Source organism: Microcoleus sp. D2_18a_D3 (assembly GCF_036702455.1).
GTDB lineage: Bacteria > Cyanobacteriota > Cyanobacteriia > Cyanobacteriales > Microcoleaceae > Microcoleus.
The window spans coordinates 1-57671 of the sequence record NZ_JAUBTK010000008.1; the positions used below are offsets into that span (position 1 = coordinate 1).

The following is a 57671-nucleotide window of genomic DNA, read 5'->3' on the forward strand; positions in this document are numbered from 1 at the left end:
AGCCGGATGCAGTGAAAGCTGCACGTCCGCGTTCTGAAGGAGAGGTGTCCTGTGGTAACACAGGCATCGACTCTAATTGTAGGAGAGATGGTAGGGGACACTCTGCCATCGACTCTCTAACTGTATCGGAATGATTTAACCGCAGAGGGCGCAGAGAACGCCGAGGGAGAGAATACAGAGAGGAATAATTCCGATGCTACCGGATTTGATATAAAGCCTCAAGCTAAAGTACCAACTAAACCTAAGTCAATCGATTTTAGATTTTAGATTTTAGATTAAAGAATTGAAGCATTGACCCCACGGATAAATTCGGGGGCTTGTATCCTGGATGCTTTCGGTCACAATAGCCTGCAAAAACTCTTTTGAAATCTAAATTTTGAACCTATGGAGGAATTTTATTGCTCCATAGGTTCAATGGAACTAACCGAATCGATTTCCCTCGACTTGTTCCTCGAACTTTCCAAAACATCAACAGTATTCTTAATAAAACCGGCCATCGGCACAGCAACTAACAAACCTGCTATTCCTGCCACCTTAACCCCCACCAGCAGTGACACTAAAATCCACACAGGATTGAGACCGATAAAACCGCCTAATAACCGAGGAGCAACCCCGCTTTCAATTATTTGCTCAATTACTGTAGCAACAGCTAAAACTGTCACGCCCAGCCAAAAGTTGTTTAATGTGATCAGCAAACTGACAATGCAAATACTGAAAGGTGCCCCGAAGGGAATCATAGTCATTACACCCACACCCAAACCGAACAGAAGTCCGAAGGGAACTCGCATAATTAAAAAAGCAACAGTAATAGACAGTCCCATCAAGCCCGCCAAAGTTGCTTGGCCGACGAAGTAGTTGTGGAAGCTTCGCGCCAGCAACTCTCGCAATTGAAGACTATGCTTGGAAGGAAACCATTTAAACAATCCTTCCCACACGCGATCGCCGTGCAAGAGCAAGTAGAATGTCACGACTATTGTGAGGAGGAAATTCAACAGACTGTCTGCAGCACCCAAGCCAAATTTGAGAATTTCGCCAGTGAGTGACTGCAATTGAGATGAAAGTCGATCGCTCAATTGAGTAGTCAAACCGCTGACATCAATGCGGAGATTGCGATTTTCCGCCCACTTGTTGAACGCTTCAATCTGTTCTGTGCCAGAAACTATCCAAGTCGGCAGTCGGGTGGCAAGTTCAGTAATTTGGTTTAGCAGAATGGGGGCTAGAGTCAGACCTAAAACCACCAATAGCAGTAAAGTCAAAAACAATACCGACAAAACTGCTCGATCGCGCTTCAAGCCGTATCTGTGCAGAAAGCGCACTGGATAATCTAGCAAAAAAGACAGCACTGTAGCCACTACCAAAACAGTAATCAGGGCGCGAAAATATTCAAAGACTAGGAGGGCTAACCAGCAGTTGAGTACCGCTAGGGGAAATACCAGTCCGTAAGTCCACCACTGCTGCAGTTGAGTGAAACGTCTCATCTAAGTTAACCGAGTTAAAATTTGAGATGCAAGATGTGAGATTGGCGCTGCTATTTGCCCTTCTCTGTTAACCATTTTATAGTGCATTTATTTATACCCGACTGCTGAAACTTCTCAGTTGCTCTGCCAGGGTAAATTGGGTTGCTGGCAGGCAGTGCCTGCCACAACTATGTTATATCGTTTCCGCTGGTATGGATATATTACCTGCGAAAATAATTTCTTTTCGGTTGGCACGGCAGCGGTTTGCAGCGCGCGATTCAGCCTTTTTCACCATGCCGTTCGAGAGCTAATTGAATTAAACGGTCTACTAATTCAGGGAAAGAAATGCCGTCCGCTGCCCACATTTGCGGATACATACTGGTAGCTGTAAAGCCAGGAAAAGTGTTGATTTCGTTAATCAAAACTTCTCCGGTTGATTCAATGTAGAAAAAGTCTACTCGCGCTAAACCTGCCGCGTCTACAGCCAAAAATGCTTGCACTGCCATTTCTTGGATTTGCGAGACGATCGCACCGCTGACTTTTGCCGGGATTGAGCAGTCGGCTTGTCCCTGGGTATATTTAGTTTCGTAGTCGTAGAAATCGCTTTGAAAACTAATTTCTCCCACCGTTGAAGCTTTGGGGTTGTCGTTACCTAAAACTGCACATTCTAATTCTCTAGCCACCACACCCGCTTCGACAATTATCCGCCTGTCGTAGCTGGCGGCGCTGTCGAGAGCAGCTTCTAATTCAGCGCGCGATCGAGCTTTAGAAATTCCCACAGACGAACCCAAATTGGCCGGTTTAACAAAGCAAGGATAGCCCAAAGCTGCTTCAATTTTATCACAGAGTTTAGGGAAAACGCAAGGATTAGACCAGATTTCCGAACGGTTAACAGCGATGTATTTTACCTGCGGCAAACCAGCTTGAGCAAAAGCCATTTTCATGGCAATTTTATCCATTCCCAGCGCCGAACCTAAAACCCCGGAACCGACAAAAGGAACTTGCATTAATTTCAGCAACCCTTGCACCGTACCATCTTCACCGTTTGGCCCGTGCAAAACCGGGAACCAAACATCTACAGCATTAAAATTAGGAAATTGTCCAGCCGGAGAGTCGTCTTCTCCTGTTTGTTCCTCTATTTCCAGAGGTTTTCCGGTGGCTAAGACTTGTTGAGGTAATGTTCCCGACAGCCAGCGGCCGTTTTTTTGGATATAAAAGGGCAGAACTTCGTATTTAGACGCATTTTCCTCCGCAGCGAGGGCGCCGGCGATCGCCCGCGCCGAACTAATTGAGACTTCGTGTTCGCCCGATCGCCCCCCGAACAATAGCCCGATCCGCATCATTGTCATTTTTCACTACTCCTAGGACTTTTCGACAAATATACACGCAGAGAGCGCAACTAAGGCACATACGAACCGCTTTAAGACTACTTATCTCCTCCCTTCCACTCTTCCTCTGTGTCCTCTGCGCCCTCGGCGGTAAAAAAAATTACATCTTCTTAGAAAAGTTCACCAGTAAGCCGTCCCCTATCTCATTCCGGTGCTATTTAAAGCATTTCCCCCGTCAAACTAAAAGCGCGAATATCTGTAATTTTAACCCGCACAATTTTACCCGCCAATTCAGCAATATCGCCCTTAAAAAATGTGAGACGATTGCCGCGAGTGCGCCCCATCACCTGAGTTGAATCTTTAAGATTCTGGACTTCCACCAAAACCTCTTCAGTGCGTCCGAAATAGCGCTGCGATCGTTCCATCGCCGTTGTTGTGACTACATGATTGATTCGTTGCAGGCGATCGGCTTTCACCTCCTCACTCAACTGATTTTCCCACAAAGCGGCCGGCGTCCCAGGGCGAGGGGAATAAGCAGCAGTATTCACCAAATCGAAACCAACATCTTCGATTAACTTCAAAGTCTTCTCAAACTGCGCTTCCGTCTCCCCAGGAAAACCGACAATCGCATCTGCAGTAATCGAAGCATCCGGCATATAACGGCGAATTGTATCAATAATCCGGCGATATTTTTCCTGAGTATAACCCCGCGACATCGCCTTCAAAATATCATTATCTCCCGACTGAAAAGGAATGTGAAAATGTTCGCAAACCTGCGGTAATTCCGCACAAGCCTTAATCAATCTTTCCGTAAAATAGCGCGGGTGGCTAGTAGCAAATCTGAGGCGATCGACTCCAGGCACATCCTGCACAAAATAAAGCAAATCCGTCAAAGTATGCTGGTTGCTGCCGTCCGGTTTTGTCCCCGGCAAATCGCGTCCGTAAGCATCAATATTTTGCCCCAACAAAGTTACTTCCTTGTAACCTTGACGGCCCAAATCCTCCATTTCCGCGCGAATTGCCTCCGGCATCCGCGACTGTTCAACCCCGCGAACATTGGGGACAACACAATAAGTGCAGCGTTCATTGCAGCCGTAAATTACATTCACCCAAGCAGTCACCTTGCTGTCGCGGCGCGGCTTAGTAATATCCTCCATAATCTCAACAGCTTCAGTCGCCACAACTTGATTGCCCTCAAAAACTTGTTCCAGCAAATCTTCAAGTCGGTTAGCGTGTTGTGGCCCCATTACTAAGTCTAATTCCGGTACTCTCCGCAGCAGCGCTTCACCTTCCTGCTGCGCCACGCATCCAGCTACAATTAAAGTTAAACCCGGTTCTTGGCGCTTGCGATGAGCTTGCCTTCCCAGGTTAGAATAAACTCTTTGTTCGGCATTATCGCGAATTGTGCAAGTATTGTAGAGAATCAAGCTAGCTTCGTTCGGGTCTTCCGAGAACTCAAAGCCCATATTTTCCAGAATGCCGGCCATCCGTTCCGAGTCGGCTTTATTCATCTGGCATCCGAAAGTAGTGATGTGATAGCGGCGGGGTTTAACGGTCATGGCGAATTGCAGGCAAATAAAAAATATAGGTTTTCAACCTTAACCAACTATTATATAACAAGTCTAAACCCTTTGTGAACTTTTCTTTTTATCAGTGTTTTCTCTTTCTCAGCACCCTCTGCTGTTTATGAGACTTATTGCATAAATCTTTGATGGATAGGGGAAACCGCAGATAAACGCAGATAAACGCAAATGCCTTTCAAGATAGTTTGCAAAGGCATACAATCTTGCCTCTTAAAAAAACCACTTTCACAAATCTGTAGGGTGTGTGAGGCGCGGCGATTAACTTGCGCTACCGACAATCAATCTTAAACCGTGCATCACGCACCAAAATCTAGTTTTGGCGGTGCGTGAGTATTAAAAATATCACAGTTTGAGTTCAAAAACTACTCGCCCTCACGCACCCTACACCCAAAGTCCTGATGCTAAGGAATGAGAATTAAATAACTTACAATGCGTGATGGTTCTTGTGGGATGGGCGTCCCGCCCGTCCAGAAAGGGCGGGCTATAAGCCCAACCCCTACTCCCCACAAACTTGTGTAAATTATTTAATACTAATTTAATGTGAAGTTGCACATATCTCGATCCCCCTAAATCCCCCTGATTGTTGGGGAGTAGGGGTTGACTTTGAGAAGAATCTTGTCCCCCCCTTAGTAGGGGCGGTGCCCCCGTGCCCGCCCTCTTGGCTAGGGGGGATCGGATTCTATGCAACCTCATGAAAAATTGGTATAATTCGCGATCCTAATGTTTATTTGTGCCTATTTCTCTCTTTATTTTGTCTGTAAAAACTGTAAAATTGTTTTGGCAATACCTTGTGCAGCCAAATAAGGAACCCCATTGCCAACAGTTTTAAACATATTAGTCAACGTCATTTGGGCCGGCAGTGCAAAATCTTTTGGCAGTGACTGAATAGCCAGTGTTTCTGCAACAGAAAGCCGGCGAAGTTTGTAAGGGTGCAAATGAACTTCGTTATTGCCGTAACAAGCTGTTGGCGAATAACGCCATCGGTGCAATCGCTTGAAAGATTTTTTTGAATCATCTCCTTCATCAACGGACGCAAACCGCTTAAGACCTGCTTTGGGTTGAAAATAGTGTTCGGCATTGGGATGGTTGAGAACGTCATTTTTTTGGAACCAAAATTCTACCGTTAAATCTTGGGGAATGCCATCAGGACAAGGCACGAAACCATCACCTGCAAAGGCAGTTCTCTCCGGCCAAGGATGAGAAAAAATTTCTGATTTGGGATATAATATCTGACTTTGCCAAGGAAATAAACTTTCGGATAACATTTGGCTTTTTTCCTCTAGGGAAATGCCCAGATTTTTGACAAGGTTTTTTCTAAGCCCAATCAAAATAATTCTATCCCTATCTTGCGGGACACCGTATTCTATCGCATTAATTAAACGTTCGGCAAAAACGTATCCCGAATCAGCCAACTGATTTTTGAGTGCGTCGTAAAAAGCTTTATGTTTTTTGGTTCTCCACAAACCTTTGACATTTTCAAATAAAAAGAAATCTGGCTGCTGCTGGCAAATCAATTCAATGTATGAAGCTGAAAGTTGACCTTTATCTCCTTCCCCACCCCGGTTTTTGCCACCAATAGAAAAGTCAGGACAAGGCGGCCCCGCGATAAATCCCACAATATCGTGATGCTTGCGGGCATCCTGCATCAATTCCCGCAGGCGAAAAGCGGGTTCTCCCCCTACAAGTCGAGTTACATCTGCTTCCTCTCCTTCGCAATATCCGTATTCTGGTAGCGGCAAATTCATGCACTGCCGAGAATAGCGGTATGCTTGCATGAAAGGTGGGAAAATTTCATTGACATACGCTACATTAAAGCCGATCGACTCAAAACCCAGATCGAGCAAGCCAGAACCCGAAAAAAATGAGAATATACAGGGGATGGGGAATTGGGAATTGGGCATGGGGAATTGGGAATGGGGCATGGGGAATTGGGCATGGGGAATGGGGCATGGGGAATTGGTAGAATAGCCGGGGCGGGTTTATTAGATTATGGATTTGAGGCGATTATTGTGGGTAAAAACCGCCGCTACAGATATTCTTACAACCATTGGCCACCTCGGAAACGCCAGTGGGGAAACAAAATTCGCATCAGTGTTTGCGATGCCAGATAAATAGCCAGCCACACTAAACTATAATGCAAAGCAAAAGCTCCCAAGTCAAAATCTTGTGCAGGTATCCCAGGCAAACCGATAATTTTGATTAAAAATAACACAAAAAGTGCTTCCCAAATCCCAGCGAGTAATTGAAACGCGCCGGGCCAATCTCGATCCCAGCGGAACTGCTGGATGTATATATATAAAGCATCCCAGCCGATGCCAAAAATCGCTACATACCCTAAAATCCAGAAAAAGATTGAGCCTGATTGGGAGGTAATTAAACCCAGACAAAAGGGCAGCGTTACTAAAACGCCTACGGTTGCAAATAACAATAACCGAGTTTGCCAACGGCCGAATAAGGTGGGAGTCATGCGATTTTAGATTTTAGATTTTGGATTTTAGATTGAATGGGAAGGTTGTTCGATTTTAGATTTTAGATTTTAGATTTTAGATTGAATGGGAAGGTTGTTCGATTTTAGATTTTAGATTTTAGATTTTAGATTGAATGGGAAAGTTGTTCGATTTTAGATTTTAGATTTTAGATTTTAGATTGAAGGCGAAGTTCGTTTTAATCACTTAAATCTTACATCTTTTACCATTTTCAAGAACAGGCAAGATGCCTGTTCCACAAAGAGTGAGTTTGCTTGTGGGGGGGGCATCCTGCCCGCCCGTAAAAAACCTATTGAAATAGTGCAATATCTCAGTTAAATCCATTAAATCCTGTACATTGCTTGTTGCCGAGCTTCCTCCTTCAAGTTAGCCGGGAGATTTATTTAAAACCCACTTCAACCACTGCACGAACGATCGCCAAACGCTCAATTTCCGCACACCCAGAACTCGGTTGGCGGCCAGACTTTCAACCGATCGCAAGGCGGCGTATTGCAAGCCCAAAAAACTGTCTACCGGCGCGTAAGGCCCCCCCAAAGTAATCGCGCCGGCTGCGTATACCCGGCCTTCTGTGTTGCTAGCAGAAGAATTCCGCAATTCGGGCACTTCAAAATCGTTGTTAACACTCAGCCGGCCCAAACCGTTGAGGGGAAGATTATATTGAGCTACCAAATCGTTTAACAGGGGACTGGTTTTTACCTTAGCGTCCAAACCCGTAGCGTCAATAATAAAATCAGCCTCTAACTTAATTTGCCCTTTAAGTTCCTTCTCCTTAATGTACGTCACCGTGCGGTTTTGACTGTCGCGCTCGACTCGCTCGACTTCCCCGAAGGTAATTTGATACCATCCTTGACTTAAACCTTCTTTGACAATCCGCCGCCAGTCGCTGCGCTGGGCGGTGGTAGTGCCGCCCCAGTCTGTGAGCAACTGCGGCCGCAATTCAGGGGCGACTTTTTCCAAAAGTACGCGGAGTTCCCCGCCCCAGCAAGCTTTCGGCCAGTTGAAAGGTTGAAATTCGTAGTGATTTTCGACTCTTCGCTCAGCGAGTTTAAATTTGTTACCTTGAGGTTTGGGCGATCGCATCAAATGCAATACTTGAATGTTGCGGTTCCGCTGTCGCGCTTCGTAAATTCGCTGCACTACGCGGGAAGCGACAATTCCCCGGCCTCTAATTAACACGCTGCCACCGCTGGCTTCCAATTTTTCGTAAACACTGTCGTGGCTTTCGTAAGCGTTGACAACCGACTCAAAATCCTGGGTTTTTTCGCGGTAAGCTTGCAAGTCGGGCAGAAATTGAATGGCGGGATAGCCGGTGGCTAAGTGTACGTATTTGGCGATTAAAAAAGCGTGCTCGCGGTGATCCGCATTCGATCGAGAATAAGCGATCGCGTACCTGCCGTCATCTGTTTTGCGAATTCCCCGCACTCTACCGTAGCGAAACATCTGATTCCACCCAATTCGATCGACTTCCCTGTCAATAGAATCAAACACATTTCCCGCGCGAGGCGTATAAGTTTCGGCAAAAGTCGGTTCAGCAAACACCTGCCACATCAACTTCAGTGATACTCCCAAACGCCCTTTGAGCAATTCCCGCCAAGCTTCCCGCAAAGCATAGGGAGGCCACCCCCAAATATTGTCTGGACAAGAGTCAGAATTCGATCGTAGGCGTTCCCGCAGCGGAATTTGGGAATTCAGGCATAGACGCAGATAGCGGGCGTAAGGCTGGTTTTCCATGCCCAAAACCGCAATTCGATCGATTTTCACGCCGCAAATTCTCAGCAAATCCACCCAAATAAAACTGCCCAAACCGCCGCCAACGGCAGCCCAATCAACTTCTGTCATAGGGAGTCCCATAGATTGGAGCGATCGCATTGACACTTGAGAAGCTTGCAAAAATGCGATCGGCGGAAATTCTCCCCTACTACCTGTTTGAGGAACCTGCAACATTATTGGCTGCCCCAATGTGGGGTCTGGCCCATTGGTCTGCGGGTTAAAGAAAATGTGAGAATTGACCGATGGCGTTTCTGGGGAATTCACAGCAAAAGAAATGCCGATCGCGTAGGGCCCAACTTGCAGCATATCCCCGTTTGCCAGCACGCAACGGGTTTGGCGAATGCCGTTAACAAAAGTACCGTTACGGCTACCCGTGTCAGTAAGTAAAATACTGTTACCTTCGGTGCCAATCACTGCGTGAAAGCGAGAAACTTGACTGCTGCTGAGGGCAATTCGAGAAACTCGTTTCCCGTTGATAGTGGCGGGCATAGCTTCAAAAATTCGTCCCAAAGCGATGGGTAAGTCGAGTATGGGGGATCGACAATCCCCCGTAGCTGTATCTGTCCAAGTCAGTCGCAGGCGCAAGGGTTGAGAATTCATGATTATTTTTTAAACATCAGCCGTCGGCTTTGAGCTTTCTGCAAAAAAGATTTGTGAATTTGAGAGTGTTTAGCGGATACCCTGATTTTCCGTTTTTCTTAAATCTTGCACCATTGTCAATTAGCCTTTTATGAACAGGCTTTCCGGCCTGTTCCACAAGAAAATTCACTCTTTGTGGAACGGGCCCCAGAGCCCGTTCTTGAGAATGGTGCAACATCTCAGTTTTTCCAACTTTCACGGAGACAGCATCACACTCGCCGCCGCCGCCAAAGAAGTACCGCACCACGGACACCCCGCATTCAACTGTGCGTAAGGCGAAATTCGGCTGCATTTGGGACACTGCAAACCATATTGTGAAGGCCCCGTCGGGTGAAAGTTAGTAGGTGCGGGAGGCCCAGACAGCAAAACAGTCTGGGGCGCGGCTACCTGCACCTGTGTCACATTCACCACCTCAATTTGCACTTGGCCTAAATGGATGTGGCTTCCCGAGTTCAATTTTGCTTCGCCTCGGGCGAGAATTTTTCCGTCTACCAGCGGCGGATTGCTTTCGCGCAAATTCCGCACTGCATACTCCTGCAATTCCTGATTAAAAAATATTTCAACGTGCAGCCCCGATACGCTGGGATGCGAAAATACTATATCGCACTTCGCCGGATCGCGCCCTAGCCTGACGGTTCCCGGATTTTTGCTCGGCTGTCCGTTTTCAATTGTCAGAGTTTGACGAACCCCAGCTTCTGTCCATGCTAAAGTGAGCTGGTTTGTCATGATTGTATAGTGTGCTGCTCAAAAATATAAAAAAATATTAACTGATTTATTTTGAGGACGGACTTCCTCACCAAAAAACTTAATTATAATTATTGACGCCGACTCGATCGCACTTCTAAAAATATTATGTGCAGCACAACAAAAAAGCCCTGACTTCGGGGCTTTTTGTACTCGTATTGGCTTTTTTTTGAGAGACTGACTCGCGTTTACCGAAGAAGAATTCAGAATTCAACAGCCAGAATCCAGAATGGATTGTGTGCGACAGGATGGAAAATTGGGGTTTGAAGCCCCCGCTTTTAATCGTGGAAGATAAAAATTCTTTCCGTGACAGTTACACCTCATATGTTGCACCATTCTCAATAATCCTTTTATGAACAGGCAAGATGCCTGTTCCACAAGAAAATCTACTCTTTGTGGAACAGGCCGGAAAGCCTGTTCTTGAGAATTGTGCAAGATGTGAGTTACACCTCACTTGGGGCATGGGGTATTCTGAATTCTGAATTCTGTCTTCTGACTACTTCTCATCAGCTTTTCTTTCCCGCACAATTATTTAGCGCAGCTTGGTTAAAAAATTGCCGTTCAAGATTGGCCAGCGATTGCTAAAAACTAATTCCTGTGGGATTTTCACCCTTGCGAGGCTTTGGTGCGCTAGTCACGAATTTTGGAGGTTGGACGATCGAACTACCTTGGTAACTTCGATCGCCCCACCTCCTCAAACGTTTACTGTCCTAGTGCTATCTCTCACGCTGCAACTGTGCAATCTTTCATTACAGGGCCAGCCTTCAGAGACTTAAGCTTCGCTCTTGCGGCTTTTCCGACCGCCTTCGCGACCAATTTGAGCCATGTGTTCGCGATTTCTGCTGACAGCTTCGCCGCCTTTTTGACCAGCTTGTCTGGCTTCTTCAGGGGTGAATTCGTGTGCAGTTCCTTTCTCGTGTGCAGCTTTTCCGCCTTTGCTAGCAATTGCGCGCTGTTTTTCTGCATCCATAGAAGCGAATCCGCGTTTGCTTTTCTCAGCCATGACTGTCTCCTTGTTTGTTTCTGATTTTTTAGCTCGATCGCGCCTTCGCCTCCCACTGTCATGGTTACTCCCAGTCAGTGGTGAGATATCCGACGGTAAATTATGAAACCTCATCTGACGAATCTAAGCTTTTGGTTTAACTCGCAGAATGAATCTTTCATCATTTACAAATGTGAACTAAAAATAGTTCACGCCCGGGCACTATAGTTAGAGCCGCCAATGTTTTAAGCTGGTTACTGTCTTTCAATCATTCTATAAACCCCCCCGACTTTTATACCTCTTTCTCAGGTATAGTCATTCTTTAGTTCGCTGGAAGGATGCTTTAGTTCGCAGGAAGGATGGAACCGAAAGCTGATTGGCAGTAGACTCAGAGGATTTTTCGACTCGGGCGGCGCCACCTCAAAAATTAAAAGTCCAAAGACGGATGCTTTTTTGGTCTTTTTACTTTTTTTTTGGGGCATTCCGCGCTTGCCAGTTATCCCGATGTGAGTTGGTCTGCCGATCGAGTTGTTTCTGGTAAGCGATATTTTGGGGCGCAGCGCAGGACGTACTCGATCGCACTGATCAAGTTTACCTTATGACCTATCGACACATACATCGGCTTTACCCCTGTTTGCGTCCTCAGCGCGGCTCCTACCGTTGAGCCCTCCAACAGCAAGGGTTGCCAACTGCCCCGATCGAGTCCGACTTCTGAATGTTCTCCAATAAATCGATTTTTGGCAACTCCGATCGTGGGAATCCCTGTCAAAACCCCCAAATGGCAAGCAAGACCGAATCGGCGGGGGTGGGCTAGTCCTTGACCGTCGCACAATATCAAGTCTGGCGTCAAACTGATATTTTCCAAAGCTTCGAGAACTGCCGGCACTTCTCGAAAAGACAGGAAACCCGGAATATAAGGAAAAGTTGTAGGACTGCGAACCACAGCTTGCTGCTGCAACTGCAAGTCGGGAAAGCTCAGAACTGTTACAGCGGCCCGCGATACATCGTTTGCACTGTCGTAGCCGACATCTACGCCTGCGACGTACCGAACTGTGTCCAGTTGATTTTCGGTAATTACCTCTGACCGAAGCTGTTCTTGAATGGCGATCGCCTCTTCAACTGTCTGCGGCCAAGGGTGTCGCTGCAACATTTTGATTTCTCTTCAACCGTTCTCATCTAAGCTTAACTTATTTTCGGGCATTTTTAAACTCGGATCTTTATCGTTTGTAGCCATAAATTCCCAACTTGCCCAAGGAGTCTTTTTTTCTACTCAGGAGGGTTGAGCAAGGCCGGCCGATGCCAATTCTCCAAATAGAGTCTGTAAGTCGGAGATTGAAATTCTATCTTTCGCTTGTGCTGGAACCAACCCCCAAAGGTTTTATCGGCACACTTCTCCAATTTTCTACTCAAAATTTACAAAAAATACCTATTTGATGCTGATTTTTTAGCTTTCTAGAAAGCTTTGTCTTTCCGATCGCCCTTTTATCGCGGGTCGGAGAGCGATCGAGCTATCTATTTACTTCTGCTTTATCTAAAAAACTCCTGTTTGTCAAGATAATTGAAACATTTATTCATCAATAATCCCACCCAGCTACAAGTGCCATTGTTCATCCCCGCTCATCGAGCTAAGAGGTTCCCAGACCCTCGCAAGTATATGACTTTTATGAAAAAAAATCAATGAATTTATGAGTTGTTGCACCATTAACATGAAGCTATAATCTTAGATAAGATCGAATATAAAACTAACATCAATTAACACAACATAGGTAAATCAACATATGAAAACCATGCAAAGTGTTCAGTACAACCTAGCTCTCTACATCGTCGGTGGCATCGTCTTCATCATCGCCGCCTTAATTTTAAGACCTTTTGCCCTCGTCGGCCCAGGGGAACGCGGCGTTATGATGCGCTTCGGGAAAGTTCAAGACGCGATTTTAGATGAAGGCATTCACCCGATTTTCCCGATCGTCACCTCTGTAAAAACTCTCAGCGTGAGGGTACAAAAAACAGATTTAAAAGCAGATGCAGCATCCAAAGATTTGCAAAGCATTACGACCGATTTGGCAGTTAACTGGAATGTTGACCCCGCAAAAGTAAATCAAATTTACCAACAAATAGGAGACGAAGAACAAATTGTTGCCAGCATTCTGAGTCCGGCTATTTCGGAAGTTCTCAAAGCAGCAACTTCTAAAAAAACCGCCGAAGAAATTATCACTAAGCGCACCGAACTCAAAACAGAAATCGACAACAGCCTTAAAAAGCGCTTGGAACCTTACGGCGTCATTGTCAGAGATGTTTCGTTAATAAATTTTGGGTTTTCTCCAGAATTTAGCAAAGCCATCGAATCGAAACAAATAGCCGAACAAGAAGCTAAACAAGCAGAATTTACTGTTCAAAAAGCAACCCAAGATGCTAAAGCTGAAATTAACCGCGCTAAAGGTAAAGCCGAAGCTCAACGCTTGCAGCGGCAAACATTAACAGCCGAAATTTTGCAGCAGCAAGCAATTGAAAAATGGAACGGCCAGTTTCCGACAGTAATGGGAGGAGGCGGAACTTTGCCATTAATTAATATTGCGCCGCCGAGTTCTCAAGCTGCAACTCCTGCTAAATAAGCTGCTGCGGATCATGATGGCCAGGGCGCGGGGAGAAGGGGGGAGGGGGAGAGAGTCTGAGGGGGGGAAGAATAGAGGGTTTTTCACTGCGGATGTGAAGATGTGCTTTTTTAAATGCCGAACAGCAAGCGTATAAAATACAACTAACAACTAAGGTTGAATCTCAGATGTTGCACCATTGTCAAGAACGGGCAAGATGCCCGTTCCACAAAGAATGAGTTTTCTTGTGGAACAGGCCGAAAAGCCTGTTCCTAAACAAGTAATTGAGAATGGTGCAACATCTGAGTTAAATCCCGCTTACTTAAATACCAAGATACAATTTACGTTGCGCGAGTCCTGAAAAACGTTAGAGTAAGAAACAACTCGGAAATTGTAAAGGTTTGCTTGAAAGTTCGGCTGATGGGAGATCGGGAGAACCAGTCAATTTCTAATTTAGGTGAAGTGGGGAGTGCCGCCGATCGCCATTCTGCGTCAGAAGCCCTGTGGCTGCGCGATCGAGCCTTGGCAGCTACTAGCAGCGGCATTGTCATTGCTGACGCCAATGCACCCGATTGTCCCATAATTTATTGCAATCCGGCCTTTGAACGGATGACGGGTTACTGCGCCAGTGAAATCTTGGGGCGTAATTGCCGGTTTTTGCAAGGCCCGGATACCGATCGAACTACTGTAGCTAAGATCCGCGACGCCTTGCGCCAAGGTCTAGAACTCCAGACAACAATCAAAAATTACCGCAAAGACGGCAGTCCTTTTTGGAGCAAATTATCGCTATCTCCCGTGCGAGACGACAACGCTAATTTGACTCACTTTGTAGGGATTCAGTCGGACTTGTCGGAACCAATATGTGAAGTGCAGCAAGCATTGCAGCAAGCTAACGACCAACTGCAAACGATTTTGGAAGCAGTTCCGGGCACAGTATCTTGGATTAGCTCGGATTTGCGCTATTTGGGGGTTAACCAGCACTTAGCCAAACTGCATGGTTTGCCGCCGTCGGCTTTTGTCGGTCAAGATATTGGTTTTCTAGGCGCGAGCTCGGATTTTAACTCTTTTGTGGTGGAGTTTTTTGCCGGCGACGCTACGGAAGCGGTTAAAGAACTCAACGTTAAGGTACAAACCGACGGGGGACAGTCGGAGGGATACTATTTGATTGTGGCTCAAAAGTACGATCACGGCAAAGCAGCTTGTCTGGTAGGGATTGACATTACCGAGCGCAAGCGGGCAGAAGAAGCTCTGGTGCTGACTCGCAAGGCGGTGGAAAGTTCGAGCGACGCGATCGGCATCAGCGATGCGAACGGCACTCACATTTATCAAAATCAAGCGTTTTCTCAGCTATTTGAATGGGACACCGCAGAGGAATTTAAACTAGCCGGAGGTATATCGGCAGTTTTTGCTGACCCCGCAGTCGCCAGGGAGGTACTCGACACGATCGCCCAAGGTTATTCTTGGTTTGGTGAAATTATCAACCGCACTAAAAGCGGTGAAACTTTGCAAGTGTTGCTGCGGGCCGATGCTATTAAAGACGCTACAGGGAAAATTGTCGGTCTGATTTACATGAATACCGATATTACCGATCGGAAGCGCACGGAACAAGAGCTGCGGCAAAGCGAGAAGCGCTTTCGATCGTTGATTGAAAATGCTAGAGACATTATTGTGATTCTCGACGAAAAAGGCTTTTGCCGCTATGTATCTCCTTCCCTAGAGCGAATTTTGGGCTACCCGACGGCGGAAGTCCTCGGCCGGTCTATATTTGACTTGATTCACCCTGACGAATTGCTGATAGTGGATCAAGTGTTCAAAGGTGTCATGCAAATGCCGAAAGTTAGCCTGGGAATGGCGGAATACCGAGTGCAACACAAGGACGGTTCTTGGTGCGTGTTGGAAGCGGTGGCGACGAATTTGCTCGACGAACCTTCGGTGCGGGGAATTGTGGTCAACTGTCACGACGTGACTGAGCGCAAGCTGGCTGAAGAACAATTGTTGCACGATGCTTTGCACGATGCGCTGACGGAGTTGCCGAACCGTGCTTTGTTGACTGACCGGTTGGGGCAAGCTTTTGCCCGCGCCCAACGGCATCCAACCTATCAGTTTGCGGTGCTGTTTCTGGATTTGGACAGGTTTAAGGTGATTAATGACAGTCAGGGACACCGCACGGGCGATCGGCTGTTGGTGGCTGTGGCTCGCCGTCTCTTGACTTGTTTGCGGCCAGGCGATACGGTGGCTCGTCTGGGGGGAGATGAGTTTGTGATTTTGCTGGAAGAAATTCACGGTGTTGATGAGGCGATCGCCCAAGCAAAGGCAATTCTCAAAACGATCGAACGACCGCTGAATTTGGAAGGTAATAAAGTTTTAATTACTGCTAGCATCGGCATTGCTTTGAATACCGACAAATATCAGTGGCCGGGAGATATTTTGCGGGATGCTGATATTGCGATGTACCGGGCAAAAGCTCTCGGTAAAGCTCGCTACGAAGTTTTTACCAGTGCGATGCACGCTCGCGCTGTGGCTTTGATGCACTTGGAAAACGATTTGCGGGAGTCGGTTGAAGAACTAAATTTGAAATATTCGATCGTGGATTTCGCCTGTGGGACGGCGGCGGAAAACTCGCCGATGAGTGAAATAGATCGGAGATTGGAGCGTCCGAAGTCGCAAGTGACCGCTTTAAAATTGGAATGTCCTTTTACTGTTTATTATCAGCCGATCGTTAGTTTGAAAACTGGTTCTGTTATCGGATTTGAGGCGCTGGTGCGCTGGCTGCACCCGGAGCGCGGTTTAGTTTCCCCGATGGAATTTATTGCGATGGCGGAGGAAACTGGGTTAATTATGCCTTTGGGTTTGTGGGTTTTGAACGAAAGCTGCCGCCAAATTATTAAGTGGCAGAGTTTGAATTTACCTGTGGGAAATTCGCGGTTGACTGTAGCAGTAAATCTTTCCGGGAGGCAGTTTTCTGAACCGGAATCCATCGAGCAAATTAAGCAAGTTTTGCAGGAAACGGGTGTTGATGCTCGCTGTTTGAAGTTGGAGATTACTGAGAGTGTGGTGATGGAAGATGGGGAAGCGGCGGCGGCGATGCTGTCGCAGTTGAGAGACTTGGGGATTGATTTGTGCATTGATGATTTTGGCACTGGTTATTCGTCTCTGAGTTATTTGCACAAGTTCCCGATTAATATTTTGAAGGTCGATCGCTCTTTTGTCAGTCGCATCGGGGAAATGGGGGAAAATTTGGAAATCGTGCGGGCGATCGTCATGCTGGCGCGCAGTTTGGGGATGGAGGTAGTGGCAGAAGGGGTCGAAACCGCTGTCCAATTGGCTCAAATGCGGTCGATCGGCTGCGAGTACGGTCAGGGGTACTTTTTCTCTAAACCTCTCGACAGTGAGGCAGCTACAGCCTTGTTGAGGCGATCGCCGAAATGGTGAACTGAACCAAATATTTAACCGGATCAAATTGCTTGATTGTCAATAAGGCAATACGCTTGGGTTAAAACTGTTTATCTCTCGGAGATACCAATTTTATATGAGGCTGCATAGAATCTGATCCCCCCTAACCCCCCTTAATAAGGGGGATTTAGGCGGCTCGAAATATATGCAACTTCACATTAAATTGGTATAAGACGTTAAGTTGACACGAGTGCTACTCGGCGACTTCAGCTTCCGCTTCCGCTTCAGGTGCATCTGGCACATCTTGCTTGATCGTCAAATAGCGAATCACTTCTTCGCTCAGACGCATCGCGCGCTCTAGGGTAAAAATTGCAGCGCCCGGAGCTGTATAGTTCATTTGAACGTATACTCCGTCGCGGTGCTTGCCGATTTCGTAAGCCAAACGGCGCTTGCCGCGGTGCTGAGTTTCGATGTTTTCAGCACCTTGATCGCGCAAAATAGTTTGATATTTAGCGATCGCCTGGTCTGTCATTTCCTCACCCAAATCAGGGCGCAGAATGTACATAGTTTCGTAAATAAACGGTTTCATGGCAATAATCCCCTTATGGACAACAAGGCTTCTCACGAAGCAAGGACTTATTATCATATCCCAACAATGAACAATCTCAAAACTAAAAAATCAAATTCCCCAAACAACACTCCCTCGCCGTGGAGCACCCTGTGGACGTACAGCATCATGAGCGCGATCGCACTTTTAATGCTGTTTCCCTTGCTGTGGCTGCTCAGTACGTCCCTCAAATCCCCCAACGAAAACATCTTTCAATTTCCCCCGCAACTGTGGCCACAACAGCCAACCCTCGAAAACTTCATCAAAGTTTGGCAAACAAACCCCTTCGGCCGCTACCTATTCAACAGCACCCTAATAGCCTGCCTCACAGTTAGCATCAACATCCTCTTTTGCGCCCTCGCCGCTTACCCCTTAGCCAGACTCAAATTTCGCGGCCGCGAAGCCATCTTAATCACGATCATTTCCACAATCATGATTCCCTTCCAAATAGTCATGATTCCCCTATACATATTGACTGTACAACTCGGACTAAAAAATAGTTATTTAGGCGTAATCTTTCCCGGACTAGCCTCAGCCTTCGGCATATTTTTATTACGACAAGCATTTCTAGCAGTTCCCAAAGAACTAGAAGAAGCCGCCCGCATCGACGGCTGCAGCGAATTAGGCATTTGGTGGCACGTCATGATTCCGGCAATTAAGCCAGCTTTAGTCACTTTAGGAATTTTCGTATTTATCGGTTCTTGGAGCGACTTTCTGTGGCCGCTGCTCGTTTTAGACAGGCCGGAATATTACACTTTACCTTTAGGGGTAGCCAATTTAGCCGGGACATTTTCTTTAGATTGGCGTTTAGTTGCGGCGGGTTCTATTATTTCTATTGTTCCAGTTTTGGGACTCTTTTTGCTCTTGCAAAAATACATTGTGCCAACAGAAACCGCCGCCGGAGTCAAAGGATAGAATGAGGGCATGGGGCATGGGGCATGGGGCATGGGGCATGGGGATTGCAAGTCAAAAATTAGTATTTATTCCTTCTGCGATACAACTCACAAAATTTATTTGTTATGTACGAACTACCGGACATCCGCTGGATTGTTGACCGCGCTGGGGCTGTAGATACTATAGCCTTTCTCAGAAAGATGAGGTACTCATGGGCATAGGGCATAGGGCATAGGGCATAGCGCATAGGGCATAGCGCATAGGGCATAGGGCATAGGGCATAGCGCATAGGGCATAGCGCATAGCGCATAGGGCATAGCGCATACCTCACTTTTTTGAGAAGCGCTATATCATGGCTTTTGCAAATGCGATCGATGCCCAAGACTGGCAAAAATTGCGATCGCACCTAGCAGGCGAAAGAGATATCCACTCTTCGGAATTTTGAGGAATCAAACAAAGTGTGGTAATTGTCAGCGATAATCCTGAAGTGCATGGCGCTTTGCGGGGAAAATCGCAATGAAATCTCATTCAGAACTGAAATGCGAACTGATTTTTCCTAACTAAAAATTTCCTCCTACCTGGGAGTAAAAACTGCGCTAGGATAAGCAATCCGCTTGTGATTGAACTGTTCCCAAACTCGCACAAAAATCTCCGCAATTAGAGACATATCCTCCCGCGTTAAATCCGAATCAATCAACTGATTATCCTGCCAGCGAGCCCTCAAAATCCGATTAACCATATTCAACGCCTCTTCATGAGTAGCATCCTTGAGCGATCGCAAAGCAGCCTCGCAAGAATCCGCCAGCATCAGAATTCCCGTTTCGCGCGACTGCGGAATCGGCCCGTCATAGCGAAAATCCTCCTCCCTCACTTGGCGACTTGCGATTGTTAACTTTGAATTATCCGCATCTGGCAAAGCAATCTTTAAATCTTCTATTTCTTTTGCAGCAATTTGCTGCGCTTGGTGGTAGAAATAAGCAATTAACATTGTACCTTGGTGTTCGGGAATAAACGCCTGAATTGCCTTCGGCAATCGATGCTTCCGCGCCATCACCAAACCCTCGGTAACGTGCTTTTTAATAATCTCCGCGCTCGCCCAAGGGTCATTAATTTCATCGTGTTTGTTGCCCCCACCCATTTGATTTTCACAAAATCCCAGCGGGTCGTGCATTTTTCCAATATCGTGGTATAATGTCCCAGTTCTGACCAGCTCAACATTGCAGCCGAGTTCCCGGGCCGCAGCCTCCGCCAAACTCGCCACAAACAGCGTGTGCTGAAAAGTCCCCGGAGCCTCGGCGGCCAATTTCTTCAACAGCGGGCGGTTGGGATTGGCAAGTTCCGCCAGCCGGATCGGCGTAATCAAGTCAAAAACGTGTTCCAAATAAGGGCTGATGCCGATCGCCACAACGCTCCAAGCCAAACCGGCCAAACTTTGCGCGCCCACCGTACCCAGTACGACGTACCAAATAGCACCGGCTGCCGCGCTGGCAATCAAAGTCCCCACCAGATAAACCGTGCCCAGAGTCAAGCCGACAGCCACGCCCAAAAGAGCCAATTCCTCGCGCGATCGCAGCCGCCCGGCCATAAAAGCGCCCAGCAATCCCCCCGCCCCGCTAGCCACCAAATGAATCAAGTCCACATTTAAGCCAACGGGCAGCAGCGCCGACAGCAGCCCCACCACAGTCACTCCCACCGCTGAACCGTAGAAGCCGCCCGCTAAAATCCCGATCGCCGGCAAACTCGTCCAAGGCAGCCCCAAACTCACCAGCACCGGCGCGCTCAAAGTCAGCAGCAGCAATAGCAAATGATCTCTCCGGCGCAACCGGTAGTGCCTTTCCACCAGCAGTACGATCGCAATTGCCCCCGCGACTAAACAAACAAAACCCGTCAGCCCCAGCCAATTCACCCCCCGCCGGCTTAAACCAAAATAGTCGAGCAACACGAAATCTTCCTGCGAGATATCTTGTCCTTGTGCAACAATTATCTCGCCCTGATCTACTGCGATCATCACCGGTTTCACCTTTTGGGCTGCTAATTCAGCTAGCTGTTTGGTTTCCTCGGGATCTCTCACCAGATTTGGCTGCAAAATCGCTGTTAAACCCTCAACCGCCAAAGCTTGGGACTCTAACGGCACTTCATCTGCCACTTGCAGCTTCACAGCTTCTTTCAAAATCTCTTTTGGCAAGCCCTGCGGGATACCTTGAGCCACCATCCTTTTTGCCGCCCGACTCATACCGGTTTGGGTTTTCTGCCACACTGCCTCCGACAAACCAAACAGCGAAGTATCGTATATCTGGGGTAGCCCGGAAACCGACGGTTTTTCCAGCGCCTCCACAGCATTGAGATAGCGTTGGCGAGCCGAGGAAATACTGTCTGTCAGGCTTTGAAAGTCTGCTGCCGGGAGCGATCGGCTGTAAGCTTGCAGTTGAGCGATAGCCTCCTGCCGAGACTGGTTCTCCGTCTGCCCAGCAACTGCGGGGGAATCCAAGCTCAACCGCTCGGAAGTTGCACTTTTGTCCCCCGCTTGCGCCAAAATCCAGCGCCACTCCCACTCAGGACAGCTCCGCAAGTAAACCTGAACAGCAAGTGAGAGCGCCGAGGGACTCGCAAACGGAAACGGGCCTACCGCCTCCCGCAGCTCGCTTCCCTGCTGCAAAAATTGTTGCAATTCTTGATAAATTTGTCGATCGACCGCAGAATCCAGCATTAATATCGCTACAGCCCCGATCCGCGCTGCTTTCCGCTGTTCTTCAGTAGTTTTGTAATCGGGGATGCTAGCAGTAGCAGGAGCCTTAATCGTCTGAGGAGCTTTCGTCCCCACATCCAGTTTCGGCTGGTTGTAGAAGCGGTGGCCCAGAGTGCTGCTTAGGGAAACTACCGCTACCAGCGCCAACATAGGGGAACGAGCTTGATTTTTGAGGCTGGATTTGGAGGTTTTACTTGTAAATCTAGTAGTAAAAGTCTCGGGAAGAAGCCATTTCGGGCGCGACAAACGGCTCAGGAGAGGCCCGCCAGCGCGCTCGGTATCTGCTTTGCTGCAGCCATTTTGCACTTTAGCAATGTGTTGGCGCAGTGAGCGCGCAGCCCCTAGCTGCTCAATCTGCCGCATCAATGAGGAGAGCGTATTCATTTGTGTCGAAGATATATCACTGTTATCCAGCAGCTTTGTCAGAATTTCTGACTATGCATCTTGATTGATTTTATCCGAACTACCGTGGCTGAATCTTCAACCCTCTAGGCTACTTTGCGTGACTATCGCCAGCAGTTGGCTTTCCTGACGGTGGCCAACAACCCAAGCAGCTTCTTTGCTTCCCTTGTCTATCTGGAACAGAACTCGCGCGCGAGGGCTAAAAACCTTGTTTCTCGGTAGATTCTTCGTTTCCCAACCCCATATTCTCGTTTAAACCTGGCTTGTTGGGGCAGGCGCGTCCGATTTAATTTTTCACATTTAATTTTTCACTTTTTAATCTTTAATTGTGGCTCTCCTTCCACTTTCGCTTTTGACTTGTTAATTGCTAATTGCTAATTTCTGGTTTCCCCTTACCAGTAAAAGCTCCAACCTTTATATTTTACGAGGTCTAATGACATAAGGTGCAGCCACCGATCGGGCTAGCGCTGCGGAATCGAGTCCGGCATCGGGGCTGTAAACTCCTGCCCAAACAGCAAACAGGTTATTTGCTAACTCTACAATTTTTACATCGCTGCCAGTTCCCCAGAGCGAAGGTTCTCGGCCGTCGGCTAGCTGCAGCGAATTAACCTCAGCCGAAGATACCTGTCGCCATTCTACAGGAATCCCAGCAACGCCGTTATAGGCTCCAGACAAAGCTCCTGTCAAAGCGCAGGTTATTTGTCCGGCTATACCACAGCGGGCAGCCCGCACCACTGACAAGCGCAAGTCTTCTGGGGTGTTCAAAAAGCAGTAGAAAGCTAAGGCAATGGGAATGAAATTTCCTGGGTTGACAATTGACTCGGTTTGTAATTTTTTCTCACCTTCGCCCTGTCTTTCTCGCAAAGCTGTGGCGCTTTTGCAAAGATGAGTGGCGGCTGTTTCTAAATCGGCTCCCTTTTCTAGTAGTATTTGCACTTGCAGCAGCAGCTCTGTTAAGGCATTCTCTGTTTTCAGGTAGGCAAGTGTTTGCTCGATCGCTGTCGCGGGGTCAAGTCTTTCTTTGAGAGATCGGGCGATCGTAAATGCTACTGCTAAAATTGCTGTTTCCCATTCTGGCTGGTTTTCGTTGTGCCAAACCTCTATCGCCAGCATGATTTTTTCTCGCAGCTTGGCTTTATTTTCGTGAAAAAACATCGCCGATGGCAGCGCAGCAATTGCAGCTTCACCAGGGTTAAGCAGGGTTTGAAACTCACTGTTGCGGGGATGATAGATTTCCGACTTGGCAAATGCTTCCCAAGTATCGCGCCAATCTTTTAAATCTAAACCCCTACACCGAATTAAACTTTGAGCGCACGCTACCGCAAGTCTCCCGGATGCCGATGAGTCTTTGCCACTTGGGATTTTACTGTTGACAGAATTCAACGCCAATGTTGCCCCTCTTATGGTCAATTGTTGGTGTTTCGTCAGTTGTAAAATCGGCTGCAAGTCTTCTGTTTGGGGGGGAATACCCACGAGTTGCCTCTGGTATTGCAGGCCTAGAGAGTCTCCTAAAACTGCCCCCAGGATGGTTCCTTGAAACTTGCTAAACAGGGAATGCCGCATTTTAATTTAACTCAAGTTGTTAGTAATTGGTAATTTATAATTTATAATTTTTTCTGGTATCCTTTTTTGCGAAAGTCTTGTGATTAATTGGAATTCAACCCAAACATATAAGGGCTGGTTTTCCATCTAAAACCTGCCCTCATCCGATCGCTACAATCGGTAAATTTTTAATTTTTAATCAGGTAACTAACTAGAGCTTGCAGCCCCAGCCGATAACTTTCTGGGCCAAAACCGCTGATTTGTCCGATCGCCACCGCGGCGATAAACGAGTGATGCCGAAAAGCTTCCCGCCGGTAAATATTGCTCAGATGAACTTCTACCGCAGGGATATTCACCGCGGCGATCGCGTCTCTAATTGCCACACTCGTATGAGTATAAGCTCCAGCATTAATCAATAAGCCTTGGTGCTGCCCTAACATCGAGTGAATTGCATCCACCAACACCCCTTCATGATTCGACTGCTGAATTGAGACTTGCACCTGGAGGGCTTGCGCTTCTCGTTCTAGCAACTTGTTGATATCATTTAAAGTCGCAGAACCATAAACTCCAGGTTCTCGCTGACCCAATAGATTCAGATTAGGGCCGTGAAGTACCAGGATATTTAACAATTTTAAAATTTCCAGCGCAACAAAAAATATGAGAGTTTTGACATGGGATTTAGAACCAGTCTGCCACCTCAAACCTCAAACCTTAAACCTCAAACTTCTAATTCAGTCCCGACTACCTGCGATTCCTCGGTTGGTTGACAGGAATACGAATCGGTTCGAGTTCCGGTTCAGGTTCGGGACTCAGCAGTCCTTCTATCAGCTTGCGAACCCATTCTTTAATTTGTTCCAGCACCTTTTCAATGTCTTCCATTGAACGGATAGCTCCTTTTTTTATAGTCTAGATTGCTAAACCGACGGCTAAATATCTGAAAATAAGCAAGCACGACTTGGAAACCAAAGGTCAAACTTGCTTTCTCGCTTGCTGGATATTTTGAGCAATGGAGAGAGTCAGTATCTTGGCCAATCAGTCCTATCTTATTATCATAACGAATCTTTACAGATAATCAAGAGGCAAAAGGAAAATTACCGAATTATATCGGAGTATAGAGTGTTAAATAAAGATTAAGCTTACGGTTAACTGTTGACAATTGACCAATCGTAGGATTTTTTCTACGCTTTTGCCAACAATAATTTACGCCGGAGTCGATCGAGCGCCGTACAGCTACTCAGATTCCGAATCCAATCGCGGCCTCTGGCATCGCCAAAACGGTATTCAAAACTTTCTGCGTCGCCGTCGGGGCCCGCTAAACCGACATAAACCAGTCCGACAGGTTTAGCATCTGTGCCGCCTCCGGGCCCGGCGACGCCTGTAATGCTCAATCCCCAATTTGTATTGAGGCTGGCGCGAACTCCCGCAGCCATTTGTTTTGCTACTTGGTGGCTGACTGCGCCAAATTCGGCTAAATCTTGCGGATTAACACCTAATAATCCTTCCTTAACCCGATTGTCGTAAGAAATAATCCCGCCTAAAAAGTAGCTCGAACTGCCGGGAACACCCGTCAGCATCGCCCCCAATCCACCTCCCGTGCAGGATTCAGCCACGCTAAGAGTTTGCCCCGCATCCAGCAACAATTGGCCGACAGTGGAAGCGAGGGTATCGCTATCAGCACCGTAACAGTCTAAGTCGGCAATTTGCCGCAATTGTTGTTCGATCGGCTCAATCAAGTTTTTCGCAGCCCCGGAGGACTCCGCGCGGGCCGAAATCCGCAGTTTGACTTCGCCGTGATTGGCGTAGGGAGCCACAGTAGGATTAGTTAAATTCAGAAAACTATCTACTTTTTCGGCCAATGCCGACTCAGCAATCCCCCAAAATTTTAATGTGCGGCTGTAAATAGTGGCGCTGCACCAGCCGTTATTTTGCAGGTAAGGAACGGCAGTTTCTTGCCACATCAAGTGCATTTCCGCCGGTACGCCGGGAAATGTCATTACTGTCACGTCAGAAACCGGCTGCCAAATAATGCCCGGTGCAGAACCGCTGCGGTTCGGCAGAATGTCCGCAGTTTCTGGAATTAAAGCTTGTTTGCGATTGCTGGGACTCATGGTGCGTCCCCGCTGGGCATATTTGTATTCGATATCTGCAATAATTTCCGGCTTTTCGATGAGGGGAACCCCAAAAAAATCGGCGATCGTTTCGACTGTGAGGTCGTCTGGTGTGGGGCCCAGGCCTCCGGTGAAAAGCAAAAGCTGCGATCGACTGACGGCGATTTCTAACACTTGTTTGATACGTTCTGGATTATCCCCCACCACTGTTTGATAGTAGTGAGGGATTCCCAGACTCGCTAATTCTTGGGCTAAAAACTGGGCATTGCTATTAAGAATATCGCCTAACAACAATTCAGTGCCCACACAAATAATTTCAGCAACCATTCAATTTTAGATTTTAGATTTTGGATTTTAGATTGGGGAATTGGGCATTGGGCCTTGGGCATTGGGCATTGGCCAAACAGGGCATTGGCCAAACAGGGCATTGGGCATTGGGCATTAGTTATTAGAACAAACAACAAACAACTAACCATTGACTAATGACTAATGACTAATGACTAATGACTAATGACTATCGAGCGTGTCTCCAAACTTTCCAGCTAGCATATCCCAGCAAACTTGTTGCACCCATAGCGTAAATTACGCCGCTCGGAAGCGAAAAAGCTAGGGCTAAACTTCCCACCCACAGTGTCAGTGAGTAAATAAATAAAACCGCAAATCGATGGGATAGTCCGGCTTCTAGAAGTCGGTGGTGGAGATGGCGCTTGTCAGCAATAAACGGTGACTTGCCGTTGCGAAGTCGATCGAGAATCACCGCCGACATATCTAAAATCGGTACAGCTAAAATTAAATATGGCAGCAACACAGAAGTAACAGCCGTAGTTTTAACTAACCCAATTACTCCCACTCCAGCGAGAGTAAACCCGATAAAATAAGCCCCGCCATCTCCCATAAAGATTTGAGCCGGATTGAAGTTGTAGCGCAGAAATCCCAAGGCCCCGCCAGCTAAAGCCGCTGCAATCAGGGCCGCCGCCGGTTGGTGCATCGCCAGACTGACAATCAGCATCACAACTGCTGCAATCCCTGAAACTCCGGCAGCTAAACCGTCTAAACCATCAATCCAGTTGATGGCGTTGGCCATGCCGACGAGCCAAATCACGGTAATTGGCAAGCTCAGCCAGCCAATATTAGTAAGTCCCAAGGAGGGAACTGTCAGAAACTCAATTTGTACGCCCGCGTACCAAACGATGCTGGATACGCCAATTTGCATGAGCAAGCGTTTTAAGGCCGAGAGCGAAAATAAGTCGTCTGCTAAACCGATGAGGAAGAATCCGATGCCGCCGAGGGTGACTCCCCAAATTTCGTATTCGTCTTTGGGATTGAGAACTTGTCCGTTAGCATCGATGAAGCCTCCTGAGAGCCAGACAAATAAGAGGGCAGTGATAGTGCCGAGAAAGATGGAAACTCCTCCCAAGCGCACCATAGGGCGCTTGTGGACTTTTCGCTCGCCTGGCCGATCGACTCGCCCGCTTTTGAGACCAATTTTTTTGACTATTGGCGTACTCCAGAGGACGACGATCGCAGAAACCAGGAAAGCGAGTATGTGGTACAGATACTGGTACGGCATCTGAAATTAATTTTAAATAGTGCGGGGCAATTAGGCTGTCAGGCAGAGTCTACTACATTTCAGATGGCTTATAACAAGGAAACATCTTGAAGAGCGACTGGGGGTTTGGGAGTCGGAGATTTGCCGCAATGGCAGTTGCCCTGGGGCGAATTGTCAGGTTGTTCATTCATAACTCTCGAATTAACGATTTGAAATATCGACTTTTTCGCGAGCAAAAAAGTCGATATTTGGCGAGCGGGCCCAGTTGATCGGTATCTTTCGCAACCGACAAATACCGTTAGTCAAACCAGCCCCGCCGGACAAATATCTTTACTAAAAACCGTATTGGCGATCGATATTTTTGGTGAAAACCGCTTGTCAATATCGCTACCGGCAACTCTCAATCTTTTCCTGCTCTTTTACCCTTTTACCCGTACACTTCCAACTACCAATTTCCCATTGCCGATCAGGAAAATTAAGCTAATGCCGGCACTTTCAAGTACAAGTGGGGATATAACGGGAAGCGATCGCACAGTGCTGCTACTCGACGCAGGCAGTCTGCTGCGACGCTTTCATCATCTGGATTTAGCAGGCGATCGGCAATAATATTGCCAATCTCGGTAAATTCTGCTGTTCCCATTCCCCTGGTGGTCATCGCCGGCGAACCGAGTCTCAAACCGCTGGTGACAAAGGGAGATGCCGGATCGAAAGGCACGGTATTTTTATTAGCAGTAATATTCACACCGCTGACTAATTGGTCCGCTTGCTTCCCTGTCATGTTTACCGATCGCAAATCAACTAGCATTAAGTGATTGTCCGTGCCGCCGGAAACGAGTTTTAAACCCCGCTGCTGCAACTGTGCCGCTAAAGCGCGCGCATTTTCAATTACTTGACCGGAATAAGTTTTAAATTCAGGCTTTAATGCTTCGCCGAAAGCTACTGCTTTGCCCGCAATGACGTGTTCTAAGGGCCCACCTTGAGTGCCGGGGAAAACTGCTTTGTCAAACTTTTTACCTAATTCCGGGTCATTGGTCATAATCAAGCCACCACGGGGGCCGCGCAGGGTTTTGTGAGTGGTGGTGGTGACTGCGTGACAGTGGGGGAGGGGGTTGGGGTGGTGCCCTGTGGCGACTAACCCGGCGATGTGGGCGATGTCGGCGAGCAGGTAGGCTCCGATTTCGTCGGCGATCGCTCTAAACTTCTCAAAGTCGATAATTCGCGAATATGCGGAATAGCCACAAATTAGCAATTTCGGTCGGTTTTCTTTGGCCAGTGCCAAAATTTCGTCATAGTCAAGCTGTTCTGTTTCTTGGCTGACGCCGTAGTGAAAAGCTTTGAACCATTTGCCGGATACGTTGACCGGCGAACCGTGGGTCAAGTGTCCGCCGTGGGACAAATCCATGCCCATTATTCCGTCTCCGGGTTCCAGCAAGCTCAGAAATACTGCAAAGTTGGCTTGAGCGCCGGAGTGGGGCTGGACGTTGGCGTGAGCGGCTCCAAATAGCTGTTTGGCGCGATCGATCGCAATTTGCTCGATGCCGTCAATAAATTCGCAGCCCCCGTAGTAGCGTTTCGCTGGCAGTCCTTCGGCGTATTTATTGGTCAGCACTGAGCCTTGAGCTGCCATTACGGCTGCGGAGGTAAAGTTTTCGCTGGCGATGAGTTCTAGGTGGTCTCGCTGCCGCTGGAGCTCTTGCCCGATTAAATCGGCAATCAGCGGATCGGTTTTGGAAAGGAATTCTAAGTTAGTGTCCGTCACAATAATCAACCTCTTGACAATTTTGGGATTGGGAATTGGGGATCTTATACCGTACTACGGATTTCGCCCCATTGATATAAATATTACGTTGTGTTCAGGTTAAGCCGTTTGTCCCCAACTCCTGACATACAATGAAATTACTGGTGTGAAACCTGCCGGAGGTATCAAATGTTAGTCATTTTAATGGAAAATCAGATGCTTGCCCCTCAGTGTGTTTGCCAAAGTTGTTTGCTGGCCGATCGCACTGGCCAACCGCGCTGGAGCGGTGGAGAGCTTCGCTGCGGGCATCCAGTTGCTAAACCTACGGAAAATTTGCCCGATCGGTACGAGTGTCAAATGGGCTTCGTCATTGCCAATATTAAATAATCATCGGCCAAATAGGGCATGGGGCATGGGGCATGGGGCATGGGGCATGGTGACTATTAACGCGACTCGATCTAAGTTGCCCTGCATCTGGTACTTGAGGCTGCTATCCGCCCACCAATGAGCAAATTCCGGGCGGGTCGGAACTGAGCCTGCTGCGTTATGCTGATTTTAATAGGAATTAATAGTTCACCGATCGACTCAGGAGAGTTCATTATGACTTGGCGCGGGTCTACAACTGTTCCAGACCGGATTTTTGCTTCTTTGCCTTATTTGCTCCCGTTGGTTGACGGGCTTGCCTTTGGCAGGTTTCTGTTTACACAGTTTCCTGTCCTGCAACTGTTGTTGATACCGCTAGCTCCTTTGATGCAAATTTATAGTTTGCCCTTTGCTAGCTTGATTATCTTCTTTGCTCTGTATTTAGGAGTAGTTAGAAACGAAAACATCAGTCACTTCATTCGTTTTAATGCGATGCAGGCGATTCTTTTAGACATTGTTTTGATGCTGTGCGGTCTGGTTTTGCCGATTTTTTCTAACGGCCTCCAAGTCGCCTTTATTGCGGAAACTCTGTATAACATGGTGTTTTTGGGCGCTTTTGCTGCATTTGTCTATGCCGTCGTGCAGTCACTTTTGGGACGCTATGCAGAGATTCCTCCGCTGTCGGATGCTGTTTATATGCAGGTTCGTTAGTCAGTTGGCAGTTTGCAGTTGACTGTTGTTAGTTGTTATCCCTATGATTGTCAAAATGAGGTGAAATCTCGATATTGCGTTAACTGTATCCTCGCAAAATCGTTCATTTTTCCGATCGGGAAAATCATAGGGTTTATACCAAATCCTGCTTGCATATCCAATTTATTTCTCTTCCACATTCTTCCTTCTACTTATCAATGAGACCAAATTATTCAAACAATCTCTCGCAGATGAACTATTTGATCTTGATATTCATCATTAAAAGATGCCTCAGCAATAAAAATTAATTGCCGAATATTTTGTCCAATACTCAACTTGGAATTGAGGATAAAAATGCCCGGAATATGATGACCTTCAGCCAAATGGTCAGTCAAATGCACGGGCATGGATTTACGATTATTCGTCACCAATATAAAGTTATATTCCTCACACCATTTAATAATTTCTGGATCTAAAGTTCCCAGACTCGGAGCTTCGGGTTCGCCTACACACCAAATTATCAAATTTGGATTGCGTGTAAGGATTTCAGCTTTATAGGTAGGATCTACATTTTCATCCAACAGATAATTGAGACTCATTGATGATTTGTTGGAATTTTTTTTCCGAGCTCAGTTTTTGCAGTCTAACAATACCAAGTGGAGGGTTAAGTTCTTGTGCTTTAAGTTGCTGATGGCTCCACTCCAACCAATCAGCAATGTAGTTACTAACGGCTTCTTTATTGTGCAGATAGTAAAGGATAGTAGCATAAACTTGTTCCAAGTTAAGAGATGGATAAGTTTGAGCAATTTGTTCAGGAGTGCGCGCGCGATGAATGAAATCATATAGAACAGTTTCAATGCCGATTCGCGTCCCTTTGACCCGAATATCATCTGGCCGCTGAAAGTCAAAATAGTCTTCGAGTTGCATGGGCGAATGATCCTATTTCAAAGTTGGTGAAAATTGACGGGCTAATTGATATTATACAGCAGATTCCAAGCCTTCCCGGTAGGGACAAAGGCTTTCGCCGTGTCCTCACAAATAACCCATAACTAATGAGTGACAGTATTTTCAAGACTGCCGATGCCTTCAATTTCGATGCGGACTCGATCGCCTATTTGTAGCGGCCCTACTCCTTGCGGCGTTCCAGTCAGTATCACATCGCCGGGAACGAGGGTCATTATTTGACTGATGTAGCAGACGAGAAAGTCTGGGGAAAATACCATGCGATCGATCTGGGATGACTGTACCGGTTGCTCGCTCTCATTGACAAAAGTCTGCAACTGTGCAGCCGGACTCAGTTCGCGGACAATCCAAGGCCCCAAGGGACAAAAAGTATCGAACCCTTTGGCCCTGGCCCACTGGTTGTCCCGCTTTTGCAAATCTCTGGCTGTTACGTCATTGGCGATCGTATAGCCCCAAATTTTGCTGTGTGCTTGTTCGGGAGTGCAGTTGGTACAATGTTCGCCAATTACCAGGGCCAATTCTCCCTCGTAGTCTACCCTTTCCGACTGCTGTGGATAGCGAATCGCTGCACCAGCGGGGATGACAGCACTCGGAGGTTTGAAAAACAGCAGGGGTTCTTCCGGTACTGGAGTTCCCATCTCGGCTGCGTGATCGACATAGTTTTTGCCTACGGCTACAATTTTTGAGGGAGAGCACGGGGCGAGAATTTGGTAAGTATCTGGTGAAAGTTCCAAATCGGTTGGTTGTCCTTTTAACCAGGGCGGTGCATCAAATACTTGAACGCTGTGGCTGAGTTGCAGTAAACCGTAATGGATGTGTCCTTGTGTTGTTTTAACTCGAACGTAGCGCTGGGCCATAGTATTTTAGATTTTAGATTTTAGATTCTAGATTCTAGATTCTAGATTAAGAGGATATAGGCATAATTGCGGAAAATTAATTTGTTTATGCCCGTTTAAGATTTTCGCTGTGCAATTTTGCAACCGCTTTCCGTGCAAATTCCGTGCAGCGGTTTGTCCCAAGAGTCAACTGGTAGCTGGGCGAGCAAGGCAAATTCAAAGATAATGCCGATCGTAACTTTTGATTCCCACTCAGCTAAACTGAGCATTCTGTCGTAATAGCCGCCACCGTAGCCCAAGCGATAGCCACGAACATCGCAGCCTACTGCGGGTACGAGCATTAAATCTACTTCTGAGTAATCTATTTTAGGAGCATCCGGCAGGGGTTCGAGTATGCCATAAGCTCCAGTATGTAAAGCATCTCCAGGCTGCCAGATGTGCCAGGATAGCTCTTTGCCGACACAGCGGGGAAATCCCCATTTGCGGGGAGTTACAAAGAGGGGACTTAAATCTGGTTCTTGACGACAACTGAAGTAGGCGAGGATTGTATTTGCTTGGGTGAATAGGGGCGAGTTTTGTAGGTGATTGCAGAGGCTCGCGCTCTTTTGTCTCCATTCTTGTGCTGATAGGGATTTGCGGGTGTTGAGGAGCGATGTTCTTAATTCTGTTTTAGTTAATGAAGGTTCAATGCTGTTCATATTTCATATCGAATCTCTCGTTTTAGTTTCAGTCCGACAGGGGTTGAAAACCCCTGTCTCATAGCGAAAGTCCTCTAAAAGAGGACTACAATTAATTGCATTTTTCATCAAACTCTGTAGTTTGACTGGGGTTGAAAACCCCTGTCTCATAGCGAAAGTCCTCTAAAAGAGGACTACAATTAATTGCATTTTTCATCAAACTCTGTAGTCGGTTTTAACCGACTTTAGCTTTGAGGCAGGGGTTGAAACCCCTGCCGGACTGTCGGACTGTCGGAAAGTATCAACCAACTGGATTTGATATTACATATTGTCTCACCACAGGACAAACGCTGAATAGCGTTTCATTCTCCTGTTGTTCTATTTCAACGAACGATCGCCTCCCCAAAGATTGCAGCCCATTGAATAACTCGGAGGGCGATAAATCGGCATCTTGTAGCAATTGCTCTATTGAAACTGAATTTCCTTCGCGGCTGAGGCGGCAGATGAGGTTTTTTTCTAATTCTGACAAACGATTTATCTGCGGGTGCAATGTTGCTGCCAATTCTTCCCCTAAGAATAGCCTATCATATTTTAAAAATTCTGCAACCCTACCTCGGAATATTTCTTGAATGGTGGTGGCGACTATTTTTAACCACAATGGATTGCCTCGGTAGGTGTTAATTAGGTTTTCCCATGTTTCGGGATTGAGTAAACTTTTTTGCCGGAAAATTTCGGCTGCTGCTGTACCTATGCCTTTGAGTTGTAAGCTGCGAACTGGTGAATTTTCACCTTTTAATGCGGTAATTTCTCTGGGTGGTTCCCAACTATTGAGGATTAAACAACTGTTGTGGGTTGTTTCTCCGATTTGTCTGAAGAGGATGCTGTAATTTTCGCATTCGGGGCGGTAATTTCCTGCTAGTTGTCCGCTGCAGAGAATGGTTTGCACGTCATCGAGGATAATGAGACAGCGGTTTTTTCGCAGAAATTCCATTAATAGGGAAAGTCGATCGGGGATGCTGGTAGGGAGTTCGATTTCGGGTTTATTTAAGAGAAATTCTAGGAGATTTTTTAGGGTAGTTTCTAACGGTGGGGAGTGGCGGAGACTTCGCCAGATGACGTATTCAAAGTTATGCTGAATTTTTTGGATGAGGTGGAGCGAAAGTGCGGTTTTGCCGATGCCGCTGAGTCCTGATATTGCTGCGAGGTTGCACTTTTCTTGGACGATCCATTTTTCCAGGGTGGCGAGTTCGGATGTGCGTGAAGCGAAGCTATCGCCATCAGGCGAATCGCACAATAATGAAATATGAGGTGCGTCTGCTAAGTCTAGTCTGGTTTGGGGTTGGGAGGTGTCTGAGGTGGGGGTTGAGGGCGATCGGGTTTTTGGAACTTCTGAAGATTGGCTATCTGTACTAACATTAACGTTACAAAATACAAAATCATTACCAAAATTTTGTGAAACGATGAATACTTGTCTCCTCTCAAGTGCCGATCGTAAATTCGATGGAGTAACTTCTTCACCTAATACATTTGATAAACGCTTCCATAATTTTGAAGCTACATTCCTGACGTGACCTTCGCTACAATGCGATACTTCTGCGATTTGAGAGTATTTTTGACCTTCCCATACACCCCCCAGGATAGCTTCTTGCAGATCCTCCAAATGTTCTCCCGTCTTAGCGAAAACCAGGTCATCGGCAAATCTCAAGACTTCTTTAACGTCCATCGGTGAGTTAAGTTTAGGGGTTTCGCCTATTATACCTGCTATTTTATGACATTTTATGACATGGATGGCAACATTTGACTGTTTTTGAGAGTTAGCGTCAGGTAAAATAACTTACATTTTCTGACGTTTTATGACTGGACATCACTGTGAATATAATGATATTATCCAAAGATAAGCGATAATTATCCGCTAATAAACTATAGCAAAAAATTGGAGGCTTAAGCTCATGGCTGACCAACCCAAAAGAGAACCTAAGCTAAAATGTCCGCTGTCGCAAGAACAAAAGGAGACAGTCAAAGAGGTTGCTGATGTCATTGATAAGCATAGAAGAATTGTAAGAAAAATTACGGGTTAAAGCTAATAAATAGTTGTTTGTTGGCCTCGGATCGATATGAGAAATGATTTGAGCTTGTTTGAAATGATCAGACTATTTTTTGAGCTGCTTTTTCAGCTAGTTGACTAAGAGTATTGATTTATCGTAGTAGGTATTTGACCCTAAAAGGAAATAAGCATGGATGCACTCGTAGCAGCAATCACACAAATTTTAGATTACATTCACACCCAAGGCCCAGACGCGATCGCGCAGCTAACGGGACTACTCGAAGCTCTCAAGGTGGGCTCTGTTTCTGTTGCGGCTCTGTTTGGCTTAATTGCTAACGGACCCGCTGTTATTGAATTTCTTAGCCAGTTGATAGCTTTAATCAGTTCAGGTGCCGGTGTTACGGAAATAGCGACAGCGATCTGGTCGTTGGCCACTTCACTGGGAGTGTCTATTGAGTCTGTCATCCATATCTTACAAATGATCGGCGCTTTCTTGCTGGCATTTTAAATATATCAAAAGCGATCGCCCTTCCTGAACCGATGTGCGATCGCACTTTCCATTTATCCCCTCGATCGCAGTTCATCAAATTCTGCTTCTGAATCTTCCTTAGTAAAAATTACATCCTCATAAATAGCATCAATACCTGTGCGAAAATCTACGCTAGCCAAGTGAATTTCGCTTCCTTGAGTATAGGAATACAAAACCCACAACCCTTCAGCATTACGGCGGAAACACTCTACCCTCTGCCGTTTTTGGCTAATTAACACATACTCTTGCAGCGTTTCTAATTCTTGATAGTCAGCAAACTTATCGCCCCGATCGAATCCTTCCGTACCGTTAGACAAAACCTCGACAATTAAACAAGGATATATTTTAAAAGATTGAAATGCCTTGTCCCGTTCGTCCCACGTTACCATCACGTCAGGATAGTAGTAAATATTCTTCGCTTCAATCCTGGCTTTCATGTCAGACATATAAACACGACAGCCACTACCCCGAACATGATTTCTCAAAAGTGCAAATAAGTTGCCGGCAACTGTCACATGAGCATCACTTGCACCAGCCATTGCATAGGTTTCGCCCTGAATATACTCGTGTTTGAGCTGACTGAGTTCTTCTAACTTCAGATACTCTTCCGGTGAGATATAATTGTGGGTGCGATCGGCCATCATTGGCTTTCCCAAATGTAAGTTTTATATGATTTCAGTCGAGATCGATTTAGACTTGCTAAAACGGCAAATTTATTGTTGGTTCAAATTTGAACCTAACAAGTATTTCCCCAACTATTTGATTAATTATGCCTCAGTCAGCAGAGCAAAATCGCGCGGATTTTTTAACACAAAACAGTCATTTTCTTTAATTAAATCGCCAAAACAGGTTACGGGCGATCGCTCTTCATAAGCTTTTAGAGCCAACTGATAATCTGATTCCCTCAATTCCAGATGAATTTTCCTCAATTTACCCACCACAAATCCCATGACTATCACTTGGCAGGTTCCCGATGCTTCCCCGTGCAGTTTATTAATCCATCCTTGGATTTCAACATTAGGCAATGAAGTGATTAAATCGCTGAGAATCTCTAGTTGCGAGCGATTTTCTACTATTTCTAGCGTCTTTATAGCTTCACCCATAAGCTGAGGGGCATCAAATTCTTGTCTCAAAGGCTGCTTGATTTCAAAAAGTTGACCGTTATCATCTTTTTTGTGCCAAATCAAGGTATTTTCATAAACTAAAGCAACTTTTTGCCAGTCGGTTGTTTGCAAGTGCTCTTCTAGCACATTTGGCTCTATAGTCTGAAGAATTTTGTAGTCTCGTACAGTTACTTTCATGGTAAACCTCCTTGGCTAAGACGCTGCATGATAGACTTAAGAGCTTCTACTGTGAACTGATTAGAGCGGGGCAGCTCAACAGTGATATTAGTTGTATTTTGTCTTTCTGGCTGTCCCCGCAGCGACACCCAGTAGGCACAATTTTTAATACACATTTCTGTTTCTGACTGCTGCAACCAGTCTTCGACATTTTCCGGCACTAAAACTACAACTAAGATGCGCGGCACCTGCGAGTTGATTCTCAAATCGTTATAGTTCTTGATCCTGAGCGGATATCGGATAAATTGCCGATCGAGTATATCCTTTGAAGTACATTTTAACTGCAAGTTCAGCTCAGGGGAAAAGATGATTCCGCCACCACCTCTTGCCACGATATGCAAATCGATGCTGTCGTCGTCTACTTCTAGCTGATTTACAGACAAACCCGCAACTGCCGCCACAGCGCGTACATAAGCTTTACTGAAAAGTTCTTTCTGTTGATTTAGTTCCATGCACCACCTGTTCAAAAAAAACCAGGTTTCTTCAAGAAACCTGGTTTTCACACTTACGCTGCGTGTTTTCGATACCAATCAATCGTATTTTTCAACCCATCCTTAAACTGCACCTCCGCAACAAAACCAAACTTTTCCTTAGCCCTTGCCGTATCCAAACAGCGGCGTGGCTGACCGTTCGGTTTGTCTGTTTCCCAAACAATTTCACCCTCAAATCCCATCAATTCGCAAATCGTTTCCACTAAATCGCGAATTTTCACTTCGCTATTCGTTCCCAAATTTACCGGATCAGATTCACTGTAATCTTGCGTTGCCATCACAATTCCCCGCGCGGCATCTGTGGAATACAAAAACTCGCGGCTAGGGCTGCCGTCGCCCCAAACTGGCAGTGTTTTGTCTCCGCTTTCTTGGGCTTCGTGGACTTTGCGAATTAATGCGGGGATGACGTGGGAACTTTTCGGGTCAAAGTTATCTTCCGGGCCGTACAGATTTACTGGTAGCAAGTAGATACCGTTGAATCCGTACTGCTGGCGGTAGGATTGCAGTTGCACTAATAAGGCTTTTTTCGCTACTCCGTAAGGTGCGTTAGTTACCTCTGGATAGCCGTTCCACAGGTCATCTTCTTTGAAAGGAACTGGGGTTAAATTGGGATAAGCGCAAATGGTGCCGACGCAGACAAATTTTTCGACTCCGGCTTCGTAGGCTGCGTGGATTAGTTGCGCGCCCATCATCAAATTGTCGTAAAATAATTCAGCGGGTTTGACTAGGTTTAAACCGATGCCACCGACGTGGGCGGCGAGGTGAATGATGATATCTTGTTGGTCGGCGGCGCGCTTGCAGTTTTCCATAACGCGGAGGTCGCAGTCGCGCGATCGAGTTACCGAAATTTTATCAGCATCGGCCCCTGCTTTCACTAGCTGGTCGATTACCTGACGGCCCAAGAAACCGGCGCCGCCCGTGACTAGAATGCGTTTGTTGCTTAAATCCAAGCTTGTCATAATTTTAGCCTCGGGATTTTGAATAAGGGTCGATCGACAATTTCAATTCTAAAATTGTTGCTTTAGCAAAAAAAGCTTTCAGCTACAGGATGAGGTTGTCCAGAAATTTGTTTTAGCTGCAGCAGATAGGCACAATTTGCGCCGTGCACACCCGAAAGTTAGATATAAGGGTCGCGACTCCCCAACTATCATTTTAATGTTTTTTTTAGCCCGCACAGCCGAAAAATTGGCGAGCAATTAAGCTGCTTCTTTGAATGCCGATCGTGCTAATAGCTGTAACAATCCTCCGATCAGTTGTGAAGTGTGTGCAGCGGCAATCCTCGGGTGCGCGACTTTCGCCAAAGGGGTAGACACGGGGCCCTACCCCTACAAATTGTTTGCACTGACGGCTTGATTTAGCGACTTAATCAAATCCGTTGCCCGAACCCCGTCCTTGCTCGTCTAAAGCTTTCATGTCAGCATCTACCATTAAATGTACTAACTCCTGAAAAGTTACAGAAGGTTCCCAATTTAATTGCTGGCGTGCCTTAGTCGAATCGCCAATCAACAGTTCGACTTCTGCAGGACGCAAGTAGCGTTCGTCAAACTCCACATATTTTTGCCAATCTAAATTGACGTAAGTAAAAGCCAAATCGAGAAATTCCTTAATGGAATGGGTCTCGTTGGTAGCAATGACATAATCGTCAGGCTTGTCTTGTTGCAGCATCAGCCACATCGCCCGCACGTAGTCTTTAGCATAGCCCCAGTCCCGCTTGGAATCGAGATTGCCCAAGTAAATCTTTTTCTGCTTGCCGGCGACTATTCTGGCCACGGCGCGAGTAATTTTGCGAGTTACAAAAGTTTCGCCACGGCGGGGAGATTCGTGATTGAACAAGATGCCGTTGCAGGCAAAAAGTCCGTAAGATTCGCGATAATTTACTGTTTGCCAGTGTCCGTAAACTTTGGCGCAGGCGTAAGGACTTCTGGGATAAAAAGGAGTTGTTTCCTTCTGCGGAACTTCCTGTACCAAACCAAACATTTCCGAAGAACCTGCTTGATAGAACCGCACTTCAATGCCGGTGCGGTGCTGATAGTCCCGAATTGCTTCTAGCAGGCGCAATACTCCCATTCCTACTGTGTCAACCGTATATTCCGGCGAGTCAAAACTGACTCGAACGTGAGATTGAGCGCCTAAGTTATAAATTTCTACCGGCTGAACTTCTTCCAATATCCGGCGGAGAGTGGTGCCGTCCGTCAAGTCGCCGTAGTGTAGAAACAGGCGCGCACCCTCGCTGTGAGGATCGACATAGATGTGGTCAATTCGATCGGTATTGAAACTAGAACTGCGCCGGATAATGCCGTGAACTTCATATCCTTTCTCTAACAGTAATTCGCTCAAGTACGAGCCGTCTTGACCTGTAATACCTGTTATTAGCGCTCGCTTACGTTGGGTCATCTGATTTTCCTTTGACAGGCTGTGTTAATTCACAATAAATTTTTTGGCAGAGGCTGTTGATCCCTGCCGGCCGTATTCTCAAACTGCTTTATAAAACTTACTCAAACTTAACTTTAGTTACCTAAAGCCAGTTGAAGTTTACTTCCTACGCTGTTGGGTAGTGGGCTATCCCAAGATAAGTAGGCTATCCCCCTTAAGCCAAAGGTTATAGAGTTAAGCTTAACACCTAAACCTACAGTAGTCTATCTAGAAGAACTGATCTTTCTAGATGAAGAAGAGGTAGGTTTATTTAACTATTTGCCCCTTTAGTTAAGCACACAATTATTCGACCGGCATCCAGGAACTGTTAAGTTTTGACAAAGAGTTTGTCGCTTGCTGTCAGTAGTCAGCATCAGTGGTCAGTAACAAATAAAACTAACTACCGATTGCTGACTGCGGACAAAAATTAATATGCGCCGTTATTTTTGGGAAAAATCACAACTCCAATTGTTTTGAAAACAATCCACATATCCATCCAAAGGTTTTTGTCATTTGCGTAATAGAGGTCGATTTGGACTCGGCGGGGATAGGGAATGTCGTTGCGACCGGACACTTGCCACAAGCCTGTAATTCCAGGTCTTATGGTAAGAATTTTGTTGATGTGACGGCCGTATCTCGGCAGTTCTTCTTCAACTAAAGGTCTGGGGCCGACGACGCTCATATCTCCTTTTAAAACATTCCAAAACTGGGGAAACTCGTCTAAACTGGTCATTCGTAAAAATCTTCCAATCCAGGTAATTCGAGGATCTTGTTTTAGCTTGAAATTGTCCTCAAACTCTTGACGCAAATGCGGAGAATTTTCCATGATTTCCAGCAATATATCGTCCGCATTTTCCACCATCGTTCTGAATTTAAGGCAATAAAACCTTTTACGGTTTTTGCCTACTCGTTCCTGTACGTAAAAAATAGGACCGGGCGAGCTTAAGGCGATTAAGAAAGCCAAAAGCAGGTAAACCGGAGCAAACAGGATCAGAACCGATAAGGAAAACAGGATATCAAATAACCGCTTGAAAAGTTCTCCGTCGAGGCTCTGTAAAGAACGACTTATGCGTCTATCTCCTTGCAGGACAGACCCAAAACCGCGTCTTGCGATCGCTCGAATTACCTTGCCGGAGATTAGTTGGCTGTCGGCAGTCATCTTACTCCTTCACTTCACACCACACACAGTCCTGATCATAAAGCCTCAAGACACTTTGTTCTCTCAATTATGTTTCCAATACTCAATTTTCTGCCTTCTGAAGGCTTCAAAAGGCAGAAAGAAGAAGGAAGAGGGCTTCTGGCGGCAGAAGGAAGAAGGCACAAGGCACTTATGCAGAGGTCTTCTGAAGGCACTTATACAAAGGCAGAAGGAAGATTGTCCCGCTATCGGGTTCTGGCACTCTCAAGCCCCAGACTGAGTAAAATCACGGGATTGAAATTCCTGATAGCAGCGTTCCACAAAAGCTAGATAGCGCTGCCCAAAGACATCGGGGGCAAACTGTTCAGCGCGCAACCTGCTGATTTCTGGCTCAAATTTGCCTTGCAACTGCTCAAATTCCTCGACAGCTTCGACTAATGCTGCTGCGGTTTGGGAGGAAAAAAATAAACCAGTCCCTGTCTCTGGGTGTTGGCGAATGTCGAGCACTGTCTCCAAAGCGCCCCCTGCTGCATAGGAAATTACCGGTGTTCCGCAAGCTTGAGCCTCTACCAAAGCTATGCCAAAATCTTCGCAAGCTGCATATACAAAGGCTTTCGCCTCGGCCATGTACTTTTCCACTATCGAGGCGGGCTGCCAGCCGAGCACTTGCACGTTGGGTTTGGCGATTTGCCGAATCATTTCTAATTCTGGCCCGGTACCGATGACAATTAGAGTATGCCCGAGTTGATTGAATGCTTGGACGATCGCACTTACGTTTTTGTAACTTACCAACCGACAAACGGTGACGTAAAAGTCTTGTTTTTGCCGCATCAAGGAAAATCGCTCGATATTTACCGGCGGATAAATCACCTCGGCCCGCCGCCGATAGCATCGCCAAATTCGGCGCGCAGTGTGTTGAGAGTTAGCGATGAAATAATCAACGCGATTGGCGGAAATTACGTCCCACTGCCGCAGTCGATGCAACAAATATCGCGTCAGCAAACCCTGGATGCCCCGTCCCGCTTTGCTGCTACGCAAATAGTCAAAAGTTAAGTCCCAAGCGTAGCGCATGGGCGTGTGGCAGTAGCAGACGTGCATTTGCTGGGGACTGCTGAGGATGCCTTTGGCGACGGCATGGGATGATGAGAGGATGATGTCGTATTCTCGCAGATCTAGTTGTTCGATCGCGATCGGCAGAAATGGCAAATATTTTTGGACGCCACTGCGGGCTGCGGGAAAGTGCTGCAAAAATGTTGTGCCAATCTGTCGCCCGAAAAGATAGCTTTCGGGATTGGCCGATTCAAAGTCGATGAGGGCATAGACATCTGCCTCGTCTACGTGTTTGAGAATTTCCTGTACTACGAGTTCTGAACCGCCAGTAGCTAAGGGCGTCAACCATTCGTGAACTAGGGCGTATTTGAGTTTTTTCACTTGTATTTGTAGCCGATCAAACGATGTGTTAGCGCCAGTTCTGTCAATATTAATCTTACTGAGGGATAACTTACGCAATATCCAGCCATCAACCAGATTTCTATCTAGGTATCTAGGTCAAACCAAGGATTTTGGGAATAAACGGAGTTTTTGTCAAATCAACCACAGCAAAACTGCACTCTCCAGCAGTGATTTCCCCGATTGTTGACAAGAAATACTATTAGGCGGAATATTGAGGGTGATTTGCGAACGCCTAAATCTTCGGAACCGGCGATCGGCTCAATGTGGTGTGAGGAAAAAATGTCCAAATTTTTGTGGAAGGGACTTTTAGTTAGTCCCGCTGTATTAGCAGCAAGTTTAGTCGTATCTTCCACGACGCTAGCAGCAGAGCAACCTTTAGAAATTGCCACGGCAGCTCAAGCTGATAAATTGCAATTAGCAGGTGCTGCAACCGAGGCAGCCAAGTCTGAGACGGCAAAGCCTGAGACAGCCGAACCAGCCTCACTAGCTAGCAACTTGACTGTTGATACTATTGAGAAAGAAAGTGCGAACCTCTACGAGGGCTTCACTAACGATTTGAGCGCCCCAGTTGCCGAACAAGCAAAAATACCGGAAGTTGCAGCAGATTTAGGCGAAACCAAACCCGCAGTAGCGCCCGCAAATTTAAGTCCCGAACAACCAGTCGCCGAGCAAATCCCCGCAGTAGCGCCCGCAAACTTAACCGAAACGCAACCCGCCGCACCACTGGCTAATTTAAGCGCCCAAGAGCAGATTTCCCAATCGCCAAATCCAAGTACCCAACCTCAACCACAGTCTAATGTTTTAGAACAAATCAACGAATACAGCACAGAAGGAAGTAGCAGCGAAAATGCAGCCGGCCAAGTAACATCTGTGTCGCAACTTTCCGACGTTCGACCAACCGATTGGGCGTTCCAAGCTTTGCAGTCTCTAGTAGAGCGCTACGGGTGCATAGCTGGCTATCCTGACGGCACTTTTCGCGGCAACCGGGCGATGACTCGCTACGAGTTTGCAGCGGGTTTAAATGCGTGTTTGGATAAAGTTAGCGAGCTAATTCAAGGCGGTTCCAGAAATCTGGCGACGCGAGAAGATTTGGCTTCTGTGCAAAGGTTGCAAGAAGAATTTGCGACGGAATTGGCAACTTTGCGCGGCCGCGTCGATGCTTTGGAAGCGCGTACCTCTGAATTAGAAGCAAATCAGTTTTCGACTACGACTAAACTCAACGGCGAAGTGATATTTGGTTTGGCGGGTATCGCCAGGGGAGAGGATGCCGAGGGCCGCGACGCTGATAAAACCACGGCTTTTGGCAGCAGGGTTCGTCTCAATTTTGACACGAGTTTCTCTGGAGAAGATTTGCTGAGAACTCGACTGCAAGTTTTAAATTTGGGCTCATTTTCTACTAATAATACGAAAACCGCTGAAGGGGAATTGCGGTTTAATGCCGGGCCTTTTGGCGAGGCTAGCAATACAGTAGGTTTAGATGCGCTGCTTTACCAATTCCCTATCGGCAAAAGCACTACTGTAATTCTCGAAGCTAATGCCGGCGCTGCTGATGATTTTGTTAACACTGTCAACCCTTACTTTGACGGAGACGGCAGCTACGGCGCTCTTTCTAACTTCGGTACTCGCAACCCAATTTACTATTTGATTGGGGGTTCTGGCATCGCTATGCGGCATCAGTTTGGGGAAAAACTCGAACTGAGTTTGGGATATATGACCGGCAATGCTGCGGACCCGACGCGGGGTAACGGTTTGTTCAACGGTGCTTACGGCGGTTTGGCTCAGTTGACTTTCAAACCGAGCGACAGCATTGCTTTAGGTTTAACTTACGTTAATTCCTACAACGTCGTTACCGGTACCGGCAGCAATGCTTCTAATTTCCCGGTGCGTCTGGCTTCCTTCGGGCTCGACAGCGATAGCAATCTGCCAGTTTCTAGTAATTCCTACGGCGCGCAAGCTTCGTGGCAGTTGAACCGGAGATTTGCAATTGGCGGTTGGGCGGGTTACACCAACCAGCGCATTTTATCCAACTTGACTACTCCTACGGGTTCTGTGCAGCGGGGGGATCAAAAAGTCTGGAACTGGGCAGTTACTTTGGCTTTTCCCGATTTGTTGAAAGAAGGAAATGTGGCGGGGATTGTGGTAGGTATGGAGCCGCGGGTGACGAGTTCTACTAATCGGACTTTGCCGGAAGATAAGGATACTTCGCTGCACCTTGAAGGTTTCTATCAGTTTAAGTTGAGCGACAATATTTCTGTCACTCCTGGTCTGATTTGGCTGACTGCTCCTGACCACAATAAGAATAATTCTGATTTGGTGATTGGGGTTGTCAGAACGACGTTTACTTTCTAGGATCAGGCTTTTGGGATTTTAGATTTTAGATTGGCGGTTTTAATCTAAAATCTAAAATCGCTAATCTAAATTTGTCCGAGCTTGGGTTTAAGGTTTCAACAGAAACGACCAGCTTTAGCTAAAGCTGGTCTACACAAATAGTTAAATCCGTTGTGTTGTTTTCCCACAGTGTTTTTCTCACAGTGAGGAAACCCAAGTTGCACGTTTCTTTGCAAAGGGTTCTAAAAGAAATATCATCCCTCTTAAGCGGTATTATAACAACAAAATTTAATTTTCTGTAATAAAACTTTACATTACAGACTAATTTTAATTTTGAGGGGACGATCGCACTTTCGGTCACTTTGTATAATCAAACCTCGGTTCAAAAACCCGGTTCCTGCCTAGGTTTATCGGTTCCAAACCCGTTATTTTGGGTAAAAACAAGTTTCGATTGCCGATCGACCCTTTTTTTCACTTTGTATAACTCAAGCCGGAGCTTGCTGCGGTCTGCCCCAGACAATCCGCTCCTGCTTGTATACAACCATACCAGGTTTAGCACCTTTCGGCTTGTATACATATTTCGGTTCTGTATAAACCACAGGAACTTGTTCGCTGTGGCGGGCGCGACTGTAGTAAGCAGTCATGTCAGCGGCAAATTGCAAATCGGTTTCTTCAGCCACAGTACCGGGTTTGAGACGCAGCAAAGCGTGGCTTCCGGGAATCTCTAGGGTGTGGAACCACAAGTCGTAGTCGTTGGCGGTGCGAAAAGTGAGTTGGTCATTTTGGCGATTGTTGCGCCCGATTAATAATTCAAAGCCGCTGGGGGTTTGGTAGCGGTGAAATTCGATCGCAGCATTTTTGTCGGTACTGCGGTAATCTGGTACGTCTAGATATTTTTGCTGGATCAGTTCTTCGCGGATTTCGGCGAGGGTTTGCAAATCTTGGGTGTTGCGGTAGGTTTCCAACACCGAAAGTGCTACTTCAACTTGTTCTAAATAGTCGATTTCTTCCTGTACGGCGGCTAACAAAGGTTCTACTGCAATGCGAGCTCTTTTAAGTTTTTGGTGTTTTTTGTAGAGGGCTTGAGCGTTTTGAACTGCGTTTTTTTCCGGGTTTAGGGCAATGATAACTGGTTTCTCGGTTTCAAAGTCGGGGAGAGAAATTGATTTCATTCCCGGTTCCCAATGCTGCAAATTTGCCATCAGCAAGTCGGCTTGGGATTTGTGGGTGTCTGCGTCTGCTGATTGCTGTAAACGTTCTTTAAATGTGTTGGCTTTGAGGCGCAGTTTGGCTAAGACATTGTTGAGTTTTTGGGTAAGCTGATGCCGCAGTTGGGCGAATACTTCTTGATTGATTTCGCCTGTGTAGTAGCTGTTAAGTAATTCTTGAACGGAAGAAGGAAGTTCGGCAACGGATTCTGTAACGGATTTAACGGATGTCAGGAAGGAAGAATCAGAGGGCGGGCACGACACCGCCCCTACATTGTGATGTTCTGGTGTCGGCCAATCGATGACGGTGTAGCCTTCGGGGGTAAAACTAGGGTGAAATTTGGAGTTTTCTAGGCATTGCAGCCAGTATAGCCAGCGCTGGAATAGTTGCTGCCAGTCGTCGGGATTGAGGCTGTCGGTGGATTGTTCGGGGTCTAAAGAAGCCGATCGAATCATTGACAAAACTAAGGCTTTACTCATCCCTCGGTAATTCTTCAACAGATTGCCCTTTAATTGTCCAGGAACCAGGCTAATTCGTGATTGCCAGCGGTTTTGAGATTCGCTCAGACTCGGCACTGCATCGGTCAAAGACGGGGGCATTTCGTAGGGTTGCCCGGTTTGGATGGGACGGACGGTGGACTGTTTGGCGCTGACTTGGTGCGCGCAGGTGACAACGAGGTTGTCTTGGGCGGTGAGGATGACGTTGCTGTACTTACCCATGATTTCGGCGTAGAGGTGCCAGAGGGCGGGTTCTCCGGGGCGTTTGGCGAATTGCAAATCTATGACTCTTTCCCAGGATGAAACGGGGGCGATGGAAACTAAGGCTAAACCGCTGAGTTGGTGCCGCAGTTGTTCGCTGAAGGTGAAGGTGTCGGGAATGCGGGGCGGGGGGTCGCCGACGCAGATGCGGGCGGCCACAGGATGCCAGGAAAGGTCTATCCAGCCACGCCCTTTCATCGTGCGGAGGGCTAGGGACACGGTAAATCGATCGCGCTGGTAGACTTGTTCTAAGCGCGCTGGCAGCCATTGGGCTCGCAGTTCGCTGCAAGCTGCGGTTAAAGTTGTAAAGTCTACGGGTTGCACGGTGGCCTCTTTGCGATCGAACTATCTATTTCTATGCTGACAGATTTAGGTCGTCTTTGACCGATTGTACCAAAGTTTTGCAACCAAATTTTAAAATCAGTTAAAAATCCGCTGATTGAAAATCCGGGCAGAAGAATGTGCGATCGTCAAGGGCGGCAAATACAGGAGACAACAATAAGGTGTTTGTAGTGAGAAATCCAATTCCTCTGTATTTTATGAGGAATTGGATTCCTCACTACAAACCTAATTAATTAATGATTATCTAAACTCGACTCCAATTGCATTCATTCCCAAACACTCAGGAAAATATCTGCGTTAATCTGGGTTAATTTGCGGTGGCCCAATCATTCAAAAATTTAGGCAATAAGTCTAATTTTTTAGACCAATATCCCGCAGCATTTCCAAATGCTTGTGCACAGGTGCGATCGTATTGGCGGCGATCGCCCCGCTAGCAGCAACAGCCGGCAAACCAATTCCCGGAAACGTCGAATCTCCACAGCAAAACAGCCCCGCTAAAGGCGTTCTCGGCCCGGGAAACAAGCCGCTACCCGCCCGAATTCCCGGCCCGTAGGAACCGCGATGGCGGCGCAAAAACCGTTCGTGGGTGAGGGGTGTCCCAACTAAGGTGACTTCGCAGCGCGATCGAATATCGGGGATAATTCTCTCTAAGGCTTCCCAGATTACCTCGGCGCGCGCTTGTTTTTGCAGCTTGTACTCTTCGCTGGTGCGCGCGTGCTTTTGCCACAAATCGTAAGGCTCGTTTCCGGGGGTATATGCGTGAATGACCTGCTTTCCCGGAGGCGCGAGGTGGGGGTCGAGGAGGGAGGGAATCGAGACGAGAACAACGTTCTGAGGGGCCGAAACGCCCATTTCCCAGTCTTTGACGAAGATGTAGTGACAAGCTAAGTCCGATCGCACTCCGGCTGCATCTATTCCCAGATGCAGGTGCATGAAGCTGTCGCACTCGGGCGTCGCCTGCCGCTGTTGCCGAAACCTTTGGGGGACTGAGGTTTCGGGCAACAGTTTCAGCGTATCCCAAACGGAAGCGTTGGAGACGACGGCTTTGTGCGATCGAATAATTTTGCCCGATCGCAGCCGCACGCCCGCAGCCCGGTTGTTTTCCACCAAAACTTCTGCAACGTGGGAATTTAGCAGCAACTGCCCTCCGTGGCGCTCTAAACCGCGTACCAGGGCATTTACCAAAGCTGCACTACCGCCGATCGGATAGTCCAAAACTGCATTCGGGCGATACCAGTCGGCGAACATGAAAGCGACTTCGGCTGCGATCGTTCCGTCGGCGGGAAGTCCAGACAGCAGGAAACACAACAAATTCAGCCAATTTCGGACAAAGGGATCTTTGACATTTTTGTCCATAATTTTGCTGAAAGGGCCTGCAAGTGCGATCGCGTCGCCAGCACTTTGCAGGAAAGCCGGCGCAAATTGGCCGAGGGTAAAAACACTGCCCAAATCGAAGCGCAAAGCCAGGGGGGGCAAGGCTGTGGAAGCTTTGGCATAGGGTTCCATGATGCGCTGGAGTTGCCGCCATTCGGCGACTGCTTCGGCGCCGCGCAGTTGTGCGAGCACTTCGCCAAATTGACTCGCACCAACGGATGTGTCGAAATCGCCTTCTGGCAAACAGCAACCCCAGGTATCGTAGGTGATGCAGGGGAGTTTTTCGCCGATCGCATCCAAAACTTGCCGCAGCGGATTCGCAGACGGGCTGTAGGATAATCCTGAGTACAGGGAGGGCCCGGAGTCGAAGGTAAATCCGTCGCGTTCAAAACCGTGTGCGGCCCCGCCCGCGATCGAATGGCTTTCGCAAACCACAACCTCAAAGCCATAGCGGGCTAGCATTGCAGCGCAAGTCAAGCCGCCTATTCCGCTGCCGATGACGATGATTTCTGTGTCTGTGGGGGCGATCGCAACCATGTTTTTCTCCGCTACTTCAGCTAATATTATCAATGTCTTGCAGCTTTAGGACTTAGGCATTTAACAGATGCGATCGTCCCTAGCCCTCCAAAACACAAGGCGAGTAGGGGGTGGGACAAGAAGCAGTCAAAGCCCCCCTCAATCATGGCGAAGAAGCAGTAAAAGTCAACCCCTAATCCCCGATTTTTTGGAAAATCTAGGGGGAGCTCGACTCAGCTACCACCCTTAAAATACCAATCTGTATATTATTAAATGGAAAATCTATCTATTCTAGAACAAGCTGCCCAATCTAATTCTAAACCATCTCCCGATGCTGTAGTCGCCGCCCTCCTAGAAGCTGAGAAAAACTCGAAAAAAAATAAAATTCGCTATTCTTTCGAGCAGTTAATCGGCAACTGGCAACTCTGCTTTATCACTGGCACCAAAAAGACTCGACAAAAAGCGGGGATTGTGTTGGGTGCGGGACGTTACATCCCTCAGTGGATTGCGAAAATTCAAATTGCTTATGCGGCCGAACCTGTTGCGGAAGGGGAAGAGAATAGTGAAAGCGGCAGGGTAGAAAATTCGGTGCAAGTTGGGGCGATCAAACTAACTCTTTCCGGGCCCACTAAGTTTTTGGTTAATAAAAACATTTTAGCTTTTGATTTTACCAGAATTACTGTGAAATTGTTGGGTAAAACTGTGTATCAAGGATTTATTCGCGGCGGTGAAGCGCGGGAGGCGGAATTTTTGAGTTTGAGTGTGGGGAAGCAGGCATTTTTTGCATATTTTCTGGTAGAAGATGGGATAATTGCCGCTAGGGGAAGGGGCGGCGGCTTGGCTTTGTGGGCGAGAGTTTAGCGGTTCTTAATGGCCTCCCATATAGCAGGGAAATAACTTTATTTATTTCGGAGTTTGGGGGATATTTGTTCTGCTTGGTGGTTGACTTATGTTGTTTACTGCATCAATATTACTCAAAGTAGCAGCTTCCCCCGCGCGATCGCCCAGTGACCGCCAAATTGGTAAAGCTTGGTTAAAGTATTTCAATGCTTCTTGCGGTTGGGAGATGCTGTTGTACGCTAAACCAATATTATTCAAAGTAGTAGCTTCCCCCCTGCGATCGCCCACCTCCCGCCTAATTGGTAAAGATTGGTTAAAGTATTTCAATGCTTCTTGCGGTTGGGAGATGCTGTTGTACGCTAAACCAATATTATTCAAAGTAGTAGCTTCCCCCCTGCGATCGCCCACTTGCCGCATAATTGGTAAAGCTTGGTTAAAGTATTTCAATGCTTCTTGCGGTTGGGAGATACTTTCGTACGCTGCACCAATATTAGTCAAAGTAACAGCTTCCCCCCTGCGATCGCCCACTTCCCGTCTAATTGGTAAAGATTGGTTATAGTATTTCAATGCTTCTTGCGGTTGGGAGATGCTTTTGTACGCTAAACCAATATTATTCAAAGTATCAGCTTCCCCCGCGCGCTCGCCCACTGACCGCCAAATTGGTAAAGCTTGGTTAAAGTATTTCAATGCTTCTTGCGGTTGGGAAATGCTGTTGTACGCTAAACCAATATTATTCAAAGTAGTAGCTTCCCCCCTGCGATCGCCCACTGACCGCAGAATTGGTAAAGCTTGGTTAAAGTATTTCAATGCTTCTTGCGGTTGGGAAATGCTGGCATACGCTACACCAATATTACCCAAAGTAACAGCTTCCCCTGCGCGATCGCCCACTGACCGCCTAATTGGTAAAGCTTGGTTAAAGTATTTCAATGCTTCTTGCGGTTGGGAGATACTTTCGTACGCTACACCAATATTACTCAAAGTAATAGCTTCCCCCGCGCGATCGCCCACTGACCGCAGAATTGGTAAAGCTTGGTTAAAGTATTTCAATGCTTCTTGCGGTTGAGATATGCTGTTGTACGCTACACCAATATTACTCAAAGTATCAGCTTCCCCCCTGCGATCGCCCACTGACCGGCTAATTGGTAAAGCTTGGTTATAGTATTTCAATGCTTCTTGCGGTTGGGAAATGCTGTTGTACGCTACACCAATATTACTCAAAGTAGCAGCTTCCCCCCTGCGATCGCCCACTGACCGCATAATTGGTAAAGCTTGGTTAAAGTATTTCAATGCTTCTTGCGGTTGGGAGATGCTGTGGTAGTTATAACCAATATTATTGAGTGCTATAGCTTCACTTTTTTTCTCTTTAAATTGTCGCGCAATGGCTAGAATCTGCTGCCATGTTTCTATTGCCTGTCGCACTTGTCCTTGCCTTTCCTGTTGCTTTGCTTGTTCTCTGAGTTGCTTTAATTTTTCAACATGTGAATTTTGACTTTGCGCCAAACTCGGTTGCACCATCAGCGGCACAGTCAGAGGAGTCAGACACACACCCAAAACCAAAACACTGCTAATACTTTGTTTCATCTTTTTCATAATTTCCCAAAGTCGATTAATAGAATAGGCATCCAACGCAGAATCTTTACTTAATATGGGTATCTAACAGAAGTCTCATTACATATAACCCTTGAAATCTTCTAATGGCTGTCAAAATCGTCAGATATTAAAATTAAATCCCTATCGCTGCCAAACAGTGGTGCACGGCGCTTTTTAGGAGGCATCACCGATGATTTTCTATTGGTTGTGCGATCGCTTTCTAAGAATTCTCCAATTTTTTGCCATTCCTCTCTGTCTTCATCTGACAAAGCTGCCAGAAACTCTTTCATCCTTTTCAGTTTCTCCTCATGGTTGACAGGCGAAACTTCCTGCACTTCAATCAGAACTTCGCAGCGATCAGGAATGTTAAATTTTTCTAACAATTGGATGTTTTTACCTTGTTTTATGCGTTTAACTTGGATAGGTTCGGGTTTCATGGCTTGTCTGAGATAAATTGCAGAGATCAGGTCAGACCATGTAAAATTTTCAGGCAGTCGATCGATTAAGCTGCGGACTTCTTCTTTAAGATTGATGGTTTCCATCGGTTTTAGTAAAGAGAGTATAGAGTTTAATTGTAGTACAAGCGGTTTTGAAGCGATCGAGCTTTTAGCAAAAGTTCATTCCAACTGATATTTTACATTTGTTGCAACAGTCCGGCGGGGGTTTTAACCCCCGACGGACTACGGGATTTGTGTTTTTTAATTAAACCCGATCGCACACAACTTCAAACACACCCCCTGGAATAAACGGACACAAAGCCCTCCGCCGATCGTCCGCATCTTGGCGATTGACAAAACGCGCAATTGTATAGTGCTCCGCATTCGGTAAAATGCGGACGATCGCCCAAGAAGTGCGATCGCCTGTTTTCGAGCGCGGATTTGGGTTGAGTTCGATAGGGGAAAATTGCTATTATCTCCATTGCAACCTATTAAACTAATCGGTAGTCCTGCATAAGTAATGATGAAACTCGATATAACCCTATCTGTGTAGGGATTGAGGAAGCAAAAATCCTAACTCTTGCACCACTACCCAGCAAATGAAGCCCTCTGAGTTTGAAAATAAGTTGGCTAGCTTACCCGAATTCTCATCAGTTGATGGATGTCTGATTCTAGAGCCAACAAACATCGTAACCACACAAAAGGATGCCTAAGTAACCCCAAATTTTCGGTTAGCACATACATTTAAAAATCTAGAATTTCTCGGATAACACTCTTTAGATCGTCATCAGCAGGCCGTTTGGCAAACTGCTCATGACTGTAAATCCAAACCAGTCTAATTGTGCAAGTAGTAGCGTTCACCAAGTACATCAGTCTAATTTGCCCCGACGCCCCTTTTGCAAACCTGATTTCCAATTTATGAAATGTCCATTCTTGGGGTAACAGAGTTTTTCCCGGTAGAGGTTCATTACGAGAGTTGTTGGGGTATTGATCGTCAATTAAATCTTCCAAAGTTTTTGCAATCATGGCAACAAAGTTTTCTCTGTGAACCTTTGCAAGTTTCTTGAAAGAACGCTTGAAATTATCGGATGCTTCAATCGAGAAGGGAGTTGAGCCAGTCATGCACTTCTCCTTGGCCAATACTATTTAATGATTCCGAAGCCAACGCATCCTTTACAATTTGAGACATCGCTAGTTCGTATGCAGGGCGATCGCGTTCTATGCGATCGAGCTTTTGATAGCCTAATTCCTTCATGTCATTAAGCTGAATTGGCTCCGTTGAACTTGCTTGAGGTGGTAGACCTTTACGAGCTTTCTTCCAAGGAAATTCTCCGTGAGTCATATCGCTGAGTCGATAAGCATGGTAGCCACCGAAGTATTCCCAAATTTCTTCTAAAAGTTCTTTCTTCTCAGACGGAAAATCAGACAAGGATTCTTTGGGAGGAATTGGTAATTGTTTAGCCTCAAAATCACAGTAGAATCTATAAGCAGGAGGACAAACAGGCCCATAGCGCCACGCTTGGATTTCTTCTGCAAACAATGGCTCATTGTACAGCGCCAAATGTAAGCTCTGAGCATAATATAAAAGCTTTTGAACCTTCATATTGGTCATTTCAGCTTCTATACCATCCTCATAAGCTCTGATAATGAAGTAGCGAGCAGCATTGAGACAGTCAATCATGGCTCAATCCACATCCTTAAATAAACGTTTTTTATGTTAACAAATTTGCAAAATGTCAATATATAATTATTATATACGAAACCTGTAAATAGTGCAATAATATATTTAAAATGTGTAACAAAACGCACTAGAAAAAATCTAAAATAGACCTTGCAAAAAAATAAAATATCGCGCCCGGAACGATCACCCCCACTAGCCACACTAAAGCATTTGGACATAAAGCCAGAGGTTTGAAACATAAATTTTCGCCCCTCTGCCTACCCCCCTACATCTCTCGCCCAAAAATTACATCACCCGTTTCCCGCCGGTATCCGCACAGTGAAAATAGACCCTTTCCCCTCTTCGCTTTCTACCAAAATTTCCCCACCCATTATCTGACAGTAGTAGCGGCTAAGTGTCAGCCCCAATCCGGCGCCGTCGTAAGGTCGCGTTGTTGAACAGTCAGCTTGCACAAAAGCTTCAAACAATTTGTGCTGTTGTTCTTCCGACATTCCAATTCCGGTATCTTTAACAGATAAACAAATCCAATCCGAGTCTTGAACATTCAGCAGGGGACAAGCGATCGCCCCAGAATGAGTTTCATCGGCCGCCATTGAATTGTCAATAGCCGATCGCCCTGCTGCATTCAATTTGCCACTTCCTGCAATGCGCCTGACACTCAGTTTCACCCTACCGTTTTTGGTGAACTTCGCAGCATTACTCAACAGATGTATCAAAACCTGGCGCACTTTTTTGAAATCTGCGTGCATTATGCCCACAGTTCGATCGCACTCAATCTCCAAAACATTGCCATTTTTCTCTATCAACGGTTTCGCGGCACTCGCAACATTATCAACCAGTGATTCGATGTCAAACTCCTGGATTTCGAGTTTCATACCCCCCGCTTCAATTTTTGACAAATCAAGAATATCGTTAATCAAAGATAGCAGATGCGCCCCTGCTTGTTCAATCTTCTGCAAGTCGGGTACAAACTCATCAAATCCCGCATCCTGGGCATCTTCTGAAAGTAGTTGACTGTAGCCGATAATCGCATTTAGAGGCGTCCGCAATTCGTGGCTCATAGTTGCTAAAAACTGGCTTTTAGCAGTGTTAGCGGCGACGGCGACTTCCTTAGCTTGTTCTAATTCTTTTGTATGTCCCGAAACTCGCTCTATTAGGTGATTGAGAGAGGCAGCCAGAGAGCCGATTTCGCCTTGTCCGGTGACGGGTGCTCGCAAGTCAAAATTAGACTCAGCGGCTACTTGTTGGGCCACCTGAGTGACGCTGATAACAGGTTGGGCGATCGCCCGACTCGTCCGGTAAGCCAGAATTCCCGCCACCACTACCGACAGCAGCATACTAATAATAATTATGGCTTTTTCCATTCCTTGGGCCTCTTCCATCACTTCACCGCCTTGGCCCTCTTGCTGCTGGGCAATATCGAGGATTTTGCTCAATTCTTCCAGGCTGCTGTTGAGCTGTTTTACACCTTCTCCGCTTTCGATTGCGAGCAATTTTCGGGCAGACTCTACGTCCCGATGCGATAGTTGCGATTGCTGGATTTCCTGCAAAGTTGACTTGAGAGTATCGGCGTAGGCTTCTAAATTTTTAGTGCAATCTTGCACTAAAAACTTGATAACTTCCGGTTTTGCTGCCAGCCAAGCGGGTTGGCTGTCGGCAAACTTTTCTATACGCAACCGCAGATATTTTGCCTTAACAATACTCTTAACCAACTGCTCTTCTTGCTGTTTTAGCTTGACCGAATTATCTACAAAAGAATCTAGCTGTGAACCCTGCAATTGGGCCGCCACGGTTGCCTCTTTAAAATTGCCGAGCAATTGCGCTTGTAGGTGAGCATCATTGAATTGCTTTAATCCTTGTCCTTGGTAGTAATCGGCAATCACCAGTCCGCTCAGCGAACCCACAAAGCCGATTCCTATTGCCAGCAAATACCCGTAGCCAATTTTTTGATGGATAGGCAAACCGCCAATTTTAGATGGCAAACTTTGGCTGACTTTCAAGGATAATTTTTCTACAAAATTAGGGTTAGATTTTTTTTTATTCACGGTTTCTCCAGAAGCCACTTCTCCGGCCATAAAAAGTGGCATCTGTTTACCTATATTAGTATTGTTTGGGTTAACGTTTCGCGTTTTCACGGTTTTTTTCGGCGGCTTAAATGGTTCTACGTCTGGATTCAATTCCCCCTGGTCTTCCCAAACGGCAACCGAGAAACTTGCTTCGTGTCCTGTTTTGTTTGGCAAGTTAATTTTTGACATATGCAACCCCTGTATTCTGTTAAAATCTACCACGCTCTTAAGTTCTCCAAACGGAAAAGCTTGTCTATTTGACGGTAGACATCTGCGAAAAAGCATCTGAAACTCTTGTCGATTCAGAGGAGACACTTAAATTCGGTTGATGTCTAATAGATAATTAGGCTGTTGAGGACTGTGGGCAAATTACTTTTTCGGCTCGTAAAAGTCTGCAGCAGGCAAAAAAAATAAAAATTTATCCCCGCAGTGAATTATCCCCGCGTGGAATTTTCCAGGCAGAAAATTCTCTCTGACCTGTTTTGCCTGTGATTCGCCCAAAGCTGATATTGTCTGTTGACCATGCACCCGATTCCTTGGCTTTGGACTTGGGCTGCCAGCAATGCGACGATTGCTTGACGGTTTTTGTTGAGCATCCGACAACTTCATAGCACAGAATGTCACAAATGCAGCAGCCGATCGAACTTTTGCACCCTGGCGATCGACTTTTGGCATCGTTGCCCCGCAAAGACAAGTCTGATGTGAAGTCTCGTTAGTTGAGTATAACTGTAGGTCTTGCGAAAAGAAACCCGGTTTCTGCGAGTCAATCGATTTTAGATTTTAGATTTTAGATTTTAGATTTTAGATTTTAGAATTGAAGCATTGACCCGACGGATAAATTCGGGGGCTTGTTTCTCGGATACAGGTTTTTTATTTCTGGGTCCTGAGTCTGCGAAGGAATGAATCCGGGGGCTTGTATCCTGGATGCTTTATGTCAACTGTTGGCAATTGCGAGTTCTGGAGTTACGGTAGTCAATTCGATCGCCAGTGCTAGCTTACCGTCTCTACCCAAAGCTTCATCGGCCAAGTGTACCATCCAGCGATTCGGCTTGGCTTGGGGTCTGGCGGCGAGCACCAACGCCCAAGCTTCCCGTTCTTTGCCACGACCCAACAGCGCAGCACAAACAGTCAAAGCTGTGGCCGTTGAACGGCTGATCCCACTTTGGCAGCAGATGAGCAAACTGCCTCCCTGCGACGACATTTTGAGGGCGAAGTCAATAATTTTCAGTATATCCTCAAGGGTAGGCAAGATTTGATCAGGGTCGTCAACGGGGGTGTCGAGGTCGTTAAACTCCAGGCACATTCGGTTCGGGATTTGATGAAAAGTTTTGGGTTCCGGCACACCCGGACTGCCGATCGAGATCAGGTATTTAATCTCGCGCCCCGCAGCGCGATCGACAATATATTCACTGGCTTCTACTTGCGAAGCAATCAGGATTTTCGGCAGTTTTTCACCCGATAAATCTGGGGAAACAGAGGGTTCAAAATCAACTGTTTCTGCCTCAGTCCTGACATCCGCCAAGTATTGGGCAGCCAGCGCACGAACGTCAGCAAATTCGCGATTTAAAGCTGTTTCCAGAGCCAAAATAGCAGCCGTTGAGCCAATTTGACCGAGGGATTTAACAGCCTTTTGGCGCACTCCAGAAGCTTCGTCCCCCAGCAGCCGTACCAAACCTGCCACAGCTTCCTCTGTCCCAATTTCCCCCAAAGCAGCAGCAACTCTCCACCGCACATAAGATTCGCTGTCGCCAATTGCGCTCGCCAGTCCAGCGACCACCATTTTTGGCAATTTCGCATCTCCCTCTGTATTGATGTTCCCAAGGGCAACCGCCGCCCTGCCGCGCACGAAAATATCTCGATCCGAGAGCGACCCGATTACGGCCACCATAGCCACCTCGCTGCTGATTTCTCCCAAGGCAGAAACTGCACTGCCCCGCACGTCTGAGTCGTCATGGTTGAGGGCTTCCACCAACCCCGCCACAGCCGTTTCCGTGCCGATTTGTCCCAAGGCCTCGGCGGCCCTCAAAGAAACTGCATAGGAGTCGGGATCATCGTGAAGCAATTCTACTAAGCCGGGTACTGCCTCAGAATCGCCGATTTTCCCCAAAGCCGCCGCCGCCCTAGCGCGGACGATGTGATTTTCGTCTCTGAGGGCATTCAGCAGCCCGGGAACTACCTCCGAGACGCCGATTTTCCCGCAGTTGACGGCTGCCCGCCAGCGCACCTCCGAGTCTTTGTGTTTGAGGGCTTTCAGCAGCGCGGGGACGGCTATTTTCGGGTTAATTTTGCCTAATGCCCAAACAGCCCAGGCGCGCACCCTGGAATCTGAGTGTTTGACGGCTTTGAGCAGTGCTAGGGCGGCTGGTTTCGAGTCAATTTCTCCTAAAGCCCAAGCTGCCCAAGCTTGGATTTGGGAATCTTGGGATTCGAGCGATCGGGCTAATTCAATTACTGCTGCTTCGGAGCCTATTTTCCCGATCGCTCGAATGGCATTAAGGCGCACTGCACTTTCTTTGTGGTTCAATGCGGCCACCAGCATCGGAATTGCCATATCCGAACTTGTTAGGGCCAGCAGTTGAATTTTGAGCAGTGGCGAAGTGGGGATTTTGTCGATTAATTTTATGGTGGCTATTTGAAATTCTGGCTTTACCGTTCCTGCTAGCTTCGAGCCGAGTTTTAAATTTACTTTTAGAGCTAATTTTACTGCCCGCAAAGCCAGACTTTGCTGTTCTACTTGCGGCAATATAGTTGCCAAGGTTCGCATCCCTTGTTTTTGTTTCAAATATTTTTGATGGAATTGAGCATCGCTGAGTTCGGGTAGCTGTTGGATGAGGCTTGCTGCTGAGGTCACTGATTTATCCTAATATTTTGGCGAGCGGTTGAGATTGCTCTTTCAAACTGTCTTTAAAAAATATGGTGTCTACAAAACGCTACTTCTAAAAAAAAGCTTGCACCACTTCTAAAATATGTCTTATTCCACTATTTTTGCAACTCCCCAATTATTAATTATGGGGTTTGTTTGGGCGATCGGCTTGA

The 57671-nt window shown here is 46.8% G+C and carries 48 protein-coding genes; 10 read left to right on the plus strand and 38 right to left on the minus strand.

Going from position 1 to position 57671, the window contains the following annotated elements:
* Nucleotides 1–395 precede the first annotated feature (395 nt).
* From QUB06_RS05860 to QUB06_RS05875, 4 genes are all read right to left on the minus strand, one after another.
* Nucleotides 396–1478 carry an AI-2E family transporter gene (locus QUB06_RS05860; protein ID WP_333434502.1) on the minus strand — a complete coding sequence of 361 codons (1083 nt, stop codon included), beginning with the start codon at nucleotides 1476–1478 and terminating at the stop codon, nucleotides 396–398.
* 257 nt (nucleotides 1479–1735) lie between these two features.
* Nucleotides 1736–2806, minus strand: a complete 1071-nt coding sequence (locus QUB06_RS05865) for a D-alanine--D-alanine ligase family protein (protein WP_333282944.1) — start codon at nucleotides 2804–2806, stop codon at nucleotides 1736–1738.
* A gap of 197 nt (nucleotides 2807–3003) precedes the next feature.
* On the minus strand, nucleotides 3004–4344 hold the full coding sequence (gene miaB / locus QUB06_RS05870) for a tRNA (N6-isopentenyl adenosine(37)-C2)-methylthiotransferase MiaB (protein WP_333042505.1): 1341 nt from the start codon (nucleotides 4342–4344) through the stop codon (nucleotides 3004–3006).
* A gap of 770 nt (nucleotides 4345–5114) precedes the next feature.
* Nucleotides 5115–6212 (minus strand): DNA cytosine methyltransferase, encoded by a 1098-nt coding sequence (locus QUB06_RS05875; RefSeq protein WP_333282947.1) that lies wholly within the window; start codon nucleotides 6210–6212, stop codon nucleotides 5115–5117.
* Here QUB06_RS05875 and QUB06_RS05880 point away from each other — a divergent pair.
* Nucleotides 6163–6336, plus strand: coding sequence for a hypothetical protein (locus QUB06_RS05880; RefSeq protein ID WP_333282999.1), 174 nt, complete (start codon nucleotides 6163–6165; stop codon nucleotides 6334–6336). The two genes, QUB06_RS05875 and QUB06_RS05880, sit on opposite strands and share 50 nt — an antisense overlap.
* A gap of 70 nt (nucleotides 6337–6406) precedes the next feature.
* Here QUB06_RS05880 and QUB06_RS05885 read toward each other — a convergent pair whose 3' ends face one another.
* The 5 genes from QUB06_RS05885 to nfi all read right to left on the minus strand — a co-directional run bounded on the left by QUB06_RS05885 (nucleotide 6407) and on the right by nfi (nucleotide 12139).
* Entirely contained in the window at nucleotides 6407–6835 is a 429-nt protein-coding gene (locus QUB06_RS05885; protein WP_333048473.1) for a hypothetical protein, read from the minus strand.
* Between the two features lie 385 nt (nucleotides 6836–7220).
* A complete protein-coding gene (locus tag QUB06_RS05890; protein ID WP_333282951.1) occupies nucleotides 7221–9224 on the minus strand; it encodes an FHA domain-containing protein in 2004 nt (667 codons plus the stop codon).
* A 234-nt stretch (nucleotides 9225–9458) separates the two neighbouring features.
* Nucleotides 9459–9989, minus strand: a complete 531-nt coding sequence (locus QUB06_RS05895) for an FHA domain-containing protein (protein ID WP_333282954.1) — start codon at nucleotides 9987–9989, stop codon at nucleotides 9459–9461.
* 790 nt (nucleotides 9990–10779) lie between these two features.
* Nucleotides 10780–11010, minus strand: coding sequence for a KGG domain-containing protein (locus QUB06_RS05900; protein ID WP_006631632.1), 231 nt, complete (start codon nucleotides 11008–11010; stop codon nucleotides 10780–10782).
* A gap of 475 nt (nucleotides 11011–11485) precedes the next feature.
* Entirely contained in the window at nucleotides 11486–12139 is a 654-nt protein-coding gene (gene nfi / locus QUB06_RS05905) for a deoxyribonuclease V (protein WP_333282957.1), read from the minus strand.
* Between the two features lie 637 nt (nucleotides 12140–12776).
* On the opposite strand from nfi, the gene QUB06_RS05910 reads away from it, so the two are divergent.
* Nucleotides 12777–13601, plus strand: a complete 825-nt coding sequence (locus tag QUB06_RS05910; RefSeq protein ID WP_333434503.1) for a prohibitin family protein — start codon at nucleotides 12777–12779, stop codon at nucleotides 13599–13601.
* Between the two features lie 399 nt (nucleotides 13602–14000).
* Nucleotides 14001–17012 (plus strand): EAL domain-containing protein, encoded by a 3012-nt coding sequence (locus QUB06_RS05915; protein ID WP_333282966.1) that lies wholly within the window; start codon nucleotides 14001–14003, stop codon nucleotides 17010–17012.
* A gap of 214 nt (nucleotides 17013–17226) precedes the next feature.
* Here the strand turns inward: QUB06_RS05915 and rpsF are convergent, their stop codons facing one another.
* A complete protein-coding gene (rpsF, locus tag QUB06_RS05920) occupies nucleotides 17227–17562 on the minus strand; it encodes a 30S ribosomal protein S6 (RefSeq protein ID WP_015176119.1) in 336 nt (111 codons plus the stop codon).
* A 66-nt stretch (nucleotides 17563–17628) separates the two neighbouring features.
* Between rpsF and QUB06_RS05925 the strand changes: the two genes are divergently transcribed.
* Complete coding sequence (locus QUB06_RS05925) at nucleotides 17629–18495, plus strand: carbohydrate ABC transporter permease (RefSeq protein WP_333434504.1); 867 nt, start codon at nucleotides 17629–17631, stop codon at nucleotides 18493–18495.
* A 553-nt stretch (nucleotides 18496–19048) separates the two neighbouring features.
* Here QUB06_RS05925 and QUB06_RS05930 read toward each other — a convergent pair.
* The 7 genes from QUB06_RS05930 to glyA form a co-directional block, all read right to left on the minus strand.
* Nucleotides 19049–21604 carry an HDIG domain-containing metalloprotein gene (locus QUB06_RS05930; RefSeq protein ID WP_333282974.1) on the minus strand — a complete coding sequence of 852 codons (2556 nt, stop codon included), beginning with the start codon at nucleotides 21602–21604 and terminating at the stop codon, nucleotides 19049–19051.
* Between the two features lie 432 nt (nucleotides 21605–22036).
* A complete protein-coding gene (locus tag QUB06_RS05935) occupies nucleotides 22037–23185 on the minus strand; it encodes an ADP-ribosylglycohydrolase family protein (RefSeq protein WP_333282976.1) in 1149 nt (382 codons plus the stop codon).
* A 167-nt stretch (nucleotides 23186–23352) separates the two neighbouring features.
* Nucleotides 23353–23793 (minus strand): type II 3-dehydroquinate dehydratase, encoded by a 441-nt coding sequence (gene aroQ, locus QUB06_RS05940; RefSeq protein WP_333208377.1) that lies wholly within the window; start codon nucleotides 23791–23793, stop codon nucleotides 23353–23355.
* Between the two features lie 112 nt (nucleotides 23794–23905).
* A complete protein-coding gene (locus tag QUB06_RS05945; RefSeq protein ID WP_006631912.1) occupies nucleotides 23906–24043 on the minus strand; it encodes a hypothetical protein in 138 nt (45 codons plus the stop codon).
* Nucleotides 24044–24342: 299 nt separating this feature from the next.
* Nucleotides 24343–25599 (minus strand): competence/damage-inducible protein A, encoded by a 1257-nt coding sequence (locus tag QUB06_RS05950; RefSeq protein ID WP_333282979.1) that lies wholly within the window; start codon nucleotides 25597–25599, stop codon nucleotides 24343–24345.
* A 187-nt stretch (nucleotides 25600–25786) separates the two neighbouring features.
* Complete coding sequence (locus tag QUB06_RS05955) at nucleotides 25787–26842, minus strand: MraY family glycosyltransferase (RefSeq protein ID WP_333143791.1); 1056 nt, start codon at nucleotides 26840–26842, stop codon at nucleotides 25787–25789.
* A 454-nt stretch (nucleotides 26843–27296) separates the two neighbouring features.
* Nucleotides 27297–28580, minus strand: a complete 1284-nt coding sequence (glyA, locus tag QUB06_RS05960) for a serine hydroxymethyltransferase (protein ID WP_333060851.1) — start codon at nucleotides 28578–28580, stop codon at nucleotides 27297–27299.
* A gap of 168 nt (nucleotides 28581–28748) precedes the next feature.
* Between glyA and QUB06_RS05965 the strand changes: the two genes are divergently transcribed.
* Nucleotides 28749–28946: a hypothetical protein gene (locus QUB06_RS05965; protein ID WP_006631916.1), complete on the plus strand. Its 198-nt coding sequence runs from the start codon at nucleotides 28749–28751 to the stop codon at nucleotides 28944–28946.
* A gap of 213 nt (nucleotides 28947–29159) precedes the next feature.
* On the plus strand, nucleotides 29160–29633 hold the full coding sequence (locus tag QUB06_RS05970; protein ID WP_333081032.1) for a Tic20 family protein: 474 nt from the start codon (nucleotides 29160–29162) through the stop codon (nucleotides 29631–29633).
* Between the two features lie 212 nt (nucleotides 29634–29845).
* On the opposite strand, the gene QUB06_RS05975 is transcribed toward QUB06_RS05970, so the two are convergent.
* From QUB06_RS05975 to QUB06_RS05995, 5 genes are all read right to left on the minus strand, one after another.
* Nucleotides 29846–30211 (minus strand): hypothetical protein, encoded by a 366-nt coding sequence (locus QUB06_RS05975; RefSeq protein ID WP_333282988.1) that lies wholly within the window; start codon nucleotides 30209–30211, stop codon nucleotides 29846–29848.
* Nucleotides 30186–30539 (minus strand): DUF433 domain-containing protein, encoded by a 354-nt coding sequence (locus QUB06_RS05980; RefSeq protein ID WP_333282991.1) that lies wholly within the window; start codon nucleotides 30537–30539, stop codon nucleotides 30186–30188. Before QUB06_RS05980 ends, QUB06_RS05975 begins: the two co-directional genes overlap by 26 nt.
* Before the next feature lie 122 nt (nucleotides 30540–30661).
* Nucleotides 30662–31432, minus strand: a complete 771-nt coding sequence (locus QUB06_RS05985) for a fumarylacetoacetate hydrolase family protein (protein ID WP_333434505.1) — start codon at nucleotides 31430–31432, stop codon at nucleotides 30662–30664.
* A gap of 95 nt (nucleotides 31433–31527) precedes the next feature.
* On the minus strand, nucleotides 31528–32109 hold the full coding sequence (locus QUB06_RS05990; protein ID WP_333434506.1) for a 5-formyltetrahydrofolate cyclo-ligase: 582 nt from the start codon (nucleotides 32107–32109) through the stop codon (nucleotides 31528–31530).
* A 280-nt stretch (nucleotides 32110–32389) separates the two neighbouring features.
* Nucleotides 32390–33811 carry an NB-ARC domain-containing protein gene (locus tag QUB06_RS05995; RefSeq protein WP_333434507.1) on the minus strand — a complete coding sequence of 474 codons (1422 nt, stop codon included), beginning with the start codon at nucleotides 33809–33811 and terminating at the stop codon, nucleotides 32390–32392.
* 226 nt (nucleotides 33812–34037) lie between these two features.
* Here QUB06_RS05995 and QUB06_RS06000 point away from each other — a divergent pair, with 226 nt between their 5' ends.
* Nucleotides 34038–34166, plus strand: coding sequence for a hypothetical protein (locus QUB06_RS06000; RefSeq protein WP_333434508.1), 129 nt, complete (start codon nucleotides 34038–34040; stop codon nucleotides 34164–34166).
* Between the two features lie 156 nt (nucleotides 34167–34322).
* The gene (locus tag QUB06_RS06005; protein ID WP_333434509.1) at nucleotides 34323–34640 is read left to right on the plus strand and encodes a hypothetical protein; all 318 of its coding nucleotides are present in this window, start codon (nucleotides 34323–34325) and stop codon (nucleotides 34638–34640) included.
* Between the two features lie 53 nt (nucleotides 34641–34693).
* On the opposite strand, the gene QUB06_RS06010 is transcribed toward QUB06_RS06005, so the two are convergent.
* The 7 genes from QUB06_RS06010 to QUB06_RS06040 all read right to left on the minus strand — a co-directional run bounded on the left by QUB06_RS06010 (nucleotide 34694) and on the right by QUB06_RS06040 (nucleotide 41473).
* A complete protein-coding gene (locus tag QUB06_RS06010; protein ID WP_333434510.1) occupies nucleotides 34694–35305 on the minus strand; it encodes a Uma2 family endonuclease in 612 nt (203 codons plus the stop codon).
* 123 nt (nucleotides 35306–35428) lie between these two features.
* Nucleotides 35429–35962 carry a hypothetical protein gene (locus tag QUB06_RS06015; protein ID WP_333434511.1) on the minus strand — a complete coding sequence of 178 codons (534 nt, stop codon included), beginning with the start codon at nucleotides 35960–35962 and terminating at the stop codon, nucleotides 35429–35431.
* Nucleotides 35959–36453, minus strand: coding sequence for a DUF4365 domain-containing protein (locus QUB06_RS06020; RefSeq protein ID WP_333434512.1), 495 nt, complete (start codon nucleotides 36451–36453; stop codon nucleotides 35959–35961). The genes QUB06_RS06015 and QUB06_RS06020 overlap by 4 nt, the downstream gene beginning before the upstream one ends.
* A 53-nt stretch (nucleotides 36454–36506) precedes the next feature.
* On the minus strand, nucleotides 36507–37451 hold the full coding sequence (locus tag QUB06_RS06025) for a GDP-L-fucose synthase (RefSeq protein WP_333434513.1): 945 nt from the start codon (nucleotides 37449–37451) through the stop codon (nucleotides 36507–36509).
* Nucleotides 37452–37854: 403 nt separating this feature from the next.
* On the minus strand, nucleotides 37855–38886 hold the full coding sequence (gene gmd, locus QUB06_RS06030) for a GDP-mannose 4,6-dehydratase (RefSeq protein ID WP_333109604.1): 1032 nt from the start codon (nucleotides 38884–38886) through the stop codon (nucleotides 37855–37857).
* Nucleotides 38887–39331: 445 nt separating this feature from the next.
* Nucleotides 39332–40063 (minus strand): sugar transferase, encoded by a 732-nt coding sequence (locus QUB06_RS06035; protein WP_190663127.1) that lies wholly within the window; start codon nucleotides 40061–40063, stop codon nucleotides 39332–39334.
* Between the two features lie 243 nt (nucleotides 40064–40306).
* Entirely contained in the window at nucleotides 40307–41473 is a 1167-nt protein-coding gene (locus tag QUB06_RS06040) for a glycosyltransferase (RefSeq protein ID WP_333434514.1), read from the minus strand.
* 300 nt (nucleotides 41474–41773) lie between these two features.
* Here QUB06_RS06040 and QUB06_RS06045 point away from each other — a divergent pair, with 300 nt between their 5' ends.
* Nucleotides 41774–43843, plus strand: a complete 2070-nt coding sequence (locus QUB06_RS06045; protein WP_333434589.1) for an iron uptake porin — start codon at nucleotides 41774–41776, stop codon at nucleotides 43841–43843.
* A gap of 464 nt (nucleotides 43844–44307) precedes the next feature.
* On the opposite strand, the gene QUB06_RS06050 is transcribed toward QUB06_RS06045, so the two are convergent.
* Nucleotides 44308–46113, minus strand: coding sequence for an NFACT RNA binding domain-containing protein (locus tag QUB06_RS06050; protein ID WP_333434515.1), 1806 nt, complete (start codon nucleotides 46111–46113; stop codon nucleotides 44308–44310).
* 369 nt (nucleotides 46114–46482) lie between these two features.
* The gene (locus QUB06_RS06055) at nucleotides 46483–48042 is read right to left on the minus strand and encodes an NAD(P)/FAD-dependent oxidoreductase (RefSeq protein ID WP_333434590.1); all 1560 of its coding nucleotides are present in this window, start codon (nucleotides 48040–48042) and stop codon (nucleotides 46483–46485) included.
* Nucleotides 48043–48294: 252 nt separating this feature from the next.
* On the opposite strand from QUB06_RS06055, the gene QUB06_RS06060 reads away from it, so the two are divergent.
* Nucleotides 48295–48882: a hypothetical protein gene (locus QUB06_RS06060; protein ID WP_333434516.1), complete on the plus strand. Its 588-nt coding sequence runs from the start codon at nucleotides 48295–48297 to the stop codon at nucleotides 48880–48882.
* A gap of 42 nt (nucleotides 48883–48924) precedes the next feature.
* Here QUB06_RS06060 and QUB06_RS06065 read toward each other — a convergent pair whose 3' ends face one another.
* From QUB06_RS06065 to QUB06_RS06095, 7 genes are all read right to left on the minus strand, one after another.
* On the minus strand, nucleotides 48925–50442 hold the full coding sequence (locus QUB06_RS06065) for a tetratricopeptide repeat protein (RefSeq protein WP_333434517.1): 1518 nt from the start codon (nucleotides 50440–50442) through the stop codon (nucleotides 48925–48927).
* 110 nt (nucleotides 50443–50552) lie between these two features.
* Complete coding sequence (locus QUB06_RS06070) at nucleotides 50553–50993, minus strand: hypothetical protein (RefSeq protein WP_333434518.1); 441 nt, start codon at nucleotides 50991–50993, stop codon at nucleotides 50553–50555.
* A 639-nt stretch (nucleotides 50994–51632) separates the two neighbouring features.
* Nucleotides 51633–52010 carry a hypothetical protein gene (locus QUB06_RS06075; protein ID WP_333434519.1) on the minus strand — a complete coding sequence of 126 codons (378 nt, stop codon included), beginning with the start codon at nucleotides 52008–52010 and terminating at the stop codon, nucleotides 51633–51635.
* Nucleotides 51982–52569: a type II toxin-antitoxin system antitoxin SocA domain-containing protein gene (locus QUB06_RS06080; protein ID WP_333434520.1), complete on the minus strand. Its 588-nt coding sequence runs from the start codon at nucleotides 52567–52569 to the stop codon at nucleotides 51982–51984. Before QUB06_RS06080 ends, QUB06_RS06075 begins: the two co-directional genes overlap by 29 nt.
* Before the next feature lie 290 nt (nucleotides 52570–52859).
* Nucleotides 52860–54824 (minus strand): HAMP domain-containing sensor histidine kinase, encoded by a 1965-nt coding sequence (locus tag QUB06_RS06085; RefSeq protein ID WP_333434521.1) that lies wholly within the window; start codon nucleotides 54822–54824, stop codon nucleotides 52860–52862.
* Between the two features lie 180 nt (nucleotides 54825–55004).
* Nucleotides 55005–55310 carry a hypothetical protein gene (locus tag QUB06_RS06090; RefSeq protein ID WP_333434522.1) on the minus strand — a complete coding sequence of 102 codons (306 nt, stop codon included), beginning with the start codon at nucleotides 55308–55310 and terminating at the stop codon, nucleotides 55005–55007.
* Between the two features lie 259 nt (nucleotides 55311–55569).
* A complete protein-coding gene (locus tag QUB06_RS06095) occupies nucleotides 55570–57486 on the minus strand; it encodes a HEAT repeat domain-containing protein (protein ID WP_333434523.1) in 1917 nt (638 codons plus the stop codon).
* Nucleotides 57487–57671: the final 185 nt, after the last annotated feature.

Bases quoted from the DNA above. Each gene is read 5' to 3' on its own strand.
- QUB06_RS05860 (WP_333434502.1), bottom strand. From the start codon at position 1,478: ATGAGACGTTTCACTCAACTGCAGCAGTGGTGGACTTACGGACTGGTA.
- QUB06_RS05865 (WP_333282944.1), bottom strand. From the start codon at position 2,806: ATGACAATGATGCGGATCGGGCTATTGTTCGGGGGGCGATCGGGCGAA.
- miaB (WP_333042505.1), bottom strand. From the start codon at position 4,344: ATGACCGTTAAACCCCGCCGCTATCACATCACTACTTTCGGATGCCAG.
- QUB06_RS05885 (WP_333048473.1), bottom strand. From the start codon at position 6,835: ATGACTCCCACCTTATTCGGCCGTTGGCAAACTCGGTTATTGTTATTT.
- QUB06_RS05890 (WP_333282951.1), bottom strand. From the start codon at position 9,224: ATGAATTCTCAACCCTTGCGCCTGCGACTGACTTGGACAGATACAGCT.
- QUB06_RS05895 (WP_333282954.1), bottom strand. From the start codon at position 9,989: ATGACAAACCAGCTCACTTTAGCATGGACAGAAGCTGGGGTTCGTCAA.
- QUB06_RS05900 (WP_006631632.1), bottom strand. From the start codon at position 11,010: ATGGCTGAGAAAAGCAAACGCGGATTCGCTTCTATGGATGCAGAAAAA.
- nfi (WP_333282957.1), bottom strand. From the start codon at position 12,139: ATGTTGCAGCGACACCCTTGGCCGCAGACAGTTGAAGAGGCGATCGCC.
- QUB06_RS05910 (WP_333434503.1), top strand. From the start codon at position 12,777: ATGCAAAGTGTTCAGTACAACCTAGCTCTCTACATCGTCGGTGGCATC.
- QUB06_RS05915 (WP_333282966.1), top strand. From the start codon at position 14,001: ATGGGAGATCGGGAGAACCAGTCAATTTCTAATTTAGGTGAAGTGGGG.
- rpsF (WP_015176119.1), bottom strand. From the start codon at position 17,562: ATGAAACCGTTTATTTACGAAACTATGTACATTCTGCGCCCTGATTTG.
- QUB06_RS05925 (WP_333434504.1), top strand. From the start codon at position 17,629: ATGAACAATCTCAAAACTAAAAAATCAAATTCCCCAAACAACACTCCC.
- QUB06_RS05930 (WP_333282974.1), bottom strand. From the start codon at position 21,604: ATGAATACGCTCTCCTCATTGATGCGGCAGATTGAGCAGCTAGGGGCT.
- QUB06_RS05935 (WP_333282976.1), bottom strand. From the start codon at position 23,185: ATGCGGCATTCCCTGTTTAGCAAGTTTCAAGGAACCATCCTGGGGGCA.
- QUB06_RS05945 (WP_006631912.1), bottom strand. From the start codon at position 24,043: ATGGAAGACATTGAAAAGGTGCTGGAACAAATTAAAGAATGGGTTCGC.
- QUB06_RS05950 (WP_333282979.1), bottom strand. From the start codon at position 25,599: ATGGTTGCTGAAATTATTTGTGTGGGCACTGAATTGTTGTTAGGCGAT.
- QUB06_RS05955 (WP_333143791.1), bottom strand. From the start codon at position 26,842: ATGCCGTACCAGTATCTGTACCACATACTCGCTTTCCTGGTTTCTGCG.
- QUB06_RS05965 (WP_006631916.1), top strand. From the start codon at position 28,749: ATGTTAGTCATTTTAATGGAAAATCAGATGCTTGCCCCTCAGTGTGTT.
- QUB06_RS05970 (WP_333081032.1), top strand. From the start codon at position 29,160: ATGACTTGGCGCGGGTCTACAACTGTTCCAGACCGGATTTTTGCTTCT.
- QUB06_RS05975 (WP_333282988.1), bottom strand. From the start codon at position 30,211: ATGAGTCTCAATTATCTGTTGGATGAAAATGTAGATCCTACCTATAAA.
- QUB06_RS05980 (WP_333282991.1), bottom strand. From the start codon at position 30,539: ATGCAACTCGAAGACTATTTTGACTTTCAGCGGCCAGATGATATTCGG.
- QUB06_RS05985 (WP_333434505.1), bottom strand. From the start codon at position 31,432: ATGGCCCAGCGCTACGTTCGAGTTAAAACAACACAAGGACACATCCAT.
- QUB06_RS05990 (WP_333434506.1), bottom strand. From the start codon at position 32,109: ATGAACAGCATTGAACCTTCATTAACTAAAACAGAATTAAGAACATCG.
- QUB06_RS05995 (WP_333434507.1), bottom strand. From the start codon at position 33,811: ATGGACGTTAAAGAAGTCTTGAGATTTGCCGATGACCTGGTTTTCGCT.
- QUB06_RS06000 (WP_333434508.1), top strand. From the start codon at position 34,038: ATGGCTGACCAACCCAAAAGAGAACCTAAGCTAAAATGTCCGCTGTCG.
- QUB06_RS06005 (WP_333434509.1), top strand. From the start codon at position 34,323: ATGGATGCACTCGTAGCAGCAATCACACAAATTTTAGATTACATTCAC.
- QUB06_RS06010 (WP_333434510.1), bottom strand. From the start codon at position 35,305: ATGATGGCCGATCGCACCCACAATTATATCTCACCGGAAGAGTATCTG.
- QUB06_RS06015 (WP_333434511.1), bottom strand. From the start codon at position 35,962: ATGAAAGTAACTGTACGAGACTACAAAATTCTTCAGACTATAGAGCCA.
- QUB06_RS06020 (WP_333434512.1), bottom strand. From the start codon at position 36,453: ATGGAACTAAATCAACAGAAAGAACTTTTCAGTAAAGCTTATGTACGC.
- QUB06_RS06025 (WP_333434513.1), bottom strand. From the start codon at position 37,451: ATGACAAGCTTGGATTTAAGCAACAAACGCATTCTAGTCACGGGCGGC.
- gmd (WP_333109604.1), bottom strand. From the start codon at position 38,886: ATGACCCAACGTAAGCGAGCGCTAATAACAGGTATTACAGGTCAAGAC.
- QUB06_RS06035 (WP_190663127.1), bottom strand. From the start codon at position 40,063: ATGACTGCCGACAGCCAACTAATCTCCGGCAAGGTAATTCGAGCGATC.
- QUB06_RS06045 (WP_333434589.1), top strand. From the start codon at position 41,774: ATGTCCAAATTTTTGTGGAAGGGACTTTTAGTTAGTCCCGCTGTATTA.
- QUB06_RS06055 (WP_333434590.1), bottom strand. From the start codon at position 48,042: ATGGTTGCGATCGCCCCCACAGACACAGAAATCATCGTCATCGGCAGC.
- QUB06_RS06060 (WP_333434516.1), top strand. From the start codon at position 48,295: ATGGAAAATCTATCTATTCTAGAACAAGCTGCCCAATCTAATTCTAAA.
- QUB06_RS06065 (WP_333434517.1), bottom strand. From the start codon at position 50,442: ATGAAACAAAGTATTAGCAGTGTTTTGGTTTTGGGTGTGTGTCTGACT.
- QUB06_RS06070 (WP_333434518.1), bottom strand. From the start codon at position 50,993: ATGGAAACCATCAATCTTAAAGAAGAAGTCCGCAGCTTAATCGATCGA.
- QUB06_RS06075 (WP_333434519.1), bottom strand. From the start codon at position 52,010: ATGACTGGCTCAACTCCCTTCTCGATTGAAGCATCCGATAATTTCAAG.
- QUB06_RS06080 (WP_333434520.1), bottom strand. From the start codon at position 52,569: ATGATTGACTGTCTCAATGCTGCTCGCTACTTCATTATCAGAGCTTAT.
- QUB06_RS06085 (WP_333434521.1), bottom strand. From the start codon at position 54,824: ATGTCAAAAATTAACTTGCCAAACAAAACAGGACACGAAGCAAGTTTC.
- QUB06_RS06090 (WP_333434522.1), bottom strand. From the start codon at position 55,310: ATGCCAAAAGTCGATCGCCAGGGTGCAAAAGTTCGATCGGCTGCTGCA.